General features: G+C 60.5%; 45 protein-coding genes, 2 tRNA genes and 5 pseudogenes (1 of these 52 only partly in view). 20 read left to right on the forward strand and 32 right to left on the reverse strand.

What is annotated here, in order from left to right; genetic code table 11:
• Positions 1-194: 194 nt before the first annotated feature.
• Positions 195-1,508, reverse strand: coding sequence for an adenylate/guanylate cyclase domain-containing protein (locus I6F37_RS04165; protein WP_225150590.1), 1,314 nt, complete (start codon positions 1,506-1,508; stop codon positions 195-197).
• A 73-nt stretch (positions 1,509-1,581) separates the two neighbouring features.
• A complete protein-coding gene (locus I6F37_RS04170; protein ID WP_225150370.1) occupies positions 1,582-2,199 on the reverse strand; it encodes an isochorismatase family protein in 618 nt (205 codons plus the stop codon).
• A 152-nt stretch (positions 2,200-2,351) separates the two neighbouring features.
• On the opposite strand from I6F37_RS04170, the gene I6F37_RS04175 reads away from it, so the two are divergent.
• The 6 genes from I6F37_RS04175 to I6F37_RS04200 all read left to right on the forward strand — a co-directional run bounded on the left by I6F37_RS04175 (position 2,352) and on the right by I6F37_RS04200 (position 8,829).
• Positions 2,352-3,263 (forward strand): LysR substrate-binding domain-containing protein, encoded by a 912-nt coding sequence (locus tag I6F37_RS04175; protein ID WP_225150372.1) that lies wholly within the window; start codon positions 2,352-2,354, stop codon positions 3,261-3,263.
• Between the two features lie 120 nt (positions 3,264-3,383).
• A complete protein-coding gene (locus I6F37_RS04180) occupies positions 3,384-4,271 on the forward strand; it encodes a pirin family protein (protein ID WP_225150374.1) in 888 nt (295 codons plus the stop codon).
• Positions 4,272-4,357: 86 nt separating this feature from the next.
• Positions 4,358-5,290 carry an alpha/beta hydrolase gene (locus tag I6F37_RS04185; protein WP_225150376.1) on the forward strand — a complete coding sequence of 311 codons (933 nt, stop codon included), beginning with the start codon at positions 4,358-4,360 and terminating at the stop codon, positions 5,288-5,290.
• A gap of 20 nt (positions 5,291-5,310) precedes the next feature.
• Positions 5,311-6,819, forward strand: a complete 1,509-nt coding sequence (locus I6F37_RS04190; RefSeq protein WP_225150377.1) for a GMC family oxidoreductase — start codon at positions 5,311-5,313, stop codon at positions 6,817-6,819.
• A 70-nt stretch (positions 6,820-6,889) separates the two neighbouring features.
• On the forward strand, positions 6,890-7,630 hold the full coding sequence (locus tag I6F37_RS04195; RefSeq protein ID WP_225150379.1) for an SDR family NAD(P)-dependent oxidoreductase: 741 nt from the start codon (positions 6,890-6,892) through the stop codon (positions 7,628-7,630).
• Positions 7,627-8,829 (forward strand): MFS transporter, encoded by a 1,203-nt coding sequence (locus tag I6F37_RS04200; RefSeq protein WP_225150381.1) that lies wholly within the window; start codon positions 7,627-7,629, stop codon positions 8,827-8,829. The genes I6F37_RS04195 and I6F37_RS04200 overlap by 4 nt, the downstream gene beginning before the upstream one ends.
• A gap of 837 nt (positions 8,830-9,666) precedes the next feature.
• Here the strand turns inward: I6F37_RS04200 and I6F37_RS04205 are convergent.
• The 9 genes and pseudogenes from I6F37_RS04205 to I6F37_RS04245 form a co-directional block, all read right to left on the reverse strand.
• Positions 9,667-9,955 (reverse strand): annotated as a pseudogene (locus I6F37_RS04205) (winged helix-turn-helix domain-containing protein); the annotation flags it as partial.
• Positions 9,956-10,548: 593 nt separating this feature from the next.
• Entirely contained in the window at positions 10,549-13,086 is a 2,538-nt protein-coding gene (locus I6F37_RS04210) for a two-component system VirA-like sensor kinase (RefSeq protein WP_225150383.1), read from the reverse strand.
• Positions 13,083-14,024 carry a cytochrome-c peroxidase gene (locus I6F37_RS04215; protein ID WP_225150385.1) on the reverse strand — a complete coding sequence of 314 codons (942 nt, stop codon included), beginning with the start codon at positions 14,022-14,024 and terminating at the stop codon, positions 13,083-13,085. The genes I6F37_RS04210 and I6F37_RS04215 overlap by 4 nt, the downstream gene beginning before the upstream one ends.
• The gene (locus I6F37_RS04220) at positions 14,021-14,551 is read right to left on the reverse strand and encodes a DUF1127 domain-containing protein (protein ID WP_225150387.1); all 531 of its coding nucleotides are present in this window, start codon (positions 14,549-14,551) and stop codon (positions 14,021-14,023) included. The genes I6F37_RS04215 and I6F37_RS04220 overlap by 4 nt, the downstream gene beginning before the upstream one ends.
• An 838-nt stretch (positions 14,552-15,389) precedes the next feature.
• Positions 15,390-16,751, reverse strand: coding sequence for an FAD-binding oxidoreductase (locus I6F37_RS04225; protein ID WP_225150389.1), 1,362 nt, complete (start codon positions 16,749-16,751; stop codon positions 15,390-15,392).
• Between the two features lie 107 nt (positions 16,752-16,858).
• Positions 16,859-17,827 carry an AraC family transcriptional regulator gene (locus tag I6F37_RS04230; RefSeq protein WP_225150391.1) on the reverse strand — a complete coding sequence of 323 codons (969 nt, stop codon included), beginning with the start codon at positions 17,825-17,827 and terminating at the stop codon, positions 16,859-16,861.
• A 474-nt stretch (positions 17,828-18,301) separates the two neighbouring features.
• Entirely contained in the window at positions 18,302-18,667 is a 366-nt protein-coding gene (locus I6F37_RS04235) for a hypothetical protein (protein WP_225150394.1), read from the reverse strand.
• Positions 18,668-18,843: 176 nt separating this feature from the next.
• Complete coding sequence (locus I6F37_RS04240; protein ID WP_225150396.1) at positions 18,844-19,569, reverse strand: response regulator; 726 nt, start codon at positions 19,567-19,569, stop codon at positions 18,844-18,846.
• Positions 19,570-20,390: 821 nt separating this feature from the next.
• Entirely contained in the window at positions 20,391-21,173 is a 783-nt protein-coding gene (locus I6F37_RS04245) for a 5'-methylthioadenosine/adenosylhomocysteine nucleosidase (protein WP_225150398.1), read from the reverse strand.
• Between the two features lie 1,127 nt (positions 21,174-22,300).
• On the opposite strand from I6F37_RS04245, the gene I6F37_RS04250 reads away from it, so the two are divergent.
• Positions 22,301-22,543 carry a hypothetical protein gene (locus tag I6F37_RS04250; RefSeq protein WP_225150400.1) on the forward strand — a complete coding sequence of 81 codons (243 nt, stop codon included), beginning with the start codon at positions 22,301-22,303 and terminating at the stop codon, positions 22,541-22,543.
• 996 nt (positions 22,544-23,539) lie between these two features.
• Positions 23,540-26,431, forward strand: a complete 2,892-nt coding sequence (locus tag I6F37_RS04255; RefSeq protein ID WP_225150402.1) for a winged helix-turn-helix domain-containing protein — start codon at positions 23,540-23,542, stop codon at positions 26,429-26,431.
• A 633-nt stretch (positions 26,432-27,064) separates the two neighbouring features.
• Here I6F37_RS04255 and I6F37_RS04260 read toward each other — a convergent pair.
• Positions 27,065-27,445, reverse strand: a complete 381-nt coding sequence (locus I6F37_RS04260) for a YidH family protein (RefSeq protein WP_225150403.1) — start codon at positions 27,443-27,445, stop codon at positions 27,065-27,067.
• A gap of 805 nt (positions 27,446-28,250) precedes the next feature.
• Between I6F37_RS04260 and I6F37_RS04265 the strand changes: the two genes are divergently transcribed.
• Both I6F37_RS04265 and I6F37_RS04270 read left to right on the forward strand, forming a co-directional pair.
• On the forward strand, positions 28,251-28,526 hold the full coding sequence (locus I6F37_RS04265) for a hypothetical protein (protein WP_225150405.1): 276 nt from the start codon (positions 28,251-28,253) through the stop codon (positions 28,524-28,526).
• A gap of 142 nt (positions 28,527-28,668) precedes the next feature.
• A complete protein-coding gene (locus I6F37_RS04270; protein ID WP_225150407.1) occupies positions 28,669-29,727 on the forward strand; it encodes a cyclase family protein in 1,059 nt (352 codons plus the stop codon).
• A 15-nt stretch (positions 29,728-29,742) separates the two neighbouring features.
• Here I6F37_RS04270 and I6F37_RS04275 read toward each other — a convergent pair.
• The 3 genes and pseudogenes from I6F37_RS04275 to I6F37_RS04285 form a co-directional block, all read right to left on the reverse strand.
• Positions 29,743-29,937: pseudogene (locus tag I6F37_RS04275) on the reverse strand (hypothetical protein); the annotation flags it as partial.
• Between the two features lie 60 nt (positions 29,938-29,997).
• Complete coding sequence (locus I6F37_RS04280) at positions 29,998-30,870, reverse strand: methyltransferase domain-containing protein (protein ID WP_225150409.1); 873 nt, start codon at positions 30,868-30,870, stop codon at positions 29,998-30,000.
• A gap of 388 nt (positions 30,871-31,258) precedes the next feature.
• Positions 31,259-32,500, reverse strand: a complete 1,242-nt coding sequence (locus I6F37_RS04285; RefSeq protein WP_225150411.1) for a cytochrome P450 — start codon at positions 32,498-32,500, stop codon at positions 31,259-31,261.
• A 344-nt stretch (positions 32,501-32,844) separates the two neighbouring features.
• Here I6F37_RS04285 and I6F37_RS45870 point away from each other — a divergent pair, with 344 nt between their 5' ends.
• Positions 32,845-33,366 (forward strand): winged helix-turn-helix transcriptional regulator, encoded by a 522-nt coding sequence (locus tag I6F37_RS45870; protein WP_225150591.1) that lies wholly within the window; start codon positions 32,845-32,847, stop codon positions 33,364-33,366.
• Between the two features lie 699 nt (positions 33,367-34,065).
• On the opposite strand, the gene I6F37_RS04295 is transcribed toward I6F37_RS45870, so the two are convergent.
• The 4 genes from I6F37_RS04295 to I6F37_RS04310 all read right to left on the reverse strand — a co-directional run bounded on the left by I6F37_RS04295 (position 34,066) and on the right by I6F37_RS04310 (position 37,506).
• Entirely contained in the window at positions 34,066-35,187 is a 1,122-nt protein-coding gene (locus I6F37_RS04295; protein WP_225150413.1) for an FAD-dependent monooxygenase, read from the reverse strand.
• Between the two features lie 66 nt (positions 35,188-35,253).
• Positions 35,254-36,153, reverse strand: coding sequence for an SDR family oxidoreductase (locus tag I6F37_RS04300; protein WP_225150415.1), 900 nt, complete (start codon positions 36,151-36,153; stop codon positions 35,254-35,256).
• A gap of 24 nt (positions 36,154-36,177) precedes the next feature.
• Positions 36,178-36,915, reverse strand: a complete 738-nt coding sequence (locus I6F37_RS04305; RefSeq protein WP_225150417.1) for an SDR family oxidoreductase — start codon at positions 36,913-36,915, stop codon at positions 36,178-36,180.
• A gap of 21 nt (positions 36,916-36,936) precedes the next feature.
• Positions 36,937-37,506, reverse strand: a complete 570-nt coding sequence (locus I6F37_RS04310; protein WP_225150419.1) for an SDR family NAD(P)-dependent oxidoreductase — start codon at positions 37,504-37,506, stop codon at positions 36,937-36,939.
• A gap of 940 nt (positions 37,507-38,446) precedes the next feature.
• On the opposite strand from I6F37_RS04310, the gene I6F37_RS04315 reads away from it, so the two are divergent.
• On the forward strand, positions 38,447-39,661 hold the full coding sequence (locus I6F37_RS04315; RefSeq protein ID WP_225150421.1) for a GMC family oxidoreductase N-terminal domain-containing protein: 1,215 nt from the start codon (positions 38,447-38,449) through the stop codon (positions 39,659-39,661).
• Positions 39,628-40,191: a GMC oxidoreductase gene (locus tag I6F37_RS04320; protein WP_249795193.1), complete on the forward strand. Its 564-nt coding sequence runs from the start codon at positions 39,628-39,630 to the stop codon at positions 40,189-40,191. The genes I6F37_RS04315 and I6F37_RS04320 overlap by 34 nt, the downstream gene beginning before the upstream one ends.
• A gap of 190 nt (positions 40,192-40,381) precedes the next feature.
• On the opposite strand, the gene I6F37_RS04325 is transcribed toward I6F37_RS04320, so the two are convergent.
• The 5 genes from I6F37_RS04325 to I6F37_RS04345 all read right to left on the reverse strand — a co-directional run bounded on the left by I6F37_RS04325 (position 40,382) and on the right by I6F37_RS04345 (position 43,975).
• Entirely contained in the window at positions 40,382-40,786 is a 405-nt protein-coding gene (locus tag I6F37_RS04325; RefSeq protein WP_225150423.1) for a DUF302 domain-containing protein, read from the reverse strand.
• 59 nt (positions 40,787-40,845) lie between these two features.
• Positions 40,846-41,397, reverse strand: a complete 552-nt coding sequence (locus I6F37_RS04330) for a c-type cytochrome (RefSeq protein ID WP_225150425.1) — start codon at positions 41,395-41,397, stop codon at positions 40,846-40,848.
• Positions 41,384-42,643, reverse strand: coding sequence for a sulfite dehydrogenase (gene soxC / locus I6F37_RS04335; RefSeq protein ID WP_225150427.1), 1,260 nt, complete (start codon positions 42,641-42,643; stop codon positions 41,384-41,386). The genes I6F37_RS04330 and soxC overlap by 14 nt, the downstream gene beginning before the upstream one ends.
• A gap of 289 nt (positions 42,644-42,932) precedes the next feature.
• A complete protein-coding gene (locus I6F37_RS04340) occupies positions 42,933-43,706 on the reverse strand; it encodes a nitronate monooxygenase family protein (RefSeq protein WP_225150429.1) in 774 nt (257 codons plus the stop codon).
• Positions 43,634-43,975, reverse strand: a complete 342-nt coding sequence (locus I6F37_RS04345; protein ID WP_225150431.1) for a hypothetical protein — start codon at positions 43,973-43,975, stop codon at positions 43,634-43,636. The genes I6F37_RS04340 and I6F37_RS04345 overlap by 73 nt, the downstream gene beginning before the upstream one ends.
• A 348-nt stretch (positions 43,976-44,323) precedes the next feature.
• Between I6F37_RS04345 and I6F37_RS04350 the strand changes: the two genes are divergently transcribed.
• The gene (locus I6F37_RS04350) at positions 44,324-45,400 is read left to right on the forward strand and encodes a serine protease (protein WP_225150433.1); all 1,077 of its coding nucleotides are present in this window, start codon (positions 44,324-44,326) and stop codon (positions 45,398-45,400) included.
• Positions 45,401-46,842: 1,442 nt separating this feature from the next.
• Here I6F37_RS04350 and I6F37_RS04355 read toward each other — a convergent pair.
• Positions 46,843-46,916 (reverse strand) — tRNA-Gly (locus tag I6F37_RS04355).
• Between the two features lie 329 nt (positions 46,917-47,245).
• Positions 47,246-48,991 (reverse strand): annotated as a pseudogene (locus I6F37_RS04360) (ATP-binding protein); the annotation flags it as partial.
• Positions 48,992-49,444: 453 nt separating this feature from the next.
• On the opposite strand from I6F37_RS04360, the pseudogene I6F37_RS04365 reads away from it, so the two are divergent.
• Positions 49,445-49,573 (forward strand): annotated as a pseudogene (locus tag I6F37_RS04365) (ABC transporter substrate-binding protein); the annotation flags it as partial.
• Positions 49,574-49,584: 11 nt separating this feature from the next.
• Here the strand turns inward: I6F37_RS04365 and I6F37_RS04370 are convergent.
• Together I6F37_RS04370 and I6F37_RS04375 are read right to left on the reverse strand one after the other, a co-directional pair.
• Positions 49,585-49,845: pseudogene (locus I6F37_RS04370) on the reverse strand (hypothetical protein).
• Positions 49,846-49,872: 27 nt separating this feature from the next.
• Positions 49,873-50,058 carry a hypothetical protein gene (locus I6F37_RS04375; protein ID WP_036010865.1) on the reverse strand — a complete coding sequence of 62 codons (186 nt, stop codon included), beginning with the start codon at positions 50,056-50,058 and terminating at the stop codon, positions 49,873-49,875.
• 211 nt (positions 50,059-50,269) lie between these two features.
• On the opposite strand from I6F37_RS04375, the gene I6F37_RS04380 reads away from it, so the two are divergent.
• Positions 50,270-50,644, forward strand: a complete 375-nt coding sequence (locus I6F37_RS04380) for a YciI family protein (RefSeq protein ID WP_036010863.1) — start codon at positions 50,270-50,272, stop codon at positions 50,642-50,644.
• Here I6F37_RS04380 and I6F37_RS04385 read toward each other — a convergent pair.
• A complete protein-coding gene (locus I6F37_RS04385) occupies positions 50,611-51,204 on the reverse strand; it encodes a TMEM175 family protein (protein WP_036010860.1) in 594 nt (197 codons plus the stop codon). The genes I6F37_RS04380 and I6F37_RS04385 overlap by 34 nt on opposite strands.
• A 122-nt stretch (positions 51,205-51,326) precedes the next feature.
• On the opposite strand from I6F37_RS04385, the gene I6F37_RS04390 reads away from it, so the two are divergent.
• From I6F37_RS04390 to I6F37_RS04400, 3 genes are all read left to right on the forward strand, one after another.
• Positions 51,327-53,384: an ATP-dependent helicase gene (locus I6F37_RS04390; protein WP_036010858.1), complete on the forward strand. Its 2,058-nt coding sequence runs from the start codon at positions 51,327-51,329 to the stop codon at positions 53,382-53,384.
• Between the two features lie 56 nt (positions 53,385-53,440).
• Positions 53,441-54,421 (forward strand): NADPH:quinone oxidoreductase family protein, encoded by a 981-nt coding sequence (locus tag I6F37_RS04395; protein WP_225124868.1) that lies wholly within the window; start codon positions 53,441-53,443, stop codon positions 54,419-54,421.
• A 95-nt stretch (positions 54,422-54,516) separates the two neighbouring features.
• Complete coding sequence (locus tag I6F37_RS04400; protein ID WP_036010854.1) at positions 54,517-55,548, forward strand: LLM class flavin-dependent oxidoreductase; 1,032 nt, start codon at positions 54,517-54,519, stop codon at positions 55,546-55,548.
• A gap of 126 nt (positions 55,549-55,674) precedes the next feature.
• Here I6F37_RS04400 and I6F37_RS04405 read toward each other — a convergent pair.
• Positions 55,675-55,760: transfer RNA gene (locus I6F37_RS04405), tRNA-Tyr, on the reverse strand.
• 207 nt (positions 55,761-55,967) lie between these two features.
• On the opposite strand from I6F37_RS04405, the gene rlmB reads away from it, so the two are divergent.
• Positions 55,968-56,798, forward strand: a complete 831-nt coding sequence (rlmB, locus tag I6F37_RS04410) for a 23S rRNA (guanosine(2251)-2'-O)-methyltransferase RlmB (protein WP_036010853.1) — start codon at positions 55,968-55,970, stop codon at positions 56,796-56,798.
• A gap of 262 nt (positions 56,799-57,060) precedes the next feature.
• Here the strand turns inward: rlmB and I6F37_RS04415 are convergent, their stop codons facing one another.
• Both I6F37_RS04415 and I6F37_RS04420 read right to left on the reverse strand, forming a co-directional pair.
• Positions 57,061-57,567 carry a hypothetical protein gene (locus I6F37_RS04415; RefSeq protein ID WP_109143326.1) on the reverse strand — a complete coding sequence of 169 codons (507 nt, stop codon included), beginning with the start codon at positions 57,565-57,567 and terminating at the stop codon, positions 57,061-57,063.
• A 41-nt stretch (positions 57,568-57,608) separates the two neighbouring features.
• Positions 57,609-57,671, reverse strand: partial view of a hypothetical protein gene (locus I6F37_RS04420; RefSeq protein ID WP_036010846.1) — the final stretch only. The gene runs 420 nt beyond the window's last position; the window shows 63 of its 483 coding nt (coding positions 421-483); the start codon falls outside the window, past its right edge; its stop codon occupies positions 57,609-57,611.

Below are 57,671 nucleotides of genomic sequence, written 5' to 3' on the forward strand. Positions count from 1 at the left end.
TTTGAGCACTAGCGCCACAAAGTTCCTTTGTCGATACGTCGACAATAAAGTAAATCGCCCTGACGAAGAGCGAGCAGAACAGTTGGCGGGCTGTATGCCATCGCGCTCCTTCGTCTGGGCGGCAGCGTAGCCGCTGCGTGGCGGAACGAGCGCTCGAAAATGTTCTTCTCCGTCTCCTCCAGTTGCCGTGTGTCTTAACCGGCCGCGATAGATCGCGTCGGCGAGAAGCGCGCCTCCGCGTAATGCTGCCTCGACCACGTCGGAGCTTGGGCACCGCCTCCCCGGTGCGCCTCCGCGCTGCCACCGAGGGAGAACACCTCGATCGGATATCCAAAGCCGCGCACGTGATGTCTGCCAACACTCTCGAGCTCAACGTCGTCCTCGACGTAGGCGGCAAATTCGTGCGAGAGCAGGACCGACCGCCCTATCCGTTTGGTGAGCGCTTCGAGCCGGCACGCCATGTTGACGGCCGGGCCGATGATCGTGAAATCGAGCCGATCATGCGATCCGATGTTACCGTACATGACATCGCCGACGTGTACACCGATGCCGTAGCGGAGGACGCTGCGGCCGGATCTCCTCCTTATCGCGTTCAGCTTCGTCATATTCCGGCGTCCTTCTTCGACGGCTCTCAGAAGATTGAGACATGCCGCAGGTCGGTCCATCGGAAACACCGCGAGGAGACCGTCGCCGATGAATTTTAGTATTTCCCCGCCGTATCGCGCGATCGGTTCCGACATCGCGTCGAAATAGTCGTTTAGCAGCCCGATAACTTCGTCGCGCGGGGAGCTGTCCGACATTTTCGTGAAATCACGCAGATCGCACATCATGATGGCGGCGCTGACGGTCGTTCCGCGTCCGCGCCGCGTGTCGCCCGCGAGAATAAGTTTGCCCGCATGCGACCCGACATAAGTGTCCAAAAGCGTGCGCGCCAGCAGGTTTTTGATGCGTATCTCACTGACCAACGAAAGGACCGGCAGCAATTCCTTAAGATAGGCGATATGAGAATCCTTGAGTCCGCCCGGCCGGTCGGTCGAGAACGATACGACATGACGCTTATCCAACGTATGGTAGATCGGCCAAGCGACGTAGTCCGTCAGACCTAGTTCGCGCAGATCCCGGTAGGCCTTATGCGTTCGTGCGGGCGACGGGGCGCGCTCAAGATTCTCTCGCACTTCGCAGGCGCCGAGCCGGATTTCCTCGACGGGACCGCCGATGTACTCGGGGCGATGTTCGACGTCGTGTTCCACGTGATGAACGACCGCTTTCCGGCCTCCGTCAGACCAAGTGAGTCGGGCGCCGATCCACTGCGGATGCTGAATATCCAAATGGAGGGTTGCCCGCTTGACGGGGATGCCCGCGCCCTGCAACCGAAGGCACATTTGCGCGAAGATGTCGTGGATGAACTTCTCGTGCCGCGTTCCGTGTATCAGCCAGTAGGCGATCTCGTTAAAGTGCCGATTGGCGGGATCCTGGCTGGCTTCGTTCCGACGTCCTTTTCGAAGCATCGCCTTCCCCATGTATTCAATCGATACCGCCGGTCCGTTTCCGGCCGGCGCATCGGTTCTTGATGGTCGTGCGCTACCTGCGAAGCGCCGCCGCGACTTGGCCGACGAGCGTCGCCCAAGGCATGTCGAGGGCTGCATACACCGGACCAGCTTCCGGACGCCCGTTATCCTTTAGAATTTCGACCATCATGGTCGCATGGTCGGAGAGGATCACGCCAGCCTGCTGCATGCGAAACAGGTTCACTTGATGCTTGGTGTCGCTGAAGGTCCCGCAAGCATCGACGGCGACATACGCATCCAGGCCACGAGCGACAGCGGTCATGGCAGGAAAGCCTGCGCAGACTTCCAAGGAGATGCCAGCGAAGATGAGCTTCTTGCGACCCGTCGCCTCGATTGCCTTCGCGACGCGTGCATCGTCATAGGCATTGACCGTCGAGCGATCGACAATCTCGACTCCGGGAAGAGCCTCCACGAGCTCAGGGATGGTCGGCCCCCACATGCTCTCCGCCGCCGTCGTGGTGACCACGATCGGAAGATTCAACGCCCTAGCGGACTTGGCGAGTGCAACGATATTGTGCTTGAGTTCGCCTATCGAGTAATCGCGTACGCCGGTCATAAGGCCCACCTGGTGATCGACAAGGACAAGGGCGGCGTTGTCCGAAGTGAGTGGCTCGTACTTGCGAATGTTCATCGCATTCTCCTGAATTCGCGCTCCGGAGGAAGGTCCGGAACATGGCCACGGCCCTTCGCCGCGACACGCGCAACCAGATACCGGCTAGACGACCCGACCAAAAGCGGTCAATATCGGGACTTACCGTCCACAGGGTTGGACGATGAGGAAGCATGCTTGATCTCAATGACTTCTATCTTTTCGTTCAAGTCGTGGATCGCGGCGGTTTTACCGCCGCGAGCCGTACACTGGGGACGCCGAAGTCTACGCTCAGTCACCGGATGCAGCAGTTGGAGGCCAATCTAGGCGTGCGTCTCCTCAATCGCACCTCGCGTCGGTTCGGAATGACTGATGTCGGCGCGGAGTTTTACCGACATGCGGTCGAGATGCTACGCCAGGCGGAGACGGCGGAGGCCATCATCAAGGAGCGGGTCGGCGAACCAAGCGGAACGATCAGATGCACAGGCGGAGTGGCGACGATGCAGTTCGCCCTATCAGACGTTATCGCAGATTTCCTCGCACGATATCCGAAGGTTAACGTCGTCGTGCATGCCGTTGACCGAACTGTTGACATTGTGGGCGAGAATTTCGACATCGCAATTCGTGCACACACGAACGCGCTCCCTGACTCCAATCTGGTGCAACGGACCCTGGCGCCAGCCCCCTGGTTTTTGTTTGCCGGTGAGTCCTATTTGAAGAAGAACGGCGAGCCAGAGAAGCCACAGGACCTTCGCAATCACCCCTCCCTCTTCATGATGCGAACCGGCGTCGATTCGGTCTGGCACCTGCGCCACGTTCGTCAGTCAAAGAACGAGGAAATCGTACCGCTGACGCCGCGCCTCCTAAGCGACGACATGGTGGGCCTGCAACAGGCCGCGATCCGCGGACTGGGGATCGTTGCGTTGCCCGGCTATATCTGCCGAGCGGCAGTGAAGTCGGGAAAACTGCGCCGTGTCCTTCCGAACTGGATCGCCGGCGACTCGACGCTCACCGCGCTAATCCCGTACCGTCAGGGGCTGCTACCCTCCGTCCGCGTTTTTCTCGATCATCTCGCGGCAGAGCTTCCCAAAACTGTCTTGATGTAGAATGAATTATCGCACGCCGGTCGTCTAATAGGTTGGACGCTAAGTCCTAGACTTACGGACTTCCCGGCACAATCGTGAGCAACCTAGATTGGCCTCCGTGGGCAACACCTGAGGAGGATCATGATGAGCCAGGCAGCAACCGTCGAACGCACGGAGCAAACATCCGATCGCAGGGAAAGACTCGGCGCCATCGTCTCGGCGAAGCCGCTGAGCCTCGGAGGCGGATTCACCGCCCGTCATTTCTCAGAAGAAATGTTTTGCGGCAGCATGGATCCGCTGCTCATGGCCGACGACTTCACGATGACCGCGCCGACCTTCGATCCCCATCTTCATGCAGGCATCTCGGCCGTCACCGCGGTTTTCGAGGACGCTCACGGCGAATTTATCAATCGTGATACGCTGGGGCATACGATCGCGTTGAAGGCCGGCGATTTGTACTGGCTTACGGCAGCGCAAGGAGCGGCACACGAGGAGCGGCCGGCCGAAGGGGCGTGCATCCATGCCCTTCAGATATTCGTCAACCTGCCAAGCCATCTGAAAAGGGAGCCCGCTCGGTCGTTGCATGTGTCAGCCGACCAGGTGCCAGTGCTGGCAGGTCCTGGCCACCGCGTGCGCGTGCTACTTGGCCGGAGCGGAGCTGCGGTCGGCGCCGAGGATACACCCGAAGAGATGACCATGCTCGACGGCTATTTAATGAGTGGTAGCTTCCAGCATCGGTTGCCTGAGGGACGCCAAGCCTGGATCTATGTGGTCTCTGGAGCGCTTGTAATCCGCTGCGGCGACGCGGAACGCGTGCTCGGGCCGGCAGCCGCGACGACGGTCCAGGCCGGCCCCCCCACGGACGTGCTTATCGAGGCTGAAGCATCGGCGCACTTCGTTCTGATGGCCGCGCGGCCGATCCGCGAGCCCTTCGTCAAACACGGCCCGCTCGTCATGTCGACGGAAGTCGACGTCCAACGAACGCTCGCTTTCTACGCAGAAGGCAAGTTCGGGCGGATCCCGTCCTAAGCGCAAATTGACCCTGATGTTATGCCGCACGCGCGTTTTTGCGCGGTCGGTAAGTCGTGTCTGGCAGAGCAGCAAGGATCTCATTGATGAACGCGGGTTTCTACAAAACGGAAGTCATTCCGATCGCGCCTGATGAAAAGGAGCGTGAACGGGCGCTGCGCGAGAGGTTTGCGGCGTTCTGGAGCGCAGCAAATGGCAACCTACGGATCGCCTACGATTCTTTCATCTCCGGCAGTCCAATCGCGGCAGGCGTGACAATCGACGCGGTCGATGACCACGCAGCGCATGGTTTCTTCTTCCGTCCGCAACAAGCATCTGCGACCAACGAAGCGATTCTATTCTTGCACGGCGGCGGCTACGTCCTCGGTTCTGCCAAGGCGTATCGCGGCTTCGTCAGCCAAATTGTCAGTCGCGCCAATGTGCCCGCCCTCGTCATCGACTACCCGCTTGCGCCGGAAGCATCGCTTCCCGCCGCGCCGGAGGCGGCGAAAAGCGCCTGGCGCTATCTTGTCAGCAGGGGCTTTGATCGCATAGCCATCGTCGGCGATTCCGCAGGTGGGGGGCTTTCGCTGGTGACCCTCGCAAGCCTCGCCAAGAGCCCCTCTGGGCCTGCGCCTGTCGGCGGCGTCGTGTTCTCTCCATGGACCGACCTGTCATTCAGCGGTGCGTCGATGACTGATGCGGCAGTGATCGATCCCTTGATCAGCCTCGACTATTTGCGCGACTGCGCCGCCAAATATGTCGGCAATTTCGCGACGGACCATCCCATGGCTTCGCCGCTGTACGGTGATCTGAAGGGTCTGCCTCCTCTGTTGATCCAGGTCGGAACGGACGAGAGGTTGCTCGACGATTCCCGGCAATACGCCAAGCGGGCGTCGCAGGCGGGCGTGTCCGTCGAGCTGCAGATTTTCGAGGGCATGCATCACGTCTTTCAGCTCGACGTCGCTCATTTGGCGACTAGCCGCAACGCACTGAATAATGCTGCCCGCTTTCTTCGTACTGTCTTCGACCACCGCTGACGCAAACGAAAGTTACTTACATGGCAACGAAAAAGAAGTTCGACATCATCATTGTGGGCGGTGGGTCCGCCGGCGCCGTCCTTGCCAATCGCCTTAGCGAAAGCCGTGGTCGTACAGTTCTGCTGATCGAGGCCGGCCCAGTCTACGCGCCCGCCGGCTATCCGGACGTGATCGCAAACGCAGACCGCGTCGGCGGGGACGAGCTCCACGATTGGGGCTACTACACCCAGGACCATCTCGGGCTCGGACACGACGTCAAAGCGATCCGCGGCAAGGTGCTCGGCGGGAGCTCCGGCGTCAACGCAGCAGTGGCGATGCGCGCACGTCCCGCCGATTTCAGAAACTGGACGGAACGCGGTCTCGAGGGCTGGTCCTTTGAGGATGTATTACCGATCTACAAGGCCATGGAGAACACGCCGACCGGCGAGGACGCCTGGCACGGCCGAAGCGGCCCATTCCCGATCCGCCAGCGCACTATGGAGGAGAACACGCCTTCGATGCGGGCATTCGTATTGGCCGCAGAAGCCTGCGGTCTGCCGCGCATCAAGGACTTCAACGGCAGCGAACAACATGGTGTCTCGCCCTATCCGCTCAATGTGGTCGGTGGAAGACGCATCAACACAGGCATGGCCTATTTGACCGACGAGGTGCGCGACCGCTCCAACCTGACGATCAGGGGCGGCGTCGATGTCGACCGGGTTATTTTCGATGACGACCGCGCCGCCGGCGTGCGACTCGCCACCGGGGAAATTATCGAGGCTGGACGGGTCATCCTCTCGGCGGGCGCTTATGGCAGCCCCGCAATCTTGATGCGATCCGGCATTGGCCCCGCGTCCCACCTTCAAGAGCTCGAGATTCCGGTCATCATCGATGCCGCGGTCGGGCAGAAGCTGAAGGAGCATCCATTCTATTACAATGTCTACGCCTTGAAGCCCGCGGTGAAATCCATGACCCCTGTGGCCGGCGCAATCGTCTGGACGAGGTCCAGCGAAGCAGCCGCCGATGAACTCGACCTCCACATCTCGGGCACCCACATCTTCGATCCCGCCGCCAGCCCGACCGGCGGCGCCATCGTCTTGGCCTGCTCGGTAACGCAGCCGAAATCGGTTGGCACGATCCGGCTGTCGAGCCGCGATCCGCGGGCCATGCCCGTTATCCGCTTCAACTTCTTCCAAGACAAGAGCGACCTGCGGCGAATGATCGAAGCCGTGAAGCTCTCGCGCAAGATTGCGGCGACCGCGCCTTTCAGGGACGTCCTCGCGTCCGAGATGTTTCCAGGCGGAGCTGTTCGCGACGACATCGCTCTGGAAAACGCAATCGTCGAGCAGGTCGACGGCTATTCGCATCCGACCTCGTCGGTGCCGATGGGCGCAGCCGAGGACCCCGACGCCGTAGTGGACAGCCGCGGCAAGGTCCGCGGCGTCGAAGGACTACATGTCGTGGATGCTTCGATCATGCCCGACATCGTCTCGGCTCCGACGAACGTCACCACCATCATGATGGCGGAAGCCATCGCACGTAATTTTTGAGCTTATCGCGCTTTACCTGCCGACAACCCTCCGTTCCAATCTACGTGTCGCCACAAAAAAGGAGTTAAATATGTCTGTTCTACAAGGAAAGCGAGCCTTCGTCACTGGTGCGAGCCGTGGCATCGGGGCAGCCGTGGCGCGCCGCTTCGCTGCTGACGGTGCAGACGTTGCGGTTGGCTATGAGCGCTCGGCGCAAGCTGCCGACCTCATCGTACAGGAGATCAAGGCGAATGGCTGCCGCGCGGTCGCCATTCAGATGAATGCGGCTGATCCCACTTCGATCAAACAGGCCGTGGATCGCGCTGCCGCCGAGCTGGGCGGGCTTGATATTCTCGTCAACAATGCTGGTATCATCAGTTACGGCACGATCGAGGAGGTCACGCTCGAGCAGATCGACACAATGCTCGCGGTGAATGTCCGCGGAGTCATCCTCGCAACGCAAGCGGCTCTCCCACACATGTCGAAAGGCGGCCGCATCATCTCGACCGGCAGCAACCTTGCGGAGCGCGTACCGGACGCCGGCAAGGCTCTGTATTCGGCAAGCAAGGCTGCGCTCATCGCCTGGACAAAGGGCACCGCCCGCGATCTCGGGCCGCGAGGTATCACCGTCAATCTGGTTCACCCCGGTTCAACCAACACCGATATGAATCCTGCTGATGGCCCTCATGCCGAAGCTCAGCGACAGCGGATGGCCATTAAGGAATATGGCCGCCCCGAAGATATCGCAGCGCTCTACTCATTTCTAGCAAGTGACGCAGCACGCTCGGTGAACGGCGCCGGCTTCACCGTCGACGGCGGAGCGAACGCGTGACATCCAGCAGCGACCGCTCGGAAAGGCCTCTGAGCCGAGCGTTGACACTCTTGGCGCCGACGGTAGCGATCGTTGTCGCCGCCGAATTCATCGTCGTTGGCCTGCTGCCGGTGGTGGCGCAGGATCTCAGCATTCCGCTCGCGAGAGCGGGCGGGATGGCGGGATGGTTCGCTTTTTCGGCCGCAGTAGCGGGGCCGATCGTAACCCTATCGGCTAGACGGCTGACGCCGCGTTTCATTCTGACCGGGACGCTCTTGCTCTATGCGGCCTGCAACCTGCTGGTCGCCACGGTATCCGATTTCAGCCTGATGCTGCTGGCGCGGATGGTGCAAGGCGCCACGTTGCCCGCCTTTATAAGCGTTGGCGCGTCTGTCGTCATGGAGCTCGCGCCCATGGCGGAACGTGGTAACGGCCTGTCGCGCGCCAATATCGGCTTCGTGCTCGGCGTTCTCCTGGCGCTTCCGGCCGGTTTCGCGCTGGCCCGCTGCGGAACCTGGCGCCTTCCGTTCGTTGTCCTTGCGGCGACTTCCATGCTGCTCGCCCCGCTTATCGCTATGTGCTTTCCGAGCATCCCGGCGGGAAGGAACGAGGGATTATGCGGGCAACTCGCCATTGTGCGTCAGCCTGTCTTCGTGGCGCATTTAGGTCTGTCGGTGGTTCTTTTCGCGGCGATGTTTTCTGCTTACACGTATCTTGGCGCCTGGGTGGAGCAGGCGCTTGGCTTATCAACATGGGGCGTCGCGGTCGCTCTGCTCCTGTTCGGGCTCTTTGGACTTCTCGGCAACAGCATTGCCGGCCGTGTTGCGGACATTGCGCCGATGCGCGCAACAATGGTTGCGGTTGTCGTTCTAGTCGCCTCCGTCAACCTGACGGCGCTCGCGGGCCACGCAATTTCACTGGCGGCCGCACCACTCGTGCTTTGGAGCGCAAGCCATACTGCCTCGGTTGTCCTAGGCCAAGTGCGCGTAACGCTCGCGGGACAATCCGCGGCATCCTTTGCTATGACACTGAACATATCGGCGGCGAACCTCGGCATCGCAATCGGAGCGGCCGGCGGAGGCCGCGTGATAGATAGCCACGGCATCAGTGCGATTGGCATCGCACCTTTCGGATTTGCGATCCTCTCTTTACCGATCGTCACCTTCATTCGCCGGAGTACCTCGCGCGGCATCTCTCGCTTACCACTGACCGGCACTTAGCCATCAACCTGAGCCAGTCTTCATCAGAGCCGGCCGATCTGCAGGGACGTAGCGACGCGATTGCAGCGAGTGGCTCTCCTGTCCTTAAGCTCCTTGAACAATTCCATCAGCAGCAGAGCCGCACGGGTAACTCACAGGCAACCGATAGCGTAGAGCGCGGGCGTCGTGCTTCCGGTCAAGGCATTAATATAGACTACCATAACTAGGCTGATAGTGCCGCCGACCTGGCCCGCCCTGAAGGGTCGCGGGCGCACCAAAAGCGACCTAGATGAGAAAATAGATGAACCCGAGCAGCAGGCGTTGTGCTCGCAAGTGCTGGCCGATTCGCTGTTCTGGCGATCAAGCTGGACCGATCAGGCGCCGTTGGAAGAGGGGATAGATGTTCCGCGAGCTCCACTTGTTGAGCCGATGGCTTGCCCAAGAAGATCGCGACATGCACGTCTTGCCCTGTCGAGATTCCAGGTGAAGTCATCCTCAACGCGGCGCTTGCGATGGCCGGGCTTCGATCGGACGTGCACGGACTCAGTGTTATGGCCTGCAAGTTTGAGGGGGGAACTGCTACGATCCTCTCCAAGCTCGCCGAAATGCGAGATATCGATCCATAGGATGCCCCCTTGAACCAGTCATGCAGCGTCTGCGACGCGCACGCGATCTTGACCGAAATCGAGGTCACGGGGATCGCGCCTCAGTCCTCTCAGCAGTTGGAGCTTCCAGCAAAAACGGGGCAGATCAGTTACAGCTGCAACTCGCCCGAGGCTTTCGATACGGATCTAGGGGCCCCGAATACGTGGCCAACGCCACGTTCGGTCTGACGCGCGGCGCACTCGAATCGACTTAGAGCTTACGCTGTAGCGGCAACACCTGAATGTCGATGCTGCGATCGGAAGTATCCTCATGGATGCGGGTCGCCTGAAGCAGGTGCTCCCGAGTCAGCGGACGTGCGGCGCCTCTAGAAAGTCAAGCAGCAAGGCATACTCCCCCTTGCTGAGCGTTACGGCTGCTCCATTGGAGTGACGAGCCTTCGGCTGCGAAGTTCCAATATCAAACCGTTGAAGCAATAGCATCCGCGATTGGGATCATGAGCTCGCGCGGCTCGGCCCATCTCGTGCCGTCGCAGCATGGCTCGCGCGCCAGCTTGCTTCACGAGCGATTGCTCGCGCCATAATCGTAGCTGTTGCGAGGCGACACGACTGACGTCCGGATGATGCCGGCCCTGCTGGCGCAACGATGCTTGCCGACCTAATCATTCGGCTTTGGATGGAAGAGTTAGCGTAATGCGATCTCGTTAGTTCGCTGCACGCGATCGATCGGCAGCCTGTCGCCGCCGTCTACCGACCATCGAGAAAGTCCGCTTCCACATTTTCCCACGCTTGCGACGACCCCATGAGCATCGACATCTGTGAGCGCGACGATGCAGCACTTTCGCGACATTGAAGGGCGCGTTCAGCGGTGCGGCGGGGAGACTTTAACTGATCGCGGGAGACGCATCGAGCGGACTGCTGCCGAACGTTTTTCCACGGACGAACCGCGCTGTCGATGCCGGCGGTCATGGCTGCGTCATAGCTCCTCTCACTGGTCCAGATATTTCGCGATCGCGTGTCCTGCCGACGTCGCCTGCGATTGCGGACGATTGACAACAGCTTTTGTTCATTGCCCGCCCCCAGCCCCTGCGCGTCCTGGGCGATCAATCTAGATTGGCACGATCAGCGGCGACGGCTGCTAACCTTGCCAACCTCCATTCACAGCATGGCGATTACGCGAAGAGTCCCAATAAATACCGTGATTTGGCGCGATACGACAGCCAGCTCCGGCGCTGGAGATGTGCGTCAGAGCAACCGCAATCTCTTCGGCAACGAGGGGCCACCGCACTATGTCGGAGATGCCGGCCGCCAACAATGCATCGGCGCCCACTTCGAATGCCGCTCTCGTCGCCAGGACGATCGAAACTGATCGAAGTTCGTGATGCAGTATGGCCGCCAGTTCGAGCGATTCCCGAAGCGGGCCGACCTGTGCGATAACAACGAAATCGAACCGGTCAGGATCTGCCTTGGATGCCGTACGTGCAGCGTCAGCGGTCGCGAAGCCCACGGCTTCGAAGCCGAGCGCAGCAAGCATTTCCTCACCGGCCATTAGGCGGTGACGGTCGCCGGCCACCAGCATCACAACCCTGCCTTGTCCCATTCGATGCGCAGGCAAGACCTTTTCCTCCGGCAACACCGCCGAGGCGGCCTGCGGTAACCAGATATCAAAGCGGCTGCCTTCGCCCGGGCGGCTGCTCACGTTGATGCCCCCACCGTGGTCGAGAACGATCTCCCTCACCGTTGCAAGCCCCAATCCGTTTCCGCTGGACCGCGTCGTAAAGAACGGCTCGAATATCCTTTCCAATGTTTGAGTGTCCATACCAACTCCCGTGTCCGAAACGGAAATTCGTACGTACCGGCCAGGCTCAATCTTGTCATGGCTGAGGCAGATCTGGTCGAGCACCTCATGTGACTCGAGATCGATATCGATTCTTCCCGTCTCCGGGATTGCGTTTGCCGCGTTGTTGCAGAGGTTCATGATGACCTGCTGCAGCTGAACGTCCTCGCCGAAGACGATCAATCCGGCCGGAGGCTGTCTGACCACGATTTCGATCCGGGAAGGTTGCGCGACGCGTAATAGTGAAGTCGTCTCAGCGACGAGCGCACCGAGACTGACAGGATTGCGGCGGACGTCGCAGCGGCGACCGAACATCAGGATCTGATTGACGAGGTCGCGAGCTCGGTCTGCGCTTCGGCGGATTCCGGCAACATGGCGCGCCAACGGCGAGCTGAGGCGGGCCTGCTCTTCCATGACTTCGGCATGCCCAAGAATACCTCCTAGTATGTTGTTGAAATTGTGCGCGATGCCGCTGGTGAATGTGCCGATTCTTTCCATACGCCGAGCCTGCTGCAAGCGTTTCTGCAGGCGAATTCGCTCCTCTTCGACAGTCTGACGCTCGATTGCATGAATGAAGGTATCCAAGGCCATACGCAGAAGCACAAGTTCGTCGGCGTGAGACACGCGACACTTGCAACCCACGGCATCAAAGCCAAACGCGACCGTACGACCTTGACGATCGCCATTGATCGCACATGCCCATCCTCCCAGTCCCATGCCCTGTAGGAACGACCTCTCGTCGCCCGCGGACATGCGGCACACGTCGGGGACGTGGACTACTCCCTCCCCGTCAGCCATTCTGGAGGCCAGTTCGAGGGCGCCCTCAGGCCAGCCAGGGGGGAACTCTCTGCCCGGCCGATGCCAAATGTACGACCGAGTTGCCGCACCGGCCACAACGACGTAGACGCGATCAGATCCCGCGAAAGTTCCGAACGAAGCGATGGCTCGCTCAATTTCCGCATCGATGCCCTGCGGAGTCGCGTTTAGGAAGCTCATCGAAATGTCCGCTATGATGTGCTCAAGCGCTGCGCGCCGATGCAGCGCATTTGCGCGTGATCTCAGCCGCAGACCAAGATGGATCAGGAATACGATCAGCGTGATCGAGCAGCCGTATAGCATTGCGCGGTACAAGCGGGCCGTGTTTCGCGAGGAGAGCTGTCGATCCAGTATCAGCGCCCGCAAGGTCTCGTGGCCCTGCTTGTGCCGCAGCGCCAACATCTTCCTGAGGTTGTCGTCGACCGACGGTAACAGTTTGTACAGCAAGCGCCCATGAGCCAGGAAAGGCTCGACAAGGACCGCCTGTCCTGATTCAGTTGCCCGCAACTCCAGTTCATCCAGACGCTTCTGAGCTTCCCTGACTGCGGTTGGCGACGTGTCCAGCGTCAAGTGCAGAATAGCCGTTCCCGCCGACCTGACGGCGAGGTCCAGATCGGGTTGGTCCGACTTGCCGGCGAAGCGTGCGAAGAAGGACAACGAGTTATGAAGGACCGCATTTTGGTTCTTGAAGTCCTCGACTAATTGTTCCTGATGGTCCACCGACGTGGCGAGCCAGTTGATCGTCTCGGCGGTTCGGCTGTCGACCTGGGCGGTCGCTCGCAAGCGCGTGATGGCTTGATGCAGCCCGTCGATCTCACTGACCAATGGGTCATAGTTGAGCAACAGGCCTGCGCGAGCGACGAAGAGGTCGCAATACAGCGCATCCTCAACCATGCCGAAGCGATCGATTTCGGTGAGCGCCCGGTCGTAATTTTCCGCCTCTGGATTTGCTGCGCGCCACAAGAACCATGTGAGCAGAACCGTCAGTCCTAGCACTACTGCCGCCCAGCGTACCGCTCTCATGGTGCCACTCCGGTGACAGGCTTGCCGCGGTAATTGCCGGTCAAGCTCCCCAGGAAAGCAACTAGCGCGGCCACCTGCTCATCGTTCAATGTTCGATCAAGTTGCGCAGCCGCCATTCGGCGCACTGCGTCATCGAGAGTGGCCGCGCTTCCGTCATGAAAATAAGGCCCGGTCACCGCGACATTGCGCAGACTCGGCACACGAACACGAAGCGGCCCCTGGGCGACCAGCGGATGGAAAATGCCTTGCCGGGCGATCAGGTTGCCCCCGATGTTGACGCCTTGATGGCATGCGCTGCAACCGAACCCCTTGAATATCTCGTAGCCTTTAAGCTCGGCCGGCGATAGCGCAGACGACTCGCCGCCGAGCCACCGATCGAAGCGGCTGTCCGGCGTGAGCAAAGATTTTTCGAAGATGGAAATCGCATCCAGCAGGCTATCGCGATCGACGTCGCGACCATAGGCGGCGCGAAACTGGTTGTTAAGCGCCATGTCCGCTTGCAATTTCGGCACCACATCCGCAATTTTGCTGCGCATGTTGGTGGTGCTACCGATCGAGGCTTCCGCCTGATCGGCGAAGTTGTGGTAGCGGCCTTCCCACGTCAGGCGATAGCTCAGGGCCGCATTAAACACGGTGAGCGTATCGAGCTCGCCCAATGCCGGATTCGCCCTCCTGCCTGCATGTGCGCCATTGGTGCGCAGGTCGTGGCAAGAGGAACAGGCGAGTGTCCCATCCGCCGACAGCCGCGTATCGCTAAACAGCCGCTCGCCCAGCGCGAGCTTTCGTGGATCAGCCGGCGGCGGCAATGGGATCGGCGTGATCGGCTCACCATCAGCGTCGGCCGAAGCCGTCCAAGACATGCCCTTCGACAGCTCGGGTACCGGCATCACCGCCAAAAGCAGGGATGATGCATAGGCGACCGCCAATATCCGCTTCATCTTTGGCAACTGTCTCCTTTGACTGCATTTTCAATATCTCCACGACAAACCCCGATGTCTCGCAAGAGACGATCATCGAGCTGATGCACTTCCGCCAAGGCGCGCCGTATTTCCCAACGCTTGCGGATCGACCCGCACAGCGCGAGCGCCGCTGCGCCGATCAATGCATACCAAGTCGGGAACGATCGGACGGTAGCGCCGACGGGCGGAATGTCGGATGTGAATGGCAGGACATCCAAAAGCAACCGATGCGATTCCGCTTCTTCGACCGGGGGGCTCACATGACGCGCGATCAAGCGCAGCTTTGGTCGCACCTCGTGCGTCCCATCGCTCTTCGATTGATCGGGGACGGACCCGGGCTCGACCGGCCCTTCGCTTCTCTCCAACAAAGCTCCGCATGGATACATCGCACAGGCATAGGCGGCGCAACCGGCAAGGAATTCCGACACCAGAACGCGGCCGGCGGCCTGAGCCACATCGATGAAGAAATCGATCGAGGATGTCGCCAAGTTGGCGACGCCGGCCATGATACGCCACGCTAACCGCGGTCGGCGCGTAATCTCATCGATGCCCGGTCGCCGAAATGATGAGCTGCTCTCAAGCAGTGATCGCTCCCCGGGAGCGAGCCCAACGGATTGATCCGTCATCCTCTTTGATGGAGCCTCGCATTTGGTCTTTCTGAGCGGTTGCATCTTCGTCTCCATGACGTTTCGTACGGAGGACTTTGCCGTCGTTGCGTTTCCGTAGCATTCCAACACCGGCGAATAAGGCTACATTTGAAACACGAAATCTGGTTTGGACCCGAAACAGCCAGCCTGTTATGCAGTATCTGACCGAATGACGGTTCGTTGCTGCGTCGGTCGTAAGAGCCGCTCCACAGATGCCACGAGCAGCGACCCGCAGCAGATCGGTGCGCGGCGCCGGCCGTTCACCGCAACCGTGGGCGCTGCGATCATCGCGCGTTTTTCTAATAGAGGTAGCCATTCCGCCTGAGCGAGACATCGTTGGAGCTGGCGCCGCCCATGGTGAGCGCGGATGAACACTCGCGGATAGCGCGGTCCTTTGCACCAACCGCGAGAACTCTTCCTCTTTCAGCGTGCGCTTCACCGATGCGGGATGCGCTTGCCTCGTTCCACTACAGCCAGGTCCTCGAAAGTCTTGAGGTCTGTTCGGAGCCTGTTCATTGGGGGGCCGCCGTCGACGCTATCTCTTAGGGAGAGGTTCACTTAGAGCTCAAGCAGGCGTGGATGCGGGCGAGGAACGCGAGCGCTCGCCCCGCCTCCTCACCCACCTTCGGCATTCAAGTAGTGATTCCTGCGTCCGCGACCTGCGATGGCACTTGGCCTTGTCGATAGGAATCCGGCATTAGGTTGGAAGCGGCGTCGCCGCGAAGACGCCGCTTGCATCGTAACGGCGTTTCACGGCCTGGAGTCGCGGCAAATGCTCGCCATAGGCGCGCGCGACCTGATCGTCCGCATCGGGGCCTAGCGCATTCGGATAGCCACCAGGCAGCGACACCGGCGCCAGAGCTCGGCTCAGCTCATGCGCCCAGTGGCGATGGACAGTACCCAGGTTATCTGGGGAAGGATCCCACGCGGCGATCAACTCGACCATGACATGTTCTCGCCGCATCCCAAACGCTGTGCTGTCGGGTGGCAATTGCGTCGGCAAGCCACGGAAGTGCTGCAGGATGATGGTCGAGAATGGCGACGTTCGGCGCGCAGCTCCCGCAAGCAAAATGGAGATGGCATCGACGTCGAGCTTCGCGATCCATCTCGTCTCGACCGCATAGTGACGATGATCCACAACCCGCGCGTCGAAGCCCCGGACGAGATCCTGATAACTCATCCAGTCAAGCTGGACATGGATGGGTGTTCCGCACCGTTTCAAGACTTCCATCGCGATTTCTCCCGCTGACAATTGGCCGGTCCAGGCTGGCGCCAGGAATAGCGCCGGGACGCCGTTCGGGAGCGATATGATGCCGGCGACGACCGCAAGATCGTTGCTGGCCGACTGCATCACCTCGGCATAGCGTCTCAGAACAGTTTCGGCTTCCGCCCCCGCAAACATTATCATGCCTGCCAAAACCTGCCGGACGGGATGCAAACGAAGCTTCAGCGACGTGACCACGCCGAAATTGCCGCCGCCACCGCGCAAGGCCCAGAATAGATCGTCATGCTGCTCTTTATCGACACTCACGCACTGGCCGTCCGCAAGCACCAGGTCTGCGCCGATCAGATTGTCCAACGCCAGCCCATGCTTCGCGAGCAGGGGACCGTACCCCCCGACCGTAGCGAGCCCCGTCATACCCGGCCGGCCATTCCATCCGGTCACCGCCATCAGATCAGCAGCATCGGCGGCGGCGATAACGTCCGCCGCTGTTGCGCCGCCGCCAACGACTCCAGTCTGCTGGTTGACGCGAACTTGGTTCATTCGAGAAAGGTCGATCACAAGCGCCCCGGCGCGGACGGAGCGTCCAATCACGTCAAAGCCTGCGCTGCGAACCGAGAGCGGCATCTCATGAGCTCGGGCAATTCGCACGGCTGTCTGCACTTCCTCAACATCTCCGCAGAATGCGATCGCAGCTGGATGGTGGTCCACGTCACGGTTCCAGGTCCTCCTTGCGTTTGCATAGTCCGGGTCTTCCGGAGAGATAATCCGCCCCCGGAGCGTCGATTTCAGCGCTCGCACGACATCGCCAGACCGGCTGATCTCATTCTGCACCATGTTCACCGTCCTCTGTTGTCTCATCCGACAAACACCACATCTCACAACTCGATGTCGCGGATCGCAGCATTAATCGCGATCATCGCAGCTGTTGTTCGACGCCGGCATCAATGGCGTCGGACCTTGCCCGGGCTAGACCCGTATTGTCGTCGATATGCCGCGATGAAGCCGGAGGCGGTTGCATAGCCAGCTTGCCGTGCTGCTTGCGTGACACTGGCTCCAGCGTCCCTGAGCGCGAGATCAGCGCGCTGCAGCAGCAGCGCGCTTCGATAGGCCGACAGCGTGGTGCCGTAAACCTGCCTGAAGACAAGTCGCAGTTTTGTTCGATTCATCCCCGCAACGCGCGCGAGCGCATCGATATCCAGGAGCCGATGCGGCGCTTTGTCGATAATCTCCTTCACATCCTGGAGCCGCTCGAAGACTTGCAACCCGATTCGGGGGCCGTCTGCGCTGAGCGCGTCGCGTCGGGCAATCTCGTCGATTAATGCTGACGTCAGCTCGAGGGTTTTGGCTTCGTAGAAGAGCTCGGGGATACCTGCGAAATTGCCGCGATCAGCGGCGATTTCAAGGGCGATCCTCCCGAACTGGCCAGGCACCAACTTGTCGATTGCTAACTCCCGCGCCCCGGTTGCGTTGCGGAGGGACAGCGGAAGAGCGTCAGCACAGACCCCACGCGTCGTCATCAAGGCTGCGAGATCGATGACGAGCGTTACAGCCCGAAGCCCGGTCGGCGCCTGAGCCGAAAACTTGAAACACTCATGCCGAGGAATGAAGACCATCGTCAAATCGGAACCGTCAGCACCAACTTGCCTGTCACGAACGTCGAAATTGGTTCGTACTTCACTAGGATCAACGACGACGCTGGAGACGATGACGTCCCTGCTCGCGACCGCCTCCAATCCGATCTCACTCGACGTTGTTCGGTTGACCACAAAGACGCTGATGCCTGTACCAACCCAAAACACGTTCTCCGCAAGTCGCTTGCCCGCACGCGACCATTCTGCGTCCGCAAGAGTTCCGCCTCGACCTAGAAGACCCGCGTCGCCCAATGCGCATTCGAAACTGACTTCTGACATCACATGGTCTCCGTCGGCACAAGGGGTTTAGAACTGAGGCACGGACCTGGATCGCGCTCTATTGCGTTATCGCACGCAGCCGGTTTGAGGGCCTCATCACGGACGCAATGATACCGGACGCAGCTCTTGTGTGAGGGGCGACTTCGAGGACGGAGCCGCTTGCATGATAGGGAGGTTCGCGGCAATCTAGAGAAATGATGCGGCGATCTCCATTGCGGGCAAGTTGCACACCATCGCCGCGTCGAGGAGTGCCTGGAGCGGCGGCCAGGAATGAATGCAAAACTTGCGCAATGGATAATCGCGCTGCGGCAAGCAAAGTTAGATCCAAAGAGCTTGGCCAAAAGTGCACGCAAGGTTAGAGCATAGTAGGAGGCGCCGCAAAGCGCGACGTAGATTGCATCAGCAGTCATGCCAAATCTCACAGTTCATTCGATGTCGTCGTGACCATCAATGCCGAGTGTTCGCAACGTACGGTCATCGAGATGTCGAAGAGCCGCGACCGCCCATCTGGTCTTCTGCTCTTTGCGCCAACTGATCAGCCGGCGCGATCGCTCCGACAAACGCGCCCGGCCCGGCCGAATGTTTACAGCCCTCGTTTAAAGCGGGTGCAATGTCGAAGCCCTTGACCTTGGATGCAGCAGCCATCGGGAACCAATCGCTCCCATCTTCCGGCGCAGTACCGGGGTCCATCGGGACGGATGATACGTCAGCCGACGTGACGACACTGGTCGGCAGAGGCGCAACATTCTCGACGGACGGGATATCCCTAACGAGAAATCCGGCTGCTTCCTCATTCTGACGCAGACAGGTCGTCATCACGACCGAGATCAATTCCAGCATCGCAGGTACTCCGAAGCAACGTCATGGACGACACTTTGAGTCTCTCCTGTTACAACTGCATCACTGCTAATCGACAAGTGACTACCGATGTAGCGATCGCCGTCTGGCCGCGTGACGGAACATGCATTGCCCGACCTGGACGGCCCATCTACCCGCCTGCGCGAAGGGGCGATGGCTTAGAATGGTTCTACGACGGCGTCGAAGCTGTACCCCACACCGCGTGCAGTTTGGATCATGCGCGGGCTGCTTGGATCTACCTCAAGCTTGCGTCGTAGCCGCAGCACTTGCACGTCGATGCTCCTATCGAAAATGTCTTCATGCATGCGAGTGGCCTGGAGCAGGTGCTCTCGGCTCAATGGACGGTGTGGTGCTTCGAGAAAGGCCAGCAGTAGTGCATACTCGCCCTTTGTGAGTGGAACCGTGGTATTGCTCGGGTTCAACAACCTGCGGTGGCGGCGCTCGAGCTTCCAGCCATTGAACCGGTAGCCGCCACGCTCGGGATCGCGAAGGCGCCCCGTGCGTCCCATTTCTTGACGCCGTAACACCGCGCGAACGCGAGCCAACAGCTCTCTCAAGCTGAACGGCTTGATGACATAATCATCTGCGCCGAGCTCCAGACCCACAATTCGATCAGTTTCGTCGAGCCGGTGTCCGGTCGTGATGATAACCGGAACGTCCGAACTTGAACGAATCTCCCGCAGAAGATCGAGGCCATCTTCCTGCCCAAGACGCAGATCGAGAATGATCAAACCCGGCGGCGGCCCCTGGAGATGTTTGCATAACTCCGCTCGGTTGGACGCCGCTTTGCTCGAAATACCATTCTCCTCAAGAAACGTACCTACCATCTGTTGCAGGATGGGGTCATCATCCACGACGATAACATGGCCGATGTCAGCCAACATTTCGGATCTCCAACTTTCAGGCTAATCGCGCTGGCGAATGGGGCGCACAGCTGAGAGAGTTGATCCGTCGGCCCCACACTCGATGCGCTTCTCAAGAGAGGCGCGTCGCTACCATGGCGTGTTGCAACTACACTCCAGTCTTTAGTCCGCGCGTTCACCTGCGAGCCGCACCACTCCGCGCTTCTTTGCCGCTTAGGTGGGACTACTGCCCTCAGCGTAGGGGGCAACCGTGCGGTAGACGTCGAATTCCGCGGCGCGACATGGAGCCAATGTATCTTCGGCATGCATCCCGAGAAGTCAGTGAGAATGGGACTTAGCGTCCATTCGATTGGACGGCACATCGACGACGCAGGCCTGAATCAGCACTTACTTAGGGAGCCCGGCCGCGAGAAGGACGAGCACTGATAGTAAGCCGCGGCGGATTTACCGCGCAGCCATAGGTTGCGGACTCGGGCGAGTTTTGATTGTGATGAGTTTTGGCCCATTCGTCTAGCTGCTATTCGCGATACATATCACGAGGAACAGTCGTGTCTCAATGCTCAGGACCACATCGGCGCGCCAACACGAAAGGGTACGATCATGATTCGCGATACGAGCCTTTGACCAGCACAACGCCGCGGCCGCGGTCGTCACCTGGCCTTATTGATGGGACTGGTTCTCTCAAAAACTTAGTCGAGGGTTTGTGCGCCCGTAGGATCAGACAACGGCTTGCGCGCATGATTCTCTCGATTGGGTGAATTCTTCTGCGAGATGACGTGATTGATTCGCATCAGCCGACCTCATTAGCGGTCGGCCAGCGAATTCGACGCTGCAACATGAATTCAAGCGTCGGAATCTACGCGTTCGAACATCGTCTTCGTGAAACTTGATGCTATACCAAGGCTCATTCGTGACGCCACTTTTGATACAAAATTCTGAAAATCGACCGGCGCACCGTCGTCGCCGCGATCCGAGATGATCCGGACAACGGTGAATGGAACGGCGAACTCGAAACAAGTCTGGGCGACGGCAGCTCCTTCCATCTCCACGCATCTCAGATCCGGCAGCGCCTTTCGCAGATCGCGGAGGAACGCGGCATCAGTGACGAATCGATCGCCCGTCGCAATCAGACCAGCGACGACCCTTGGGTTTCCCACACCGAGCGAAGTGCGCACCTCGTCGCTCACCCATGCCTCGAAATCGCCTTTGATAAAATGGTTTGCGGCCGCGAGGGAAGCCGACATCCAAGAGGCGTCAGATGGAAAGCGTGAGCGTCCCAGCAGCGGAATCTCGAATTTCGAAAACAACGGAATCGCGGATGCATCCATGTCGTGCTGAAGAAGGTCGGTAGCGACGACAACGTCGCCGAGGCGAAGCGTCGGGTCGGCAGCGCCCGCCACCCCGATGAAGAAAATACCGTCGACATCAAAACGCGAAAGCAGAACCGTGGCCGTCACGGACGCTGCAACCTTACCCCAACGGGAGAACACAACGACCAAATCGATGCCGTTCCACGTGCCCTCGAGATATCGGCGTCCGCCAATCCGGTGCATGCGTAACGTCTCGAGCTGCCCGACGATGCCTGAGACCTCCTCCGGCATAGCCCCCATGATTCCGATCTTCATTCCAATTCCATTCCACCGTGTTGGTCGCACAACAGCGAGCGGATTGATTGCCCGCCACTCATCGGCCGCTCGGTTATTACTCCGGCTTTACTGACAAGTCGTGTCACACTTATGTTTATTGATCTGATGAATCATGTCTTCGAACTGCGGTCGAAGATCACTCGTTATCGATCAAAAGTAGGTTGTCGCGTCGCGAAATCGCGAGATTGATTTCGGCCATGATCTTTCATGCTCCGTCGCAATCGGTCCCTGCCGTAACCGAACGCAGCTGGAGTCAAAAGGTCGCGATTTGGGAGGGGCAACAACCAAGCTTCGAAATGGGCGTGCGCGGTGGCATATCACGAAGCGTTTCGTACCGACTGCCACTCAAACGGTCGCCCCACCACTGCTACGAGAGATGTATGAATGCGGCTGAGCTAAGCCAGGAATACGCGCGTGCTGAGCGTTGCGTCGGGACGTGGCGCAACGCGTGCGAGCTATCGCAGCCATCGCCTGTTAGCATTCCGGAGGCGAAAGCAACCAGATGTCGGCGTGTAAACCGGAACACCCGGACGCTTTGGTGTCCCTTTATAAAACTTTGCAATTAATAACGTGCCATTCAGCATGAGGAACGATACGTGTCAGTCGTTCTGACGTCGCGCGGATCGCGTGCGCGGTCGGAAGCAGTGCCGGTGTCGTGCAAGGAGGACAATGTAGTTGGATGACCCGTTAGGATGTTCTGGCGGCCCTATGAATGCGCTAAGTCCAACCCCATCCATGAGTATCCGACGAATCTATCGAGGAATGAACGATCGGGATGCCGGTCGCGCCATAGGTAGAGATCAACATGCCGTCGCCGCCGATACAAATCGGGAGATATGCCAATGCTAATGAAGCTGGACTTGCGTAAAGCGAGTCGCACACAGGGTGTCTTAATCTATCGCTCGCGGCCGCGCACTGATTCGCAAGATGGCATTCTGCGAGCGAGCGGCAAGATGCCAATATTGCAGATCGAGCGGACATCGGATGGGTGTAGAGGGTTCGGCGGCCTGTCGGGCACACGGAGCTCGGTGAGCACAAGGGGCCGGGCCGCTCGACGCGGGTTTGCAAGGACGGTGCGACGACGCCTCCTGGGGGCCTTGATTGGCATGGCTGCAGAAGTATCGCGCTTCACTACACATGCCGTGCTCAGGGTGCTCGCAAGCGTATCCGACGGCTATTCGGCCGATGCAAAAGCGCGCGGGCCGCTTGCTCCGTTCTATGATGGCGCAATGAATCATCACAAAGCTGGATTGCGAACGGCGTCACGGCTCAAGCTCCATGAGAACGCCGAAGGAAATGTTGATGGAGAACGCTTCGAGGGTGAGCCGCCCCCTTGGCAAGGGGCCTGACAACGATTCGAGGAATGGCGCCGCAACTTACCGTTCTGCGGAACGTCATCATGCTCCGTCAGTGACGGAGACCCGCTGGCACCGCATAAAGCCGCAGTAATCTGCTGGACATCGGATCTTCAGAAAGTTGCCCCACTTCAATGCACCTCCAACTTGACGGGATGCCGAAAGGATCTCGTCTAATCCAACGGTCTGACTAATTCTGCCCGCCTTTACTGAGAGGGTCATCGGCGTGGAAAAAGCCGACGTCTGCCTCAATTCGATCGCCGCTGCACAACGCTGGATGCGGACTGGCCGTATCGTGCGCCTTGCAAGCAGCGCATGCCATGTGCGGTGCTTTGAGCCCTAAGGCGATCCTTGGAGCAGATGGAGTTGGAAGCGCAACAACGATACTTTTCTTGCCTACGGTGCCCTGCTGGTTGTCGGGCCGCCGATCTGATCCATAGAGACCTACGCTCGTCGAAATACCCCCGCCCCACACGAAAGTGAAAATCATTGATTTGGAAGGCTGGACAGCCTCCATTGAGGTCAGACGCGCATCCGTATTGTATGAGGAGTTCGGTGCCGGTCCGTCGGCCCTGCTTCTGCAAGGTGACTTGGCGAATTCAAACCGGCATGATGTGCAAGCGCAGGCGCTCTTGTATTCGTATCCGGTCAGTCTTGTTGACAGCCGCGGTCATGGGCGTGCACCAGGCATGGCCGTGGCTTCAGCTATATCCGTGGCGGACGCAGGTGCCCGTCTAGGTATTGGACGCCGAATAAGATGAGTGCATCAAGCGACAGCATTCAGAGCATATTGCGGAAGCCGTTCCGGGTGCCTATTTGCTGCTACATCCGAAGTTCAGCCATTTCGCGTTCACACAAGCTCCTGGCTGGCACATCCATTGACGCGCTAGAGAGGACTTGGCGCCGAAGGTCGGGGACATCGGCATTATGTCCGCCGCTGCGGAGGCAGGAGTTCTGGCGGCGTGAGACAGTAGTATTGTCGAGTGATAGATGGCGGAGAGTTCAACGCAACAGGTCGGCCGGCTGAAATTCGGCCCATATCGTCTCTGGCCCGATGAGCGGCGTCTGTGGCGTGGTGCAGACGAGGTCAAGCTCGTTGGACGCGCTTTCGACCTCTTGGTCGCCCTCGTGAAAAATGCTGGCACTGTTATGAGCCATCGCGACCTGATGGCTTTGGCATGGCCGAACGTCTTTGTCGATGAGAGCAATCTGCGCGTGCATGTCGCTGCGCTGCGTTGCCTTTTCTCACAGCAGGACAACGGAGAGTCCTACATTACCACTGTTCCACGGCGGGGGTACAGCTTCGTGGCGCACGTCGAGCGGGACGAGAGTCCAAGCGTCGACGGATTGAGGCCGCCCCCTGGGAAGATGCCGAGCTTTGCCGACGCGTTCCCGGCACGGCTTGACCGCATGGTTGGCCGAACTGAGGAGACGTCCGCGATCCTAGACATGCTTCGATCTCGCCGCTTGGTCAGCATCGTTGGGGCTGGCGGCATCGGGAAGACGGTTCTCGCCATAGCCGTCGCACACTGCCTCATGGGTGAACTCGACCGCGTGATCGCGTTCGTCGATCTCAGCACGTCGACATGCGCCGAGCATGTCGAGCTTAGCATCGCCGAAGCGCTTCGGCTGGCCCCCACGTCCGACGACGTTCTCGGCGAGATTCTGGCGAGCATCCAGCATATGCGGGCGCTGATCGTCCTGGATAATTGCGAGCATCTCATTGCGGCAGCATCATCTGCTGTCGAGCGGTTGCTGGAAGGGGCTCCCGACTTGCGCATTCTTGCCACAAGTCGGGAGACCCTTCGCGCCGAAGGTGAAGCAGTCTATCGCTTGAGCGGGCTGGCTCATCCTCCATGCAAGCAGGAGATAACGACCGCGAGTGCAACGGAATGGCCTGCCGTTCGATTGTTCTTGGACCGGGTCGCCGCAAGCGGCTATCAGGGTGAGATCACCGACAATGAGGTCGCCACCATAGCGTCGATCTGCCGTCGGCTCGATGGTGTACCCCTTGCGATCGAGCTCGCCGCCGGCCGAGTAGCCAGTCATGGGGTCGAAGGAACAGGCCAACTTTTCGATGATCGATTTGGCTTGATGTGGCGCGGTCGTCGTAATGCAGCTCGCCGGCATCAGACAATGAACGCGGTATTGGATTGGAGCTATGATCTGCTCCGCGAGCGAGACCAACTTATATTGACGCGCCTATCCATCTTCGTCGGGCCGTTCACCGTGACCGCCGCTGAAGATGTCGCCAGCGAAGATGGAATTTGCCGAGAGGACGTTGCCGATGCCCTCGTGAGCTTGGCCGACAAATCGCTTATCCGAGAGGACTTGGTGAGGGGAACACTTCACTATCGTCTGTTCGGTCTCACGAGGGCGTATGCGTTAGCACGGCTTGAGCGGAGTGGTGATTACGATTCGGTCGCTCGTCGTCACGCAGCCTACGTGGCAAAATGGATCGCTGCGCTGCAAGGACCGACAGGGAGCAGGGACGCAGTCGCTCAAGAGGACATTGTCGGCCTGATCGCGAATCTGCGTTTAGCTCTAAGCTGGGGCTTTTCGCGGTCGTCGGACCAGGAAAGCGCCCCCGACCTGGTCGCAAAGGCCGTTCCACTGCTCTTGAGGCGGTCGCTCCTGAAAGAGTGTGGCCTCTGGTGCGAGCGGGCCCTTGCCGTTCTTGATGGATTGGGGGTCAGCGCCGAAACAGAGCTGATATTGTGGGAGGGGCTCGGTGCATCCAACATGTTCATGCGCGGCAACTCGCAGCAAATCCAGCATCTGATCGAGCGCGGACTCACGCTTGCGCGGCAATTGAAGGCGAGCGAGCAGGAGCTGCGCTTGTTGTCGGCCATGCACATCTTCAAGGCCAGGATCGGCGATGTTCACGGCATGCATGAAATCTCGTCTCGAGCGTCGAAATTGGCGGCGTCGACATCGCGGGATGATCTGTCTGCAATGACCGAATGGATGAAGGCGACTGCCTACCACCTCAGCGGCAATCAGACGATCGCACAGGGCTGTTGTGAATCTGCTCTCAAATGCTCGTTGCGGGTACCAGTATCTCGCTTTAACGCATTTGGTTATGATCAACGCATCCGCGGTCTCATCGTTTTGGTGCGGACACTGTGGCTCCGCGGCTTCTGGGACCAAGCGTCCCGCCTGTCTCGCGAGGTCATACTTGAGGCTGTCGATCGAGAGCAGCCGGTTGCAGTGTGCATCGCGAACATCTATACGGCAACCACCTCCATCTGGTCGCATGATCTTGACACTGCGGCGCGACGCGTCGATGGGGTTATTGCTTGTGCGGAGGAGAACTCATTGGAACCCTACCTTGCGGTAGGAGTCGGGATGCGCGGGCAAATCGCGTCCTTAAGGGGCAACCTGGATTTGGGCATCGAGGAGTTGACCGCCGCGATGTCGGTGCTGCAGACCGAGAGGCACGAGGTACTCAGCACGCAATTCTCGTGCAGTCTTGCCGAAGCCATGGCTGCTAGGGGAGAGCATGAGGAGGCGCTGAGAGTGCTCAACGAATCTTTGGAGCGGGCTAAGCGTAATGGAGAGCTCTATCTGCTTCCGGAGATGCGTCGGGCGCGTGGCTGTATCGTCGGCAGAGCCGGGGAGAAATGTCAACAGATTGCTGAGCATCATCTTCGCCACGCCATGATCGAAGCACGGCGCCAGTACGCCAAGGGATGGGAGTTGCGGGCAGCGGTCTCTCTTGGCCGGTTCCTGCTCGCGCAGGGACGGTCGCACGAGGCAGCGGTCGTCGTCGGCGAGGCGGTGGCTGGCTTTGACGAAGGGGCTGGTGAGCCGATCATGGGAGCGGCTCGTTGTATTCTCTCAGATGCTCGCCAGCGGGACACATCTGGCTCGCCGGCCTAATTAGCAATCCTGTAGGCCCGCTGCGAAGCTGTTTAACCGAGCAACCCTGATGCCGTCTGCACATGCCGGAGGCGGCCCGGAACGAAGGAATGACCCAAGAACGCTCAGACCTCTCACGGGACGCTCAACGTGATCGCCCCAACTACTTTTCGATGCGACCCGCCATTCGCTAATCGCGGACGACTTCCTACCTTCGGCCAACTCAACTGGGGGATTGTACCTTGCGCGCGGCCAATCTGGCCATTCATCATCTCCGAAATCGGCTCGCGATTTTCGGTCCTTGGCAATGTCCGTATTTTCTATTGCCGAGTAGCGAGGACGAAGCGCGTCGGTGCGTGAGCGGTGCTCGCTGTTCGAGCCGACGATGCTTACAAGGCTGTCGGCCAGTGCGACGAAATCATAGCGACGCGGCTATTTTGACGGCAGATCCACTGTGGAGACGATTAGCACCCTAGCGCGCCTTGGCGCCGATTTTATGCCGCGATCGTCACCTAGGGTGATCGTCCATCCCCGAATTGGGCCCAGGCGCGACATTTCCATAGGAGGCCCAACCTAGGGAGACCCAGCTCAAAGCAGTGCGAAGTCAAGGTAAAACGGCATCAAGCCGAGCGGCTCGACAACTTTTACCTCGCTCTACAGCAGAACGACGAAGGCACAAAGCGCAGCTACTATCAGAACAAGCGATGTCGCAAGCTCCGTTCGGATGCTCTGCAAGGTATAGATCTCTTCCGCATCAATCAGCCGTCCCGTCCGCACGAATCGAATGGCGGACAGCGCGATCAGAAGGGTCCCTGCAAAGATCAGCACCTTTCCATCGTAGTTCCCGATCACTCGGCCGGCGTCGCCAAGTACGCGGCTTCTAGTCAGCTGAGATGTGTCGGCTCTCTCCATTGTTAGTATAAGCACGTTAAATCGTTCGATAACGAAGCCGAAAGCGACCGTTGCAAGACCCGTGCGGATCCATGCGAGAAAGGTTCGTTCGTTTGCTGCGTGATCGGAGAAGCGTGATATCATTTATCAATCCTACGGCCTAGCGCGATCGCTTGTTTCTGAGTGAATGTCATTCCAGTAGTAACACCGGCGGGCGGCCAATCACGTTGCCTGCGAATCGAAAGCTCTGTAACTGCACTCCGGGGCCCGTTGGCCGTGAAGCCGGAGCCGTTTCACAGATCGCACCTCATCGCTCGCAAAGAATGCGTAGAGCGCGGCAGTATCGTCGGTCCGGGCATATTTCTTGATCGCCATCCTCTGCCGCTCCGTCAGCGCGTCCTGCATCGTTTCGAGTTCGATCCGGCCCTACAACAGGGATAGATAACGACCGAACGCAGTCGCGCTTGAAAAAACAGACTACAAATGTAGCACATCGGTGTTACCGAGGCCGAAGAGTTGGCGCCACTGAAGTCGCATATACCAACGATAGCTCAAGACAACCGATAGTCGCTAGAACGTCGCGATGCGTCGACACCGTCTGCCGGTCCCCATGATTCCGTAACCTGGTAATTCTGCGACCAAGTCCGCCAGATGTCGCAGACGTGAAGCATTGTGATCTGAGACATGCCAAACGCGTACTGCCGGATCAGCGGCGTGGCACTACCGCTCGTTTTCACGGGCCGCTGCGCGCGCTTCGATCGGAGTCTTGCGGTAACGCGATCGACGTCCGCTCAATGCCGGCCCTGATCGCGCCACGATGCGTTTCCGGCGTAACCATCCGGCCTCTGGCAGAAGCGCCGGTGTAACGGCGATCCCGTCAATTCGGCTTTGCGCAATTAATCGACCGCTTCGTAGTGACCGTGCGCCGATCATCAAGAGGTCAGTTCCCATGAAGATTCTTATCGCTTCAACGCCTGCGACGGGCCATCTCAATCCGCTGCTGGCGATCACTCAGATCCTAGCTGCCGAAGGCCACGAGATCACCCTCGTAACAGGCACCGCTCTTCGTGGCCGCGTCGAGGCCAACGGCATGACGCTGGCCGATTGCTATCCAAAGGGAGCTATTACGCGAGGGGCCGATACACCGAACTTCGCCAGCAATGCCGCGCAGCCAATCATTCGTCTCTCCGCTGCAATGATAGTCTTGTCGTTCAATTTCGGATGAGCGGCCGCTGTGACTGCCGGACGCGTCCACTTGCAAGCCGGTGCATTTAGAACTGACTGTTACAGCAGTAGCTAATCGGGTGAGCTGTGACATTTGCTGGTAACGAGGTGATCCCTAGTAGTGGCAGAGCGGGAGAATAGCGATGAACCTCACTTCGAGCGACGACCGGCCCCATCAGCCGAGCTTTTGGATCAACTATAGAGGGTCTGCCAGCAGCCCTCGAAAAGATAGCCAGCGCCTTGCGTCTGCCACCATCGGCGCGGGCCAGTGTGGATTTACGGCGGGAGTTCAAATGCGGGGTGGCCACATTCGTGAACACGTAGAAGAGGGTCGTTCACGAGACGCTACTATTGATCGTGCGTCCTTGCTTGGACTCTCATCCTGGCGGCGACTATGCTGCCTTAAACATCACATCATCATCCTTTTCGCCGCCGTCTCCATTGTTAGCTCCGCGTGTAATGTCGCGTCGTCCGCCTCGCTCGATACTGCGTACAAGACGATCGCTGCGGCTCGCTTCGTTGACCTGACCCACAGCTTCGGACCAAACACGCCGGTCTGGTCCGGCTTCAGCCAAGCCAAGATGGCACCGGCTCTCGATCCCGCAACCAGTCAACCGTACAGCATCGAACATGACGGCTTTCGAACTACCTATTATGAGATGGTCGGCCAATACGGCACCCACATCGATCCTCCCGCGCATTTCGACGAGCGCGGGGCAACCTTGGATCAGATTCCGCTTCACCAGATGATCCTGCCACTCATCGTGCTCGACGACACACCGTATCTCGCCAAAGATCCGAATCACGCCTATTCACTAGAAGACCTGCGGGCCTGGGAGCGAAAGAACGGTCCCGTCCCCAAAGGAGCCTTCGTCGCGCTTCGTACTGACATGTACAAGGATTGGGATAGCAACCCGGAACGCTTCAAACGTAGTCCATTTCCCGCTTGGCAGCTGGATACTCTCAGATATCTCTATGAGCAGCGTCACATTGCCGCGACCGGGCACGAATCCATGGATGCCGACACAACCGAGAAGATGGACTCGGAAACATACATCCTCAAGAGCGGACACTACCAGATCGAAGTCATGGCAAATCTCGATCAGGTCCCTACCAAGGGTGGCCTGATTGTGATCAGTTGGCCTAAAGTCAGGAACGGTTTGGGTTTTCCAGCTCGTGCCTTTGCCATCGTGCCTCGATAGACAAGTCATCCACCCTCAAGAGCATTTAATCTTTGAACCGGGGCGTGCCCAGCATTGACGAAGGAGTTGCTGCATTTCGGCGGGCAGGACGCTTCTGACGAGGTCGGCGATGTGGTCGCAGGCGTCGTCGATCGCGCGTTTCTGTGCGATGCGTGTGCGCAGCTTGATCTGGGCGAAGACCTGCTCGATCGGGTTAAGGTCGGGCGAGTACGCGGCATGTACCACAGCCTGTCGCCGGCCTTCTAGCATAACCTTAGCAACGCCGAACGATTACGTCGCATCCGTGGGTCGCCGCCCCAACACGAACGTCGCGATAGGGGTGACACTAACCTCCAAATCGGTGTAGCCGCGAGACTTCAACATCTCCCGGAGTTCAGAAGGGTCAGTCACCTCCCCCCCGCTCCGAATCGTTCGAAGCGACGAGAGAACAGCAGCAAGCGGGTCCCTTGCCTGGGTGTAGAGGGCTGCGATTAGATATGCATTGGCACGCGATGCGCTGACAATACGGTCGAGCGCCTGCTCCAGGACTGATCGCTTCAAGAACATCGTCGGTAGCCACACCAACGAGTACCGATCCTCCACCGCTAAGGCTGAAATGTCGATCTTATTGATATGGACACGATCGGCATAAGGGCTTTCTGAGACGTTCTTTCTCGCCAGAGCCAGAGCCGGTTCCCAGATATCGATGCCATCGATCTCCAGATTTGGGCAAGTCCTTGCCGCTTCAAGCGCAATACCGGCTACCCCTGTACCAACATCGAGGAATATTTTATTTAATGCCTCCCGCAGCATCGGGCGCGTCGCCGCAAGCGAAAGGATCCTCGTAAATACGTTCTGGGAGGCACGGCCTTGCGCTTCAAGCAACGCGACGTCCGCGACTTGCCAGCCGGATCCTCGTTCGGAGTGACGGAGGAGCTCGCTGGCCTCGGCGAAAGCCATTTCAATCATTGTGAGAAGCTGCGGTACCTGCTGATCATCGATGATCGCGGGGGCCTCGTGTAGAACAATCCGTGCGCCGAGGTCGATCTGCTCGCGAACAGCAGGATCAGCGGTAGATATCGAGCGAAGTTTCAATGAGGCTCCGACGAGAGCCAGCATTCTAGTCGATCGACTAAGCTCCTGTACGCGCTGTTCGAGCGACAATTAGATCTCCTCTGCTTAGGTTGCGGCGCGGGTGACTTCAGATGGGACGTGCGAGATTGTACTGTACTGATCTAAACACGAAGTTCGCTCTTAACCGAACTGTGCGATCATTTCGCGGTGTCGATGTAGCCAATGCGTTCGCATTAATGACTTCTGCCATAGAGTTTCTATTGTCCTTGACTGCGACATCTCCTCATAGGCCTCCCGCGTTACATCTCGATTGCTGGGCGGAGAAAATTCGCTACTTTCGTAGAAGTCGATCGCGCGATGGACGGCTGATCGGTCGGCGCTGCATGACCCGGCCTCTTTGAGTCGACCCGACCGATCCTCTTCTGGGAGCGGACATGGTCGCCGCGGCCAAACTGTCTCAAATCGGCGAGCAGTCTGTTCATGCATTGATCCGGACGGGCAGTTCCCGGATGCCGCGGATGAAGTTGGAGTGCTGCCGTCGCGGCGGCCCTACCACCTCGATGTGGAGATCGCGGGCCAGTATTTCTTCCCAAAGTATCCGGAGCTGCAGATCCGCCAGCCGGTCACCAACACAGCGATGAATACCTGCTCCGTAGGAGAGGTGCTGGCGCGGCTTGGCGCGATCGATGATGAAATGCTGCGGTCGGTCGATCACGCGCTCATCGCGATTGCCGGAAACATACCAAATGATGATCTTGTCGCCTTGACGAATGTGCTTGCCGGCGAGCTCGCAATCGCGTGTCGCTGTCCGCCGCATGTGTATGATGGGCGTTTGATAGCGGATCGTTTCGGCGACCAGACTAGGGACGAGCCCATGATCGGCCTTTAGCTTTGCAAGCTGATCTGGATTATCCGACAGAGCCAGCAGGCCGCCGGACATGGAGTTGCGCGTTGTGTCGTTACCACCGACGATGAGCAAGGCCAGGTTACCGAGAAACTCCGTCGTGGGCAGGTCACGCGTTTCCGCGTTATGCGCCATCATTGAGATCAAGTCGAGCCGCGGCGGTGCTTTCGCGCGCTCTTGCCACAGGTCCTTGAAGGTGTCGCCCATCCGCATGAGCTCCGCAGAGCGTTCCTCCTCAGAATGCACCAGTGCATCGGGCGCGTTAACGTCGCAGACGGCAACATCCGACCAATAGGTAAGCTTGCGCCTCTCCTGCCACGGAAAATCGAACAGCGTCGCCAGCATCATTGTGGTAAGCTCCGTTGAGACCTTGTCGACCCAGTCGAAGCTTTCGTTGCGGGGCAGTGCGTCGAGCACGGCGCGGGTGCGCTCCCTTATTGAAATCTCGTAGCCTGCAAGATTCCGGGGCGCCGCGACCGGAGCAACCACCTTGCGTTGCTCCGTATGGCGCGGCGGGTCCATGCGGATAAACCCGCGGCGGTCCATATCGGCCGGTACGTCCCTTATCGATAGTCCGCCGCCAAGTTGTGAGGAATAGGTCGCATGGTCGAGCTCGACGGCCATGATGTCGTTGTATCGCGACACCGACCAGTATGGACCATAGCAGCTTTCGGCGCAGTAATGCACCGGCGCTTCGAGCCGGAGACGGGCGAATAGTGGCTGCCAGATGTCTTTTTCGTATATCGCCGGATTGCTAACGTCGATTGCACTAAGGGGCGCATCAAAGTCAACGTCAGGGCGCTCGGTTATGTTCATCGGTGTGTTCCGCGGTGTTTACCTTTTCGATTGCGCAGAGCCGCCTTCATCTGGGGGACGATGCGATCGGATGGCGAGTTTTCGCCTACCGCGGCTACGGAACGGCTTCTGAAAACGGAAACTTGATTACGCCTGTAGCCGGCTTGGCTAGAGACGGTCTCGATCAATCGCGTCGCCACAAATTGGCTGCTTGGAGTCTAGACATTCAAACAGAACAAATTTGGTCTGCTCTGTCGCGATGTGCGGACCTCGAACAAGAGCGCAGGTTTCGCGGATGGGTCCGGCGGCTGCAAAGTGGCCTGTAAGGTTTTGAGGTAACCCCGCCCGATTTGGTCGCACGGGGCTTGTTTGGGCGCGCTCATACTCGCCGTTCTAGCGCGTCCCCGCATATTTCAAGAGCGGTTCTTGTGACGCGGCTTCGCGAATTGGAGGATCAGGGAATCATCGAAAGGCGTGCGCGGTCCAGCGGGACCGGACACGAATATTGGCTTACCCCCCCGCTGGCGAGGCACTCCGGCCGATTGTCAGCAAGATGGGACATTGGGGTCTGGTGCACGCGCGGGATGCGATCAAGCCGACGGACCTTGATCCTTTCTTCTTTATATGGTGTTTTCCGAAAGCGAGCGATCCGGGACGCCATCGACAGGAGAGTCGTCGCTCGCTTCGAATTCGCCAGCGTGCCGGCCAACCGAACAAAGTACAGGGGTGCTGTGGCTGGTCCTCGATCCTCAAGGCGTAGAGGTCTGCGCCAAGGATCACGGCTTCGCAGTCGACGTTATTTTCCGAGGCAAGATCGCCGATTTCGTTGGGGTGTACTTGTAATATCTGACGTGGCGGCAGGTCGAAGGCAAAGAGATCGTCGTTGATGGGACAGATCGTCGCCTGATCAAGGAAGTCCCGGCGTGGATCCGTCTCGAGCAAATCGTCGGGCGCGACTTTCCTGTCGTGAAGGGCGTTGTCCGCGAGCGCACCAAGGGGGAATTTGATTGGCCTATCGGCGGAGTCTCCCGCCGATGTCTCGCAGGCGCGACGGCATCGGATCGGCCATAATGTCGAAGGCGATACCCACGCCGGCCCTTCATCTGACGCCGCTACCTCGCGCTCCGCCGACCCGGCTTCCCAAGGTTCACCTGATCCCCCGAGATCTTTGAGCACCTCTGCAGAGCTGGCTTCGCCGTCTCAGGGTCGGGGGACCTGGGGGTGAGATCATCACCACGGCTGGACCGGGACTATGCCGCTCGGGGCGTTGATCGATCCGGGCCCAGGGCGACCATCGAGCTCACCGGCTGAACATCGTGTGTCCTCATTGACCACTCCCGAGCTGGCCTTAAACGGCGTTCTTTGGAATCTCGATCCTAGGATAACAGCTCTGTTGACGAACACTATGAGGGTGGTGCGCCTTCCCCGATGCCGATCCCAATGACACTGCAGCGGGAATAATTCAGTCTCGTCCGGCACTATGCCAGCGATCCTGTCGAGCGGACATTCATCGTCACATCCGGCGCGCTAGTTTCAAGATCGTTGCGGCGATCGGTGCGGCCCGGCTCGTTGCGGCTCGAGGCGGCTTAGCGACCGAACCAGCCCGCGACATAGTGGTTGAACTCGGCGGACAGACGTCGCGAGTGATCCACAAGTCCCCGCGTATAGGGCAGCCGCGCACGCTCATAGCGTTTGAGCGGCTCGGCCGTGTCGCGCTGGGCCAGAGTTGTCGCGAGTACAAAGGCGTCGTCCACCGCAGTCGCATAGCCGCTGCCGGTCATTGGCGATACCCCGTGCGCGGCATCGCCAATGATCGCGAGCGGTCCTGCGACGAGCCGCACGGGTCGGTATTCCGCAATCGGCGCACCGCGCATCGCGCCGGGTGTGCGCACGCCTAACGCCACCGCCTCCGCCCAGGGTTCGGGCCAAAGTCGGGGCACGAGCGCGGAAAGTTCTTCGCGCACCTCCGCACTGATAGCGGCGGCGGTGAGTGTCCCGATGACGTGACCGCCCGCATCCAGGCAGCCGGTGCGGCGCAGCAGATCGTCCCGGCGGCCATCGAACCACGCGAACGTCACCTGCCGCTGACCGATTTCGCGCGAACCGTCGCGACCCGGCAGCACGGCGGCCACGAGGCGATAGCCCTGTTGGAGGGTGATCCACAGACCGCCATCCGTCGGCCACGCGACCGGCACGGATAGCGCGCTTTCATCGACGAGCCCGCGCCATACAAGATACCCGGCGTAGCTCGCCAGCGGCTGCTCAGGCGCGACTGCGCGGCGTACGATGCTGTGATAGCCATCTGCGCCGATCACCGCGTTGGCGGAAGCCTCCATCCCATCCTCAAACGCCACGATCGCGCGGTCGCCCTCCGCTCGCACCGATGCGACAGCGCGGTTTTCGTCGAGCGTGATGCCCGGCATCGTGCCCGCGCGATCGCGCAGCCAGCCGTATAGCGCGGGCCAGGTGGTGAGGTGACGGTCGCGAAAGGCGCGCACGACCGGCAGCTTCGCGCCGGTGCGCGGATCGCAAATCACGGTACGCGCGATCGCAGCCAGATCGACGTTGAGATTGTCTCCGCCCAGCGTCCGGCGCTCCGCTCGCTCCACTACACGGACGGGAACACCGCGGCTGGCGCTCGCGAGCGCGAAGGTCAGGCCCGCGAGAGAGCCGCCGACCACGAGGATAGCGGGGTGTTGGGTGTCCACGGCCATTGCCTATTAAAAATGGAGATGTGGCGGGGCCCGCGACGGGCGAAAGCCGCGCAGCCCCGATCAGCCTTGCGATCCGCTCGGGTGAAGAAGGTCGGCGTGGCCGATGCGGCGCAGAAACTCCGAGCGCACCCGATCGATCACCGCGAAGCTCACCGCCGCGCCGTCGTTCGCCGGATCGATAACCGTGCGAAACGGTCGCTTGCCATAGGGCGCGGCGACGATGTCTACCACCGCACGTGCGACGGCATTGGGATCGGCATCGGCCGGCACTGTGCCGGCGAGATCGCGCTGCATCTGGTCGACGAATCCAGCGGGATAAACCGCATCATAGTCGGCTGCCGCCGCCACGTCCGATGGACGGCTCGCATGGGCGAAATGATTGGTGCCGGTGGTAAATGCACCAGGAACGACGATGGCGGTCTCGATCCCGAACGGCGCCAGCTCCTTCGCATAGCAGACCGCCAGCGCGTCCATGCCCGCTTTGGCCGCAAAATACGGCCCGGGTAGCGGCGGCACCCCGCCCGCCACGCTGGAGCTCGAGATCCAGACCAGCAGGCCCGAGCGCGCCTTACGCATATGCGGCAGCGCCGCGCGGTTTACCCGCTGCGTGCCGAGCACGTTGGTGTCGTAAAGCTGGCCGAGCTGCTCGGTCGTAAAGGCCTCGGTCGGCCCATAGACCATGTGCCCGGCGTTATGGATGAGGATGTCCAAGCGGCCGTGCCGGGTGATGATCGTCTCGATCGCTGCCTTGATCGAGGCGTCGTCCTGCACGTCGAGTTCGATCGCGCGCAGGTCGATGCCGTGTTCGCGCGCATAGGCGTCACTCGTGCGAACCGCCCCGGCGTTCTTGCCCGCCGTGTCGCGCATCGACGCGTAAGCGGTGTGGCCGGCGGCCGCGAGCTCGCGAGCGATCATCTGCCCGAAGCCGCTCGACGCGCCCGTGATGAGTGCGATGGCCATGGTGCTTTCTCCTTTGGAAACGGGCTAGATGACGCCGCCGTTGGCGCGCACGACCTGGCCGTTGACCCACTCGCCGTCCGGGCCCACGAGGAACGAAACGACGCGTGCAATGTCCTCGGGCTGGCCGAGCCGCCCAAGCGGGTTCATGCTCTTCGTGCGTTCGATCACGCCCTGCGGCTTGCCCTCGGTGAACAGGCTGGTCTCGACAGGCCCGGGCGCGACGGCGTTGACCCGGATGCGGCGAGGCCCAAGTTCCTTGGCGAGGATATGTGTCATCGCCTCGGTTGCTGCCTTGGTCGCGGCATAGACGCCATAGGTCGGCATCAACAGCCCGACGACGCTCGACGAGAAGTTGACGATCGCGCCGCCGTCGCGTAGCCGCCGTGCGGCGAGCTTCATGCCATTGAAGACGCCCTTGAGGTTGATCGCGATCTGCCGATCGAACAGCGCATCATCGGTCTCCGCGATCGGCGAGAGCTTCATGATGCCAGCGTTGTTGACGAGCACGTCGACGCCGCCGAACGACGCCTCCGCCGCATTGAACAGCGCGACGAACTCGTCCGACTTGCTGATGTCGGCGCGCGCGGCGATCGCGGTGCCGCCGGCTGCAGTGATCTCGGCGACGATCTTATCAGCCTCGGCAGCGTTGCCCGGATAGTTAACGAGGACCGCCAGCCCGTCTCGGGCCAGCCGTTTGGCAATCGCGGCACCAATACCGCGCGAGGATCCGGTTACTATTGCACTTCTGGTTGGGGTCGTCACAGTAGTCTCCTATCGTGCACATCATTCAGGTCGCGCGGAAGGCGCCGCGCCGCTCGCAAATTGAAGGTGTCCGCCACGCTGTGACTGAGAGCGACGACGAGAGAGCCAGCCAGTACGAAGGCGATGGGCATGAGGCCGAGCGCCCCAGTACCCAGCGCGACGGTCGCCCGGCCGCCAGCAAAAGAGCCGACCGCCGTCCGATATGTGGGCCATGGCTGCCTGCGTGGGCAGGATCACGCCACAGAAGTTGGCCGTGAGCATCGCGTCGATCTGCCCGAGCGTGATTTCCTCGACCGGGCCGTACCTGATGGTCCCGGCCATGCCGACGAGGATGTCCGGGTCGCCGAGTTCTGCGGCGGCGCGATCAACCGCCCGCTCGATCGAGGCGGGATCGACCGCGTTCATCTGAATCGCGACCGCGCGTCCCCCAGCAGGTTCGATCTCGGTGGGGTTAGCGTTTTCAGCGTCGGCGGAGCGTTCATAGCCGAAAGCGACGTCCGCATTAGCCGCCGCGAAGCGACGCGCGGCGGCTCCGCCGATCCCACGGCTGCAGCCAGTAACGAAGGCGCGCTTTCCTTTGGGACGTTTCACTCTGCTGACTCTTGCTGCTGATCGGCCACGAAATTATTCGCGCGCCGATCGACCGGGAAGCCCGCAGAAATGGGACATATCGTCTAATTCATTGAACGATATTATTTAGCTACGGCGACGATATTTTGGGCTGTGTACTGTAAGCAGCTGGCCCCTGTGTCCGCTCAGCCCCTAACAGCGGCGGGAAAGCGGACGTCTCCCGAGGTCGCCGAAGGGCCATCAAACGACATTCAAGAAGCTGTGCTGACTTTACGCTTCCTGTCGTGTCCTTCTGGCCGGAAATGGCGGATACTACCGTCGCAGCCGAGTAATGCACGTCAAACCTTAAGATCCGTGCAAGTCTATAAGCAGCGAAAGCTAAAATTTGGACGATCGGAGCTCTGTAATGATGGTGCAAAACTTTGCCTGGACCGAAGGTCCATCGCTTCCAATCCTCACGCTCAAGGAACTGGACCCCGATCCACATAACGTCTTTCGGTATATCGCAAGGATCACGCTGTCGTGTCGCACTAGACTTGCGGATTTTTCGTTTGCGCGCCGCCGATGTCGACCGGCTGGCCAAAGACCCGGGCGTCGTGGTCCAGCGGAACCAGCTATCCCGAGGCGTTAGAAGTCAGGAGAGGAGCAATATTCGATCTCTTCACATACAGCATGATAACAGCCGAAGGCGAAGTGCATCAGCGTCGCCGAGCGCCAATTTCACGACTATTTGCCAGCCGGGCAATCAGCAACATGCGTCAGACCATCCGCCGCACGGCCAATGATCTCGTTGACGAGTGGTATGAAAGGGGCGAGGTGGACTACCTCGCCGAGTTGCAGGCCCTCTGCCCGCTCCCTTGTCGCTCGCCACCGTCCGAGTGCTTTGCATTGATGCCAGGCGGGTGATCAAGGAGAATCGTGATCCCCGAGACCAAAGGCGCTTCCGCTAGGTTCTACCAGAGTGGTTGCAACGGCCGCGCTGATCATCGAATTGCACGACGAGACTGGAATGAATGAAATGCATTTCGACGACGTGATCGTCGGCGGCGGGTCGGCGGGCTGTGTGCTCGCCAACCGGTTGTCCGTGGAGAGAACGCGCCGCGTGCTTCTGATCGAAGCCGGGATGGATACGCTGCCTGCGGCAATGCCGCCGGAAATCCTCGACAGCTATCCAATGACGCTATTCCTCGGCGACAAGTACATCTGGCCGGGTCTATCGGCGGCAACCGGCCGCAATGCCGAGGGCAAGCCCGTTGTCCGCGCCTACGAGCAGGCGCGGGTGATGGGCGGCGGTTCTAGCATCAATGTCCAGTCGGCCAATCGCGGCCTGCCGCGCGACTATGACGAATGGCGCGATCTCGGCGCGCGGGGCTGGGGCTGGACGGACGTGCTGCCGTATTTCCTCAAACTTGAGACCGATCTCGATTTCGACGGACCGTTACACGGTAAGCACGGCCCAATCCCGATCCGCCGCATTGCGCGCGAAGCGATGCCGCCGTTCGGCCGCGCTGTCGGCGAGGCGTTGTCCGCAACCGGCCTGCCGTTCCGAGAGGACCAGAACGGCGAGTTCGAGGACGGCATTTTTCCGCCGGCGTTTTCGAACCGCGATGAGCGGCGTGTCTCAACGGCCGCCGGTTACCTTGATCCGGCGACGCGAGCGCGGCCGAACCTGACTATCTGGGCCCACAGCGAGGTCGAGCAACTTCAGCTTGAAGGTCGCCGCGCAACGGGTGTGATGGTCGCACGGAGTGGCGACAGGCTCGCCGTCAGTGCCGGCCGCGTAATACTCACGGCAGGCGCGCTGCAATCGCCGGCGATCCTGATGCGAGCGGGCATCGGCCCCGGTGCGGCGCTGCAAGCTCTGGGCATTCCTGTGGCTATCAATCTGCCCGGGGTCGGCAGCAATCTGCGCGACCATCCCGCACTGACGTTCTGCCAATATTTACCCAGTCAGTTGCGGCTACCGCTGGCCCAACGGCGCCCAAACTGTGCGGCGATGCGATTTCCTCGGAGCATCCAGGCTGCGATGCTTCCGACATGTACATCACAGCCTCGGCACGCGGCGGTTGGCACTCGCTGGGCACGCGGCTTGGGGTCTATTTCCTCTGGTGCAACCGGCCGTATTCGAGCGGCTCGCTCACTTTGGCGTCGCCTGATCCCAAAACCTATCCGGTAGCCGATCTCAACCTGCTGTCCGACACGCGCGATCTCGAGCGCATGATCGCGTCTGTTCGGCTGATTGCGAAGCTTCTCGTCCATCCCTCGCTCAATCCAGAGGGGGGTGACTTCTTCCCAGCCTCCTATTCCCCTCGGATCAAGCGTCTGAGCCTGTACAGCGCGGCCAACCGCATCGTTGCTTCGATCCTCGGTCCGATGCTCGACGTGCCCACCGTCCTGCGGCAACTCCTCATCCGGCTGGTGCTGCTCAACGGCACTCCCTTCCCGGCGACGCTCGCGGACGACCGTGCCCTTGAAGCCTTTGCGCGGGAAAGCGTGTTCGGCGTCTGGCACCCCGTCGGTACGTGCCGCATGGGCGATATCGCCGACCCCATGGCGGTGGTCGATCCCGAGGGCAGTGTGATTGGTAGTGACAATATCTTCGTGGCGGATGCCTCGATTATGCAGCGGTTGCCGACGGCAAATACCAACATCCCAGTAATCATGGCGGCCGAAAAGATTAGCGATGCTCTTCTGTCCCGAAATTAGACTTGTGATACGCGAACCACGGGCGCGCGCAAAGATCGTCTGGCGCGTCACCGAACTTCCGGAATGTGCGTCCCTTTTATCGACTGATTCCGATAGTCGCTGAAGTGGAGCTCCTCAGAGGGTCGCGAATCTTTCCAGGCCCAAGAGCCCCCCAAAATCATTGAGTTGGATCAATCCGCCGCGGACGAGCCTATTGCGCGCTCGTCGCTTTGGCGGCGATCGTGCGTAGCACTCCCGAAAGGGCATCAACTACAGCCTTGACCTTCTCGTCCAGGCCATGACGACGCGCGATATAGCCAGGATCGTTGTAGGACAAGAACGTCGCTCCAGTCTCGTCTTGCCAAACCAGAGCCTTCAGCGGAAGATCGATACCGATGGTCTGATCGGCCTGCATCAGCGGCGTGCCCCCCTTAGCGGCCCCAAATATCAGCAAATCAGTCGGGCGTAGCTGCATACCGACTTCCGAGGCTCCCGCGGCATGGTCAACATGCGCGAAGATCGTCAAGCCTTTCGCGCGAACCTCGTCTTCAAGCCGCTTCATGGTCGCTCCCGGATCGAAGCTGCTGCGAATCGTAATCAATCCTTCGCGTGACATGGCCGCGTCTCCTGTTACCAACGTTGCGATAAGGGCGAGGACGAGCCTCAACGGGACTCTCATCGTGACCTTTTCCTGAAAAGAGTATCAGGATTGAATGCCGGATCGGGCACAAACCCGTCTCGGTTCGGCATCCTGATCTTGGGCAAGCTATTGCGATCAAGTTCGCCGTTCTCCGGAACAATGCCGTTCAAGCTCAGTATGTAGGCGGCGACCGCGTAGGTGTCGTCGACGCTGAGTGAACCCGGCGCCTGATAAGGCATCGCCCGATGAATGTAGTCGAAAAGCGTTGTCGCGTAAGGCCAGTAGCTGCCGACCGTCTTGATAGGGGCGTCCGATTTTAGTGTTCCCTGGCCACCAGCGAGCCGGTCCTTGATGCCGCCCACGCCCTTATCGCCATGACAAGCGGCACAGTTTTCGGCGAATACATCTTTGCCATGCGCGACCGTACCTTTTCCTTCCGGCAATCCCGTGCCGTCAGGTCGGACGTCGATATCCCATAACGCGATTTCGTCAGGGTTTGCGTGACGACCGAAATCATAGGCGAAGACCCGCGAGATAAGCGCGAGCGTAATGGACCCGCTCAAGAGTACTTTGCTAATCGAGGACATTGCTCACCTTTCCGGTCTCGTCGATCGCCCAGGTCTGCTGCGCGTTGTAATGAAAAAGCGCATTTGTGCCGTGAACTCTGATGAATGAAGTTCTGTCGGGTTGGATGTTGCCCTTGTCATCGGTCGAACGGCTGACAATTTTGGTCGGCTTACCATCCCAAACCCATGCCATCTCGAACCGGCACTGCGATTTTGGCAGAACCGGCAAGGTCAGCTCCGCAGCCTTCCATGTCTTGGCGCCATCGGTCGAGATTTCGACCTTTGCAATCTTACCGTGCCCGCTCCAAGCCAGTCCTGTGATTTTCTGGCGGCCAGGCTTAATCGTCATGGTTCCTGATGGCGAGGTGATCACCGAATTGGTGTCCATACGGAGCTGGAATTGGATTGCCTTGCCGTCAGCCTGCAGTTGAGTATAGCGGGCAGTTTCCCAGCGGGTCATCCACGGACGATCCCCGAATTTCAGGCGCCGCAACCACTTGATGTTGAGATTGCCCTCGAAGCCCGGCATGATCAAGCGCATCGGAAAACCATGCGCCGGCCGCAACGGCTCGCCGTTTTGCCCATAAGCTACGAACGCTTCGTCTAGAATTTCGTCAGTAAGCGGAATACTCCGTGCGACGGCCGCGGCGTCCCCGCCTTCAGCCAGCATCCAAGTCGCATTTTGACTTTTAGCGACAAGATCTGCAATGAACCTCAGCGGAACGCCGGTCCATTCGTTCGTACTGATAAGACCGTGCGTATTTTGCACCGTAAGACTCGGGTCGGCCCTCTTCCAATTTTCCCAGCCATTGCCCGTGCATTCGATAAACACCTTACGAGAGATCGAAGGCATTTCCTTGAGGTCGTCGACACTGAACACCAATGGCTTCTCGACCATGCCATGGAGGAGCAACCGATGCTTAGCAGGGTCCAGATCGGGCACGCCGGAGTGGCTCCGCTCGTAATGCAGATCGCTGGGAGTAATCGTACCAACAAGCTTGTCGAGCGGCGTCTTCGAATTGATTGCATCACTAGGGTCGATATTCCGCCTACCGGGGGTGGCCTCCGGAATGCGCGCGAGCTTTACGAACTTCGATCGCTCGCTGAGACCCGCGAGGTCGGCGCCAACTTCGCGCTGGGGAACATCGGCAAGGCTTTCGGCCGCCGCTTTACCGGCAATGAAGCTTCCCGCGATGCCGGTGGAAGCAGCCAGAAAAGAACGCCGTGAAACATTGTCTGATTCGGGTATTTTCGTCGTTTCGGTCATCTATTTACCCTATGCTCTCTTAGCGAACCGCACGCGATCAATGCTCGGATCCGCTACGGAGGTCATCGTTGATGCGCGCCTCTCGACTAGGCCCGCCTGCGTTTGTTGCTGAAGAGTTAGCCGCAGAGAGTCGAAACTAGAAGGAGCAGGAATTGAATTCAGCGTCCAACATATTGGATTATGATCGGCGCTGGGCGCTTAGCAGTGCATCTGCCACCATTGGGGCGGTCTCGCATTGTGCTAACACTCATTAAGATACGGCATATCAAGCCGATGATTGAGCACGACATTACTGCCAGCCGGATGTTCTCAGCCGTTCCAGGGTCTGATGGCAATCCACTTTCAAACGGGCCATGATCTCCCGTATGGGTAGCTCCTCCTTGATGCGCCCAACGATCTGCCCCGACATATAGCCCATATAGTCGGCTGCATCGGCCAGTTCGAACCGCTTGAGAGCAGCCGCCACGAGGAGCTTCTGGGCCGCAAGTGGAAGAGGTCGCGGAGCATCGGGTGCGTCCCATGCATCCGTCCATTTGCTTCGCAGACCGCGGAGAGGTTTGCCAGTATCATATTTGCGCTGGATCGCATCCTGCGAGCGTGCCGCGATGAACCTCTTGCGGAGCGCCGGCGACAGTTCGCTTTCGGATGATCCAAGCCAGATAGTCCCGCACCACACGCCCTCCGCTCCCAAAGCGAAAGCTGCGGCGACATGGCGACCGCTGCCGACGCCTCCTGCAGCGAGCACCGGAACCGGTGAAACGGCGTCGACGACTTCAGGCCACAACACCATGGACGAGATGGTCCCTGTATGACCGCCCGCCTCGCTCCCCTGGGCCACGATAATATCCACCCCCGATTGGATCTGCTTTTGGGCGTGCTCCGAACTGCCTGCCATCGCTCCGACGACAACGCCCTTGCTATGAAGTCGGTCGACCACATAGGGCGGCGGAGCACCCATGGCACTGAGGACAAACTTGGCCTGCGGATGCCTCACGACGACATCAAGGACTTCCAGAACGCCTTCTTCGGTATGGCCGTGACCGGGCGGCTTTTCACGAAGCATCTCGGCTTCCACGTCGGGCGGTAACGGCGGGATACCGCTTCATCCAGAATCCTTTCGACGAAATCGAGATGCTCTTTCGGCAGGGCCGAAAGGCGCTGCGACATCGGAACGACCTGGCCAACCTTGTTGGCGAACAGCACGTCGATACAGTATGGACGTCCGCTGGTCTTCGCGTCCATGTCGGTCAGAATTCGCTCGAGCTCATCCGGCTGATAGTAACTTGCCGCGAGCGCGCCCATCCCTCCAGCATTGGTCACCTCGATCGCCACTTCGGGCTTGTGCGTGAAACCGAATATCGGAGGCTCTCGCGTCGCGGCGGTCGCAGAAATAAGCCGCGGTAACTACCGTGACACTGTCACCGTAACAGTTCTAGGATTGGTGTCGTCAAGCTGATCCTCCGCACTGTTCGGCGCACGGTATCCGAAAGGCGACGTTGACGGCGCTCGCTGAGTCACAAGCAACGCCGCATGAGATGATGGCGTTGGAAGACGTCGAGCGCTACACTAAGGCAGCGGATCGGAAAAATTGACCGATGTGGCAATGGCGAAGTTGAAGTAATATGCAGGCTCGTTCAAGCGAACTACACGCCTGCGTAAACGACTACCGAGGCCTTAGTTATGAACGGAGATCAAAGCGATCAGATCGGGATATTGAAATCGCTTTGGAAGAAGAACTCGGCGGGCGTATGGGTCGTACATGACATCAAAGGAATTGACCTAACCCCCCGGGAAGGCTTTGAAGCAGATTACTTCAAAATCAAAGACGAAATGGTTCTGCTCACTCAACGACCTGGGCCTGTGATACGTGATTTTTTCACGACGTTTGGAATGACTGAATTCCTAGTCAGGCAGAGCATCGTACCCATCGTTGCTTGGAATGATGGTGATACAGGGATGCGTTGCATCGGCACGGGCTTCTTCATAAGTGCATCGGGCCTTTTGATGACAGCAGCCCACGTTATTAGAGACCCGATAGACGACGAGTACGCAAGCTTCACCGAAATCGGCGACAGAACTTTCAGGTTTGACAAGTCTCTGCACATGGGGGTTTTGCTGCCCGCTAACCCGGCGATGAGGACTGCTCCTCCTCAAGTGTTCAATGGGCCAGATGAAATCCGCACCGCAGATTCATTCATCGCGCCCATTGGGTGGGCTATGCATTGGGGGCAAGAAGTTGTTGGTCCTCTGTTTCATATGAAGCCAGAGTACAAACTCGATCTGGACATCGCTGTTTGCAAGGTGATTGAAAACCGGATCGGCGGTTCATACCAGCCGCTCAATATCGCTCAACACGATCTAAGAATCGGCGACCGCGCAGTCGCCATTGGCTACGCCGAGATGGAGAACATTCAGTTTGGCGGACTCGCGACTTATCAGCCGTCTTTGGTCGTATCAGTCGGCTCCGTCACGAATATCTATCCAGATAACGTCACAAAAAAAGAAGCTACGACCCCGGGGCCGTGTTTCGAGTTCGACGCCAAAATTCCCGGAAAAATGAGCGGTGCCCCAATTCTCGTTGGGTCTGGCATCGTTACAAAGGGCGTCGTCAGTCGAAGCTGGCAAGATGAAAAGCGCGCCAGCGGCGGCCTGATAGCGCCGATGATGGAATTAGAGTTGGCAACCGGAAAGAGCCTGCTTCAACTCATAAAGGATGGAAGTGAAGGAATGGCACAGATAATAGGGCGAGGGCTTTAACGTGCCTGCTGCCGTAAGAACGGCTCGTGATCAAACACTGTCCCACTTCAACCGAGGTGGGACAAAAACAGGGAAAAACCCCTTTTAGCTCAATGCTAAATTTGGGAATGGCGCTCCCTAGGGGAATCGAAGCCCTGAGTTCGCGGCCGATATTCTCGCCGGCTTCAAAACCGGTCCTCGGGCAGCGCCGAGCACGCGATACGGCCTTGATCCATCAAGTATTAAATTGCGGCCTCGGGCTTTTGTCAGAATGCGTGGCTAGTTCCTTTGATGCGTGCTGGCGCGGAGGATCGAGGGGCCTGCCGGTTCAAGCGAATGAGAAAAGCAGCAACGACGACGGCCCTTGAGAGATTACCTATGAAGGATTCAGCTACGAGCGCTCAGGACTAGATTGCCGTTCGCATGCGACGCGGCGCTACCGATGCGCTACGGACCGGGATTCGCGCGGACGTGATCTGCCCAATCTATTGTGAGGTTTTCTGGTAGCGCGGGAGGGACTCGAACCCAAGATTATGATTCCGTGCTCGGAGCGGAATTCGCCAAGGCCGAATTTGTCAACTCTGCTTTACGCCCCACGGAGGCTGGCCATTTGTGGTCGCCGGCTTTGCTATGGAAGCTGCTCGATCAAAGAAGAGCGCTGGTGCGTCGGCTCAAGGTACCGAGGACGTCCGCTCCGCTACACCCAGTGATGAACAACGGAGCCACGGACCATCGTGCTCCATCGCCTACGCAAAGCCGAGTGCACAAAGCAGAAGAGTAAGCAACGTAGTGTTTGACACGTACGATCGTCGGCTCGCCTGCGAGGTTTGTGACCCAAGTGTGACCCAAGCTCCCTCGAGCAATCCGTGCCTTCGCGAGGATCTGCCATTCCATTGATTTTACTGAAATATTGGTGGGCGCACCAGGGCTCGAACCTGGGACCCGCTGATTAAAAGTCAGCTGCTCTTATCCGCATCAGGACAAACTTAGCGATTCCGCAAATCCTGAAGTCTCCGACCTGACAGGTTCGTCCGGGCTCGATCTGGCGAGGACGGGTCCCACCGAATCCTCGACGCGAAAGGAATCGAGAGAGAAGCCGGCAATCGCACCGGTACCGGGGGCCCGGTCTGCGGGCGGGATTGTAAAAACAATGATTCCCCCTTGCGCTTCTATCGACTGTTCGCTCGCATGCCGTGAGACCGCTCAGCGAACACTGCGGCGTTGATCGCTATTTGACTCCAGCGGTGCGATAGCCATTTTGGGAAACGTCCGCAGCGAAAAGCCGGCCATTCACTTTCAAGGATTCGATTGCCGGTAAACAAGCTAAGTCCTACACGAAGCGCCGCCAACGCAGACGCGGATTCGAGTTCCGTTGTACGGAGGTTGTATGGAAACCTAGAAAGATGCCGAAAATATCGCCGCGGTAAGCTAGCAAGCACTTGTTTTGGATGCGGAATTTTTGATGGAGCGGGTGAAGGGAATCGAACCCTCGTATTCAGCTTGGAAGGCTGCTGCTCTACCATTGAGCTACACCCGCGTTGGGGGCTCCCTAACACGGCCGGGCTGCGGTCTCAACTGCCCAGGAGGTCGCTTTCCGGCGTCTTCGGCGGCCTTGCGAACCACCCGGGTTCCTGCGGACCCGCCGCCCCTTAACAGCGGCGGGATCGCCGCCTATATTGAAGACTTCCGAAACCAACGAAAGGAGGTGATCCAGTGTCTTATCTCAAGCGCTGTCACCTCGCTGGGATCGCCCGCTAAGCTTCGAGTAGGGCTTGGCATCGGGGCGCTCTCAGCCCTGGACCAGCGAGCAAGAAATCGGGCGCGACGGGGCTTCCCCGCCGCGCCTTTTTCGTCTGTCGCCGCGGCTCAGGCGGGCGGCTCGCCGGCAAGCACCTCGCGAATCTTCTGCGACAGCTCCGCCTTGCGGTATGGCTTGAACAGCAGCGCCACGCCGGGATCGAGATGTCCGTCGTGGACGATGGTGTTGTCGGTATAGCCGGAGGTGTAGAGCACCCTCACGCCCGGCCGGCGGAGCCTGACGGCTTCGGCCAATTCATGCCCGTTCATGCCGCCGGGCATGATGATGTCCGTGAACAGCAGATCGAATCGGGCACCTTGGTCGACCAGCGCCAGCGCGGACGCGCCGTCGCTCGCAGCGAGCGTGCGGTAGCCGAGGCCGCCGAGTTGCGCGATGACATAGCCCTGGACCAGCGGATCGTCCTCCACCACGAGTATCGTCTCCCGCCCGCGCGCCGTGGCGGGCGCTTGAACCGGCGCCGTCCTGGCCACCGCCTCGCCCTTTGCCCGCGGCAGGAACAGCCGCATCACGGTGCCGCGCCCCTCCTCGCTTTCGATCGCAACAGTGCCGCCGCTCTGGCGGGCAAAGCCGTAGACCATGCTCAGCCCCAGACCGGTGCCGCGGCCGACCCCCTTGGTGGTGAAGAACGGCTCGAAAACACGCTCGCGGATATCGGCCGGAATGCCGTGACCGGTGTCGCCGACTGCAACCATCACGAAGGCGCCGCGCACGCCCTCACCAGCGGTCCCCGTGCCGTCGAGCTCGCGGTTCGCGGTTTCGAGGGTGAGCTTGCCGCCGCCCGGCATCGCGTCGCGCGCATTGACGGCGAGGTTGACGATCGCGGAGGACAGCTGCGACGGATCCACCATCGCGGACCAGGCCTCGTCGGCGAGCCGCGTCTCGATCTCGATTTGCTCGCCGAGCATCGGCCTCAGCAGCTTCGCGGTCTCGACCACGAGCGCGTTGACGTCGATCTCGCGCGGCTCCAGCGGCTGGCGGCGCGCGAAGGTCAGGAGTTGCGAGGTGATCTCCGCTCCGCGCGCGGCCGCATCATCGATCAATTGCGCGATCGCGGCCAGCTCGGGCTTGTCCGCAAGCCCCTCCTGGATGATCTCGATCGTGCCGGTGATAACCGTGAGCACGTTGTTGAAATCGTGCGCCACGCCGCCGGTGAGCTGGCCGATCGCGTCCATCTTCTGGGACTGACGCAGCCGCTCCTCGATCTCGTGCTGCGCGGTGAGGTCGGTCGCGGAGCCGCGGTAGCCGAGGAAGCGTCCATCGTCGTCGAAAACCGGCTTGCCGTTGACGCTGAAATGATGCATCCGCCCGCGCGTGTCGCGTCCGCGATACTCGAATTTGCGGAACGGCTCGTGACGGTCCAGCGTCGCCAGATGCGCGCGCCATTTTTCAGACTCGGTATCCCGATCGAGCGCAGTATCGATGCGACGCGTGCCGATCCGCACTTTGGGATCCATGCCGAAGGCAATCACCCGGTCAGAGAGGTAGGTGAAGCAGTGGTCCGGCCCGGTTTCCCAGAACCAGTCGGACGCGGTCTCGGCATAGTCGCGGAAACGCTCTTCGCTCGCCCGCGCCTCCGCTTCGGCGCGCCGGCGGATGGTTAAATCGCGCTCGAGATTGGCATTGGCCTCGCGCAGCTCGCCATAGGCCTGCTGGAGGTTCGCGCACATCGCGTTGAAAGCCTCGATCACCTTGTCCAGCTCGTCGGCATCGGAGGGCGGCCGGCGCTCCAGGCGTAACGGCGGTGGGGGCCGGGTCAGGCTGTATTTGCTGACGTACTCGGCGATGGCCGCAAGCGTCTCGATGTCGGTCAGACCAGGCTTCGCCGCCGTCGGCGCGATGGCGTGGCTGCGCTTGGCGTCCTCGTCAGCTGCGTTGGCCATGCACCATGTTCCCGAAATGGCGGCTCGCTGCTGCGGTCGAGCGGTTGCAGTCTCGAGCAATCCATGGGCTGAGACGCGCCCGTCTCGTCACCCGATGCAAGCGACGTCCCGTCGGCCCGCGAGCTCGAAGTCGGCAAGTCACGTCTTCCGCCCCCGCAGCGGCACTGCTGGGCAAATTATCACTGCTCGTGCTAAAATGTCATCGGTGAAAGTCCGGTATGGCTCGCGGGACGAGCGCGCAATGATCGTTGCGACCGGGTGTGCAGGCGCCAACTTTGGCGGCTAGCCGTCGCCTGCCTGTCGCTGCTCGCCACTGACCCTGCGTTGGCGCAGGACACGATCCGGCTGGCGCGCATCGCCTGCAACCACTACCTGCATGAACGTCATCGCGATCTGGTGCCTGAGGTCGGCAAGGTCATCGCCCAGATGCAGGCGAGCGGCGAGCTGGCCTCGCTGCGCGAGGCGCTGGTCAAGCAGGTCTTGAGCGGGCAATGACGAATGCTGCGTCAGCCAGCGCGAAGCCGCTCGCGCAGCGCGACGGCGGCGATCAGCATGCCGACGCACCAGGCCACGACCGCGCGGTGCGGCTCCTCGCCGAGCAGCACCGTGACCAGAGCATGATCCGGAAAGTGTGTAGCGGTTTTCCGAAAAGATCATGCTCAAACATAACCTCTGGTCAGAAGGCACGGGACGATGGCCTTGGAGGTCCGGATCATCAGCGCGAGCAGGAACGGCATCGCCGCGATCGATATCTGCGGAACGTCCATTTCGAACGCCCGCCTCGCCGCAAGGCTTCAGAAGCCGAAGAAGTTGAACGCGCGCCGCAGTTTGCCGCGCCGGCTCTCGACGATCCGCTCACCGCCGTTCTCAGCCGAGCTGCCGTAATAGCGGTGATGGCCGGCCTGGTCGTGCAGATCGGCCGGCTCCGACTGCCCTGCCCGCCGCGCGTCGCAGATGATCTTGATGGTATGACCCGACATTGCCGCCTCCAGCAAAGAACTTGTTGTTTATGGTCCATCAGTCGCGACCAGTTCCGGCGGCGTTCACATGGGCGAGGACGCAATCGGGTTTCAGGACGGTTTCGCCGCTTGCGGGCCACGCAATATTTTGCTTCGGAAGTGTCGGCACGGGCCGCCGTGCCACGTCCTCAGGACTTGCGCAGAAACAAAAGCAGAAAAGAACGAGGTGACGATGCTGTACGCCATCCTGGCCTATCACGTGGAAGACGAGGTCCTGTCCTGGACGGCGGAGCAGGACGCCGCGGTCGTCGCCAAGGTCATCGAGGTTCAGGCGCCGCTGCGGGCCAGCGGGCAGTTTGGTCCGGCGGCCCGGCTGGATGAGACCCGCAAGGCCCGGACCTTGCGCGGCCCCGGCGCGGGAATGGTGCTGGACGGGCCGTTTGCCGAGACCAAGGAGCAGCTTCTCGGCTTCCACTTGATGCAATGCGCCACCGAGGAGGAGGCGATCGAAGCGGCGCGGAAGCTGCGCGCGGTCAATCCGACGGCGGTGTACGAGATCCGCCCGGTCAAGCTTTACGTGCCGGCCGATGGGTTCGGCGCGACATAGAAGCGCTGGATCAGTAGGCCGCCAAAGGCAAAACACCAGATGTAGGGCGCGATATGCGGCGCAAACGCCGCAACGATGGTGCCCGGGATGAACACGGCGACCGGAAACAGCGAAGCCATGATCTCGCGGCCCCAGCCGCGCAGGATGGTCCACCACAGCAAGGCATTGAGGCCGCCGATCGTGGTCAGGTGCAGGCCGTAGAGCACCGCCACCGCGCTGCTCATGGCGTAGTTGGTGTAGAGCCCATTGGTGACCGGCAGCAGCACGATCGAGAGCAGGAAGAAAAGGTTGAGGACCACCATGCCGCGGCTGCCGACGGGCTGACGTGCCAGCCGGCGGTGATGGCTGATCCAGAACACCCCGGCGATGATGAAGCTGAGCGCGAAGCCGGCAAGCTTGCCGGAATACACCCGCGCGAGATCGTTCCAGTCGGGTGCGCCACTGAACACTGCCGCCTTCGGCAGGTCGTAGGCCAGCAGCGTCATGGCGACGCCGAAAATGGTGTTGCTGAGCGACTCCAGCCGCCGCATCTCGAATTGTTCGGGCTTGAGCTCGGTCATCTCGCCATGGGGTGCTGGAACCAAAGGGCCGTCATCCCCCTAAATCCTAATTCCAGTTCCGTCCAGCCGCATTGCGATTCGCGCCGGGATCGCCGAGTCTCATCCTTTCACCGGGGCGATTCGTGGCGACATATCTGGACACGCTCAATGCGGAGCAGCGCCGCGCCGTCGAGCATGGCGTGGCCGACGGCGCAACCGTGGGCGGCCCCCTGCTCGTCATCGCCGGTGCCGGCTCCGGCAAGACCAACACGCTCGCCCACCGCGTCGCGCATCTGATCGTCGCAGGCGCCGATCCCCGCCGCATCCTGCTGATGACGTTCTCCCGCCGCGCCGCGGCGGAAATGGCCGGAAGGGTCGAGCGCATCGCGCGCAAGGTGCTGGGCGAGAACAACGCCGCAATCATGCGCGATGCGCTGACCTGGGCCGGCACCTTCCACGGCATCGGCGCGCGGCTCCTGCGCGAATATGCCGAGCGGATCGGCGTCGATCCCGCCTTCACCATCCATGACCGCGAGGATTCTGCCGACCTGATGAACCTGGTCCGGCACGAGCGCGGCCTGTCGAAGACCGAGAGCCGCTTTCCGGCCAAGGGCACCTGCCTGTCGATCTATTCCCGCTGCGTCAATGCCGAGATGGAGATCGAGAAGGTGCTCGCCCAGCATTTTCCCTGGTGCGCGGGCTGGGCCGCCGAGCTGAAGGGTCTGTTCGCCGCCTATGTCGAGGCCAAGCAGGCCCAGCACGTGCTCGATTACGACGATCTGCTGCTGTATTGGTCGCAGATGATGGGCGATGCGCTGATCGCTCAGGAGATCGGCGGCCGCTTCGACCACGTGCTGGTCGACGAATATCAGGACACCAACCGTCTGCAATCCTCGATCCTCTTGGCGCTCAAGCCCGACGGCCGCGGCCTCACCGTGGTCGGCGACGACGCGCAGTCGATCTATTCGTTTCGCGCCGCCACCGTGCGCAACATCCTGGACTTTCCGCAGAGCTTCTCGCCGCGCGCGGAGATGATCACGCTCGACCGCAATTACCGCTCGACGCAGGCGGTGCTGTCGGCGGCGAACGGCGTGATCGGCCTCGCCCGCGAGCGCTTCACCAAGAACCTCTGGACCGACCGCACCTCAGGTCAGAAGCCGCAGCTCGTCACCGTGCACGACGAGGCCGACCAGGCGCGCTACATCGTCGAGGCGGTGCTGGCGAACCGCGAGCAAGGCGCGCTGCTCAAGCACCAGGCGGTGCTGTTCCGCACCTCCTCGCATTCGGGTCCGCTGGAGATCGAGCTGACCCGCCGCAACATCCCCTTCGTCAAGTTCGGCGGCCTGAAATTCCTGGATGCCGCGCATGTCAAGGACGTGCTGGCCGTGTTGCGCTTCGCCGAGAATCCGCGCGACCGCGTCGCCGGCTTTCGCATCCTGCACCTGCTGCCGGGTATCGGGCCTGCGACCGCACAGCGCGTGCTGGACCAGATGGCGGAGAGCACCGACCCGCTTGCCGCGCTCGGCCGGCTGCCGGGGCCGGCGCGCACCGGCGAGGACTGGACCTGTTTCGTCCGCACGGTCGAAAACCTGCGCTATTCGGAATGGCCCGTCGATCTCGAACGGGTGCGGCTCTGGTACGAGCCGCATCTCGATCGCATGCACGAGGATGCCGAGACGCGCCGCGCCGATCTGATGCAGCTCGAGCAGATCGCGAGCGGCTATGCCTCTCGCGAGAAATTCCTGACCGAGCTCACGCTCGATCCGCCGGATGCGACCAGCGACAAATCAGGGCCACCCCTGCGCGACGAGGATTACCTGATCCTCTCCACCATCCACTCCGCCAAGGGCCAGGAGTGGAAATCGGTGTTCGTGCTCAACGTCGTCAACGGCTGCATGCCGTCCGATCTCGGCGCCGGCACCAGCGCCGAGATCGAGGAGGAGCGCCGCCTGCTCTATGTCGCGATGACGCGCGCCAAGGACGATCTGCATCTCGTCGTGCCGCAGCGCTTCTTCGTGCACGGTCAGGCCGCCAGGGGCGACCGCCACGTCTACGCCTCGCGCACCCGGTTCATCCCGGAGCAATTGGTCTACCTGTTCGAGCGCACCGCCTGGCCGAAGGCAGCAAGCGGTGCCGCGCGCACCGCGGCGCAGGGGCCGAAGATCGACATCGGGGCGCGGATGCGGGGGATGTGGCGGTAGACACAAGAGGCTAGTGTCGAGACCTGTCAGGATAACTGGAACAACAGAGGTCCGACATGAAAGCCGTTGTCGTCGAGCAATACGCCCCCATCGATCAGATCGAGCTGAAGGACGTACCGCCGCCGTCCATGGAGGCGGGACAGCTGCGCATCCGGGTGGAAGCTGCCGGGATTGGCTTCGTCGACGGGCTGAAGATCGAGGGACGCTACCAGACCAAGGACCCCCTGCCCTTCATTCCCGGGACGGAGTTCGCGGGGGTGGTGACGGACGCGCCCGGCGCACCGGGGGGTTACCAACCCGGCATGCGCGTGATGGGCATGACGCGATCGGGCGCACTGGCCGAAGAGATCGTCGTTAGGCCTGAAGCGGTCCATCCCCTGCCGGATGGCGTCGCAGCCGAGGTCGCCGCCTCGTTTCGCGCCAATTACCTGACGGCCCTATATGCGCTGGGCGCGCGCGCTTCGCTGGCCGCAGGCGAGCAGCTTCTCGTGCTGGGTGCCGCCGGCGGCACTGGGATTGCGGCCGTCCAGATTGGAAAGCTGCTCGGCGCTCGCGTCATCGCGGCTGCATCAACACCAGAGAAGCGCGAGTTTGCGCAGGCGCATGGCGCCGATGCGGTGATCGACTATACGCAGGCGGGCTGGCGCGACACGCTCACGGAGTTGACGGCAGGACGTGGCGCGGACGTGATCTTCGATCCCGTTGGCGGCGAAATCTCGGTGCAGGCATTTCGATCCATCGCCTGGCGCGGACGCCATCTCGTGGTCGGCTTTGCCGCCGGCGCCATTCCCGCGCTGCCGTTCAATCTGCCGCTTCTGAAAGGCGGCGCCTTACTCGGTGTCGATCTTGCGCAGATTCCAACGCGCGAGCCCGATGTGCAGAAGCGCCTGATGTCACAATTGACGGACTGGCTTGCCGATGACCAGTTGAAGCCCGTGGTCGGCCAAGTCTTCGCCTTCGAGGATTTCCGCGCGGCATTCAAGACGATGCAGACGCGCGCTGCGCTCGGCAAGATGGTGGTGCGCATCGGGCGATAAGATCCACAAACGGAAACCGAGCATTTCCGCACGTGCGCTTGTGACCGGGCTGCGGTCCCTTAGATGTGGCCGATCCTCCCACAGAGACTTGATCGATGACCCCACCGCTCGAATTCGGATTGGATACCTTTGGCGACGTCACAAGAGATGCGTCCGGCGACATGATTCCGCATGCGCAGGTGATCCGCAACGTCGTCGACGAAGCGGTGCTGTCGGACGAGCTCGGTCTCGATTTCATCGGTCTCGGCGAGCATCACCGCGCCGATTTCGCGATCTCCTCGCCTGAAACCGTGCTCGCTGCGATCGCATCGCGCACCCGGCGCATCCATCTTGGCTCGGCCGTGACGGTGCTGTCCTCGGACGATCCCATCCGCGTGTTCCAGCGCTTTGCCACGCTGGATGCGGTCTCGAACGGACGCGCCGAGGTTATCCTCGGCCGCGGCTCGTTCACCGAATCCTTCCCGCTGTTCGGCTTCGACCTGCGCAAATATGAAGAGCTGTTCGAGGAGAAGCTCGATCTGTTCGCTGCGCTCTTGTCGCAGCAGCCGGTCACCTGGCAAGGCAAGCTGCGTCCGCCGCTGAAAGATCAGCTGGTCTATCCGCCGGTCGAGAACGGCAAGCTGAAAACCTGGATCGGCGTCGGCGGCAGTCCGCAATCGGTGGTGCGCGCCGCGCATTACGATCTGCCCTTGATGCTGGCGATCATCGGCGGCGATCCAGCGCGCTTTGCGCCCTATGTCGAGCTCTATCATCGGGCCTTCAGGGAGTTCGGTCGCCCGGCCCAGCCGATCGGCGTGCATTCGCCGGGCTACGTCGCCGAGACCGACGCGCAGGCGCGCGAGGAGCTCTGGCCCGACTACAAGGCGATGCGCGACCGCATCGGCAAGGAGCGCGGCTGGCCCCCGATGGGACGCGACGAGTTCGTCCATGAGGCCGAGCACGGCTCGCTCTATGTCGGCGCGCCGGAAACGGTGGCGCGCAAGATCGCGAAGACCGCGAAGGCGCTGGGGCTTTCGCGGTTTCAGTTGAAGTATTCGGCGGGGCCATTGCCGCACGAGAAGCTGATGCGGAGCATCGAGCTCTACGGGCGGAAGGTGGTGCCGATGGTGCGGGAGATGATGGGGTAGCGGGCTTGAGAAACAGTCCCAGTCCGCCTACGCCCTGCGGGCTACGGCGCGACAGCCTTCGCTCACTTCGCGCCACGAGCACTTATGCTGGCTTGCCTAGCCGTAGCTCTCGAAGCGAGCGAAGGCTGGTGGGGGAGGCAGGACTCGAACCTGCGAAGCCATGAGGCGGCTGATTTACAGTCAGCTCCCTTTGCCACTCGGGACACTCCCCCGCTCGACGGCAGCACAATCGGGCCGGACCTTGCCGGCGGACCGAAGACGGCCATGGAACGTGAAGGCCGCGGCAACCCGTATCGGGGCGCGACCGGGCGCGTTTATGGGCGAAGCGGTGGGGCAAAGTCAACCGAGGCAAGCAGCTAAAATCGTCCTCGAAGCCACTCAAATTGCCATATTGGGGTCCCCGTGACACAAGCGAGCCCATGAAGGACAAAAAATTCGCCCCGAGGGGCCCCCGCAGGGGGGCTAAGCCCTTCAACAAACCAGGGAAATCGACCGGCCGGCCGGCTTGGCGCGAACGCGATTCGCACCCCGACGGGCCCGTCATTCTCTATGGCTGGCACACCGTCACCATGGCCCTCGCCAACCCGCAGCGGCGGATCCGCAAGCTGACGCTAACCGAGAACGCCGCGCGGCGGCTGGCGGACGAAAACATCGCGACCCGCATCGCGCCCGAGATCGTCCGTCCCCAGGAGATCGACCGCCTGCTCTCGCCCGACGCCGTGCATCAGGGCCTGCTCGCCGAGGCCGATCCCCTGCCCTCGCCGGACATCGAGACGCTCAAGCAGGAAGGCATGGTGCTGGTGCTGGACCAGATCACCGATCCGCACAATGTCGGCGCCATTCTGCGCTCTGCAGCGGCCTTCGCGGTGAAGGCGATCGTGACCACCGCGCGTCACAGCCCCGAGGCGACGGGCGTGCTCGCCAAGGCCGCCTCCGGCGCGCTGGAGCTTGTGCCTGTCGTCACGGTGCAAAATCTCGCCCGCGCCTTAACGGCGTTGAACGAGCGCGGCTTCCAGACCGTCGGTCTCGACAGCGAAGGTACCGAGGACCTCTCGAACGTCACACTGCGCGAGCCGCTCGCGCTGGTGCTCGGCGCCGAAGGCAAAGGCTTGCGGCAATTGACGCGCGAGACCTGCAGCGTCGTGGCGCGGCTCGACATGCCCGGCGAGATCAAGAGCCTCAACGTCTCGAATGCGGCCGTACTCTCGCTCTATGTCGGCGCGAGCCGGCTGGGGCTGATGAAGCGCTAGCGCTTTAGGCGCCGCGCATATCCGGACGATGCTAGACTACGCCTGTTTTGCCCGACGGATCAATCGAAGTCTCTGTTTTTCCGAAATTTGGGGTTCGAACAATGAGCTAATGAGCGATGCTCGCTCATCTCGGGCACATTGCGCTTCAAGCCCTTGATTTCACTGTTCCCGGCTACTGTGCATGGGGTTGTTTTGAAGAGAAAGCAAAACGCCCGTCCGCATCACGCGAACGGGCGCTTCGCAAATCTCAACCGATCAGAGATCAGTAATAGCGGCGCAGCACGCGGTGACCGCCATAATAGCGCGGTGCATGGCGGTGGGCGTAGCCGTAACGGTGAGCATGGCCGTAGTGAACGCGCGGCAGATAGCCGTAGCGCGGGCCGTAGCCGTAGCGATAGGGACGGAAGTACGGGCGGCGATAGGGATAAGCGGCCGGCGGCGCGACCGCAGCGGCACGATAGCCATAGCCATAGCCGTAATTGGCGGGCGCGACGACCGCGTCCTCGCGATAGGTCGGGTACGGCGCGAAGGCTCCCGGACCGGTATAGGTCGGACCCTGGTTGACGTAATAATACTGCGTGGTCGGCTCGGCGAGACGCTCATAGGCGCCGTAGCCGTAGCCATAACCATATCCGCCGCATCCGGTGTTGCAGCCGGCATAGACCGGCGCAACGGGCGCGCATGTGCTGAAGCCGCAGGCCGCGGCCGGCACGGTGGCGGCGAACATCACGGCAGTTGCCGCGACCAGTCCCGAAATCATTTGACGCATTACTCTCTCCTGTTGATTTCCGTTTTTGGTTTTCACGTTTCTCAACCCGGCGGCCTGCCGGGTATCTCTGTGCGCGGCCGCGGCCGCGGGGGCCGAGGACGGTC

The organism is Bradyrhizobium sp. NBAIM08, from assembly GCF_020193935.1.
In the GTDB taxonomy this organism is placed as follows: Bacteria; Pseudomonadota; Alphaproteobacteria; order Rhizobiales; family Xanthobacteraceae; genus Bradyrhizobium; species Bradyrhizobium yuanmingense.

Coding starts and splice junctions, on each gene's coding strand:
- I6F37_RS04325 (WP_225150423.1), bottom strand. CDS start 40,786: ATGTCACGCGAAGGATTGATTACGATTCGCAGCAGCTTCGATCCGGGA.
- rlmB (WP_036010853.1), top strand. CDS start 55,968: ATGAAGGACAAAAAATTCGCCCCGAGGGGCCCCCGCAGGGGGGCTAAG.
- I6F37_RS04270 (WP_225150407.1), top strand. CDS start 28,669: ATGAACCTCACTTCGAGCGACGACCGGCCCCATCAGCCGAGCTTTTGG.
- I6F37_RS04395 (WP_225124868.1), top strand. CDS start 53,441: ATGAAAGCCGTTGTCGTCGAGCAATACGCCCCCATCGATCAGATCGAG.
- I6F37_RS04225 (WP_225150389.1), bottom strand. CDS start 16,751: ATGGTGCAGAATGAGATCAGCCGGTCTGGCGATGTCGTGCGAGCGCTG.
- I6F37_RS04385 (WP_036010860.1), bottom strand. CDS start 51,204: ATGACCGAGCTCAAGCCCGAACAATTCGAGATGCGGCGGCTGGAGTCG.
- soxC (WP_225150427.1), bottom strand. CDS start 42,643: ATGACCGAAACGACGAAAATACCCGAATCAGACAATGTTTCACGGCGT.
- I6F37_RS04285 (WP_225150411.1), bottom strand. CDS start 32,500: ATGAACATAACCGAGCGCCCTGACGTTGACTTTGATGCGCCCCTTAGT.
- I6F37_RS04415 (WP_109143326.1), bottom strand. CDS start 57,567: ATGCGTCAAATGATTTCGGGACTGGTCGCGGCAACTGCCGTGATGTTC.
- I6F37_RS04380 (WP_036010863.1), top strand. CDS start 50,270: ATGCTGTACGCCATCCTGGCCTATCACGTGGAAGACGAGGTCCTGTCC.
- I6F37_RS04210 (WP_225150383.1), bottom strand. CDS start 13,086: ATGAGAGCGGTACGCTGGGCGGCAGTAGTGCTAGGACTGACGGTTCTG.
- I6F37_RS04235 (WP_225150394.1), bottom strand. CDS start 18,667: ATGCTGGAATTGATCTCGGTCGTGATGACGACCTGTCTGCGTCAGAAT.
- I6F37_RS04260 (WP_225150403.1), bottom strand. CDS start 27,445: ATGATATCACGCTTCTCCGATCACGCAGCAAACGAACGAACCTTTCTC.
- I6F37_RS04300 (WP_225150415.1), bottom strand. CDS start 36,153: ATGGCCATCGCACTCATCACGGGCGCGTCGAGCGGCTTCGGGCAGATG.
- I6F37_RS04340 (WP_225150429.1), bottom strand. CDS start 43,706: ATGCTTCGTGAAAAGCCGCCCGGTCACGGCCATACCGAAGAAGGCGTT.
- I6F37_RS04190 (WP_225150377.1), top strand. CDS start 5,311: ATGGCAACGAAAAAGAAGTTCGACATCATCATTGTGGGCGGTGGGTCC.
- I6F37_RS04165 (WP_225150590.1), bottom strand. CDS start 1,508: ATGCTTCGAAAAGGACGTCGGAACGAAGCCAGCCAGGATCCCGCCAAT.
- I6F37_RS04265 (WP_225150405.1), top strand. CDS start 28,251: ATGAAGATTCTTATCGCTTCAACGCCTGCGACGGGCCATCTCAATCCG.
- I6F37_RS04170 (WP_225150370.1), bottom strand. CDS start 2,199: ATGAACATTCGCAAGTACGAGCCACTCACTTCGGACAACGCCGCCCTT.
- I6F37_RS04215 (WP_225150385.1), bottom strand. CDS start 14,024: ATGAAGCGGATATTGGCGGTCGCCTATGCATCATCCCTGCTTTTGGCG.
- I6F37_RS04255 (WP_225150402.1), top strand. CDS start 23,540: ATGGCGGAGAGTTCAACGCAACAGGTCGGCCGGCTGAAATTCGGCCCA.
- I6F37_RS04350 (WP_225150433.1), top strand. CDS start 44,324: ATGAACGGAGATCAAAGCGATCAGATCGGGATATTGAAATCGCTTTGG.
- I6F37_RS04330 (WP_225150425.1), bottom strand. CDS start 41,397: ATGTCCTCGATTAGCAAAGTACTCTTGAGCGGGTCCATTACGCTCGCG.
- I6F37_RS04250 (WP_225150400.1), top strand. CDS start 22,301: ATGGCTGCAGAAGTATCGCGCTTCACTACACATGCCGTGCTCAGGGTG.
- I6F37_RS04240 (WP_225150396.1), bottom strand. CDS start 19,569: ATGTTGGCTGACATCGGCCATGTTATCGTCGTGGATGATGACCCCATC.
- I6F37_RS04400 (WP_036010854.1), top strand. CDS start 54,517: ATGACCCCACCGCTCGAATTCGGATTGGATACCTTTGGCGACGTCACA.
- I6F37_RS04180 (WP_225150374.1), top strand. CDS start 3,384: ATGATGAGCCAGGCAGCAACCGTCGAACGCACGGAGCAAACATCCGAT.
- I6F37_RS04185 (WP_225150376.1), top strand. CDS start 4,358: ATGAACGCGGGTTTCTACAAAACGGAAGTCATTCCGATCGCGCCTGAT.
- I6F37_RS04220 (WP_225150387.1), bottom strand. CDS start 14,551: ATGGCCGGCGTCGCCAACTTGGCGACATCCTCGATCGATTTCTTCATC.
- I6F37_RS04195 (WP_225150379.1), top strand. CDS start 6,890: ATGTCTGTTCTACAAGGAAAGCGAGCCTTCGTCACTGGTGCGAGCCGT.
- I6F37_RS04175 (WP_225150372.1), top strand. CDS start 2,352: ATGCTTGATCTCAATGACTTCTATCTTTTCGTTCAAGTCGTGGATCGC.
- I6F37_RS04375 (WP_036010865.1), bottom strand. CDS start 50,058: ATGTCGGGTCATACCATCAAGATCATCTGCGACGCGCGGCGGGCAGGG.
- I6F37_RS04245 (WP_225150398.1), bottom strand. CDS start 21,173: ATGAAGATCGGAATCATGGGGGCTATGCCGGAGGAGGTCTCAGGCATC.
- I6F37_RS04230 (WP_225150391.1), bottom strand. CDS start 17,827: ATGTCAGAAGTCAGTTTCGAATGCGCATTGGGCGACGCGGGTCTTCTA.